The 54846-nt window shown below is 68.7% G+C and carries 56 protein-coding genes (1 of these 56 running past the window's edge); 23 read left to right on the forward strand and 33 right to left on the reverse strand.

Annotation, left to right across the window (positions count from 1 at the left end; genetic code table 11):
* A protein-coding gene (locus MFF24_RS03315; RefSeq protein ID WP_238222348.1) for a methyl-accepting chemotaxis protein crosses the window boundary here: on the reverse strand, positions 1 to 1307 show its 5' portion. The gene continues 370 nt to the left of window position 1, outside the view; only the first 1307 of its 1677 coding nucleotides appear in the window; the start codon lies at positions 1305 to 1307; the stop codon falls past the left edge of the window.
* 365 nt (positions 1308 to 1672) lie between these two features.
* Positions 1673 to 2722 (reverse strand): substrate-binding domain-containing protein, encoded by a 1050-nt coding sequence (locus MFF24_RS03320; RefSeq protein ID WP_238222349.1) that lies wholly within the window; start codon positions 2720 to 2722, stop codon positions 1673 to 1675.
* A gap of 80 nt (positions 2723 to 2802) precedes the next feature.
* Here MFF24_RS03320 and MFF24_RS03325 point away from each other — a divergent pair, with 80 nt between their 5' ends.
* Genes MFF24_RS03325 through MFF24_RS03335 form a run of 3 tightly spaced genes read left to right on the forward strand, consistent with a single transcriptional unit; the run spans position 2803 to position 5011 of the window.
* Entirely contained in the window at positions 2803 to 3498 is a 696-nt protein-coding gene (locus MFF24_RS03325; protein WP_133088356.1) for an ABC transporter permease, read from the forward strand.
* Entirely contained in the window at positions 3495 to 4211 is a 717-nt protein-coding gene (locus tag MFF24_RS03330; protein ID WP_238222351.1) for an ABC transporter ATP-binding protein, read from the forward strand. The genes MFF24_RS03325 and MFF24_RS03330 overlap by 4 nt, the downstream gene beginning before the upstream one ends.
* Positions 4184 to 5011 (forward strand): ABC transporter substrate-binding protein, encoded by an 828-nt coding sequence (locus MFF24_RS03335; RefSeq protein ID WP_238222353.1) that lies wholly within the window; start codon positions 4184 to 4186, stop codon positions 5009 to 5011. Before MFF24_RS03330 ends, MFF24_RS03335 begins: the two co-directional genes overlap by 28 nt.
* Positions 5012 to 5084: 73 nt before the next feature.
* Here the strand turns inward: MFF24_RS03335 and MFF24_RS03340 are convergent, their stop codons facing one another.
* From MFF24_RS03340 to MFF24_RS03350, 3 genes are all read right to left on the reverse strand, one after another.
* On the reverse strand, positions 5085 to 5324 hold the full coding sequence (locus tag MFF24_RS03340; RefSeq protein ID WP_108940719.1) for a hypothetical protein: 240 nt from the start codon (positions 5322 to 5324) through the stop codon (positions 5085 to 5087).
* Between the two features lie 43 nt (positions 5325 to 5367).
* Positions 5368 to 6012 (reverse strand): PRC-barrel domain-containing protein, encoded by a 645-nt coding sequence (locus MFF24_RS03345; RefSeq protein WP_238222356.1) that lies wholly within the window; start codon positions 6010 to 6012, stop codon positions 5368 to 5370.
* Between the two features lie 81 nt (positions 6013 to 6093).
* Positions 6094 to 7773 (reverse strand): glucan biosynthesis protein G, encoded by a 1680-nt coding sequence (locus tag MFF24_RS03350; protein ID WP_238222357.1) that lies wholly within the window; start codon positions 7771 to 7773, stop codon positions 6094 to 6096.
* A gap of 34 nt (positions 7774 to 7807) precedes the next feature.
* Between MFF24_RS03350 and mdoH the strand changes: the two genes are divergently transcribed.
* A complete protein-coding gene (mdoH, locus tag MFF24_RS03355; protein WP_238222359.1) occupies positions 7808 to 9742 on the forward strand; it encodes a glucans biosynthesis glucosyltransferase MdoH in 1935 nt (644 codons plus the stop codon).
* A gap of 47 nt (positions 9743 to 9789) precedes the next feature.
* Here mdoH and MFF24_RS03360 read toward each other — a convergent pair whose 3' ends face one another.
* Together MFF24_RS03360 and MFF24_RS03365 are read right to left on the reverse strand one after the other, a co-directional pair.
* The gene (locus tag MFF24_RS03360; protein ID WP_238222362.1) at positions 9790 to 10254 is read right to left on the reverse strand and encodes a hypothetical protein; all 465 of its coding nucleotides are present in this window, start codon (positions 10252 to 10254) and stop codon (positions 9790 to 9792) included.
* Positions 10255 to 10370: 116 nt separating this feature from the next.
* The gene (locus MFF24_RS03365; RefSeq protein ID WP_238222364.1) at positions 10371 to 11588 is read right to left on the reverse strand and encodes a trans-sulfuration enzyme family protein; all 1218 of its coding nucleotides are present in this window, start codon (positions 11586 to 11588) and stop codon (positions 10371 to 10373) included.
* 196 nt (positions 11589 to 11784) lie between these two features.
* Between MFF24_RS03365 and MFF24_RS03370 the strand changes: the two genes are divergently transcribed.
* Positions 11785 to 12300, forward strand: coding sequence for a TspO/MBR family protein (locus tag MFF24_RS03370; protein ID WP_166059717.1), 516 nt, complete (start codon positions 11785 to 11787; stop codon positions 12298 to 12300).
* A gap of 4 nt (positions 12301 to 12304) precedes the next feature.
* Here MFF24_RS03370 and MFF24_RS03375 read toward each other — a convergent pair whose 3' ends face one another.
* Both MFF24_RS03375 and hpt read right to left on the reverse strand, forming a co-directional pair.
* Complete coding sequence (locus tag MFF24_RS03375) at positions 12305 to 12670, reverse strand: response regulator (RefSeq protein WP_003600588.1); 366 nt, start codon at positions 12668 to 12670, stop codon at positions 12305 to 12307.
* Positions 12671 to 12832: 162 nt separating this feature from the next.
* The gene (gene hpt / locus MFF24_RS03380; RefSeq protein WP_096485828.1) at positions 12833 to 13402 is read right to left on the reverse strand and encodes a hypoxanthine phosphoribosyltransferase; all 570 of its coding nucleotides are present in this window, start codon (positions 13400 to 13402) and stop codon (positions 12833 to 12835) included.
* Positions 13403 to 13616: 214 nt separating this feature from the next.
* Between hpt and MFF24_RS03385 the strand changes: the two genes are divergently transcribed.
* Positions 13617 to 13901 (forward strand): ribbon-helix-helix domain-containing protein, encoded by a 285-nt coding sequence (locus MFF24_RS03385; RefSeq protein ID WP_133088346.1) that lies wholly within the window; start codon positions 13617 to 13619, stop codon positions 13899 to 13901.
* On the forward strand, positions 13894 to 14223 hold the full coding sequence (locus tag MFF24_RS03390) for a type II toxin-antitoxin system RelE/ParE family toxin (protein WP_238222365.1): 330 nt from the start codon (positions 13894 to 13896) through the stop codon (positions 14221 to 14223). Before MFF24_RS03385 ends, MFF24_RS03390 begins: the two co-directional genes overlap by 8 nt.
* Before the next feature lie 18 nt (positions 14224 to 14241).
* Here the strand turns inward: MFF24_RS03390 and MFF24_RS03395 are convergent, their stop codons facing one another.
* Positions 14242 to 14988: a zinc-ribbon domain-containing protein gene (locus tag MFF24_RS03395; RefSeq protein WP_238222368.1), complete on the reverse strand. Its 747-nt coding sequence runs from the start codon at positions 14986 to 14988 to the stop codon at positions 14242 to 14244.
* Between the two features lie 166 nt (positions 14989 to 15154).
* Here MFF24_RS03395 and ftsE point away from each other — a divergent pair, with 166 nt between their 5' ends.
* From ftsE to MFF24_RS03410, 3 genes are all read left to right on the forward strand, one after another.
* The gene (gene ftsE, locus MFF24_RS03400; RefSeq protein ID WP_166059720.1) at positions 15155 to 15856 is read left to right on the forward strand and encodes a cell division ATP-binding protein FtsE; all 702 of its coding nucleotides are present in this window, start codon (positions 15155 to 15157) and stop codon (positions 15854 to 15856) included.
* A complete protein-coding gene (locus MFF24_RS03405; protein ID WP_166059721.1) occupies positions 15853 to 16830 on the forward strand; it encodes a cell division protein FtsX in 978 nt (325 codons plus the stop codon). The genes ftsE and MFF24_RS03405 overlap by 4 nt, the downstream gene beginning before the upstream one ends.
* Before the next feature lie 239 nt (positions 16831 to 17069).
* Entirely contained in the window at positions 17070 to 17774 is a 705-nt protein-coding gene (locus tag MFF24_RS03410) for a YdcF family protein (protein WP_238222376.1), read from the forward strand.
* Between the two features lie 36 nt (positions 17775 to 17810).
* On the opposite strand, the gene MFF24_RS03415 is transcribed toward MFF24_RS03410, so the two are convergent.
* Positions 17811 to 18188, reverse strand: coding sequence for a response regulator (locus tag MFF24_RS03415; RefSeq protein ID WP_238222383.1), 378 nt, complete (start codon positions 18186 to 18188; stop codon positions 17811 to 17813).
* Between the two features lie 356 nt (positions 18189 to 18544).
* On the opposite strand from MFF24_RS03415, the gene proB reads away from it, so the two are divergent.
* From proB to rsfS, 4 genes are all read left to right on the forward strand, one after another.
* A complete protein-coding gene (gene proB / locus MFF24_RS03420) occupies positions 18545 to 19678 on the forward strand; it encodes a glutamate 5-kinase (protein WP_133088341.1) in 1134 nt (377 codons plus the stop codon).
* A gap of 139 nt (positions 19679 to 19817) precedes the next feature.
* On the forward strand, positions 19818 to 21116 hold the full coding sequence (locus tag MFF24_RS03425) for a glutamate-5-semialdehyde dehydrogenase (RefSeq protein ID WP_238222384.1): 1299 nt from the start codon (positions 19818 to 19820) through the stop codon (positions 21114 to 21116).
* 55 nt (positions 21117 to 21171) lie between these two features.
* Entirely contained in the window at positions 21172 to 21732 is a 561-nt protein-coding gene (locus tag MFF24_RS03430) for a nicotinate-nucleotide adenylyltransferase (RefSeq protein ID WP_238222898.1), read from the forward strand.
* A gap of 186 nt (positions 21733 to 21918) precedes the next feature.
* Positions 21919 to 22221 carry a ribosome silencing factor gene (gene rsfS, locus MFF24_RS03435; protein ID WP_003600601.1) on the forward strand — a complete coding sequence of 101 codons (303 nt, stop codon included), beginning with the start codon at positions 21919 to 21921 and terminating at the stop codon, positions 22219 to 22221.
* A 3-nt stretch (positions 22222 to 22224) separates the two neighbouring features.
* Here rsfS and MFF24_RS03440 read toward each other — a convergent pair whose 3' ends face one another.
* Complete coding sequence (locus MFF24_RS03440) at positions 22225 to 22923, reverse strand: DUF4166 domain-containing protein (RefSeq protein ID WP_238222386.1); 699 nt, start codon at positions 22921 to 22923, stop codon at positions 22225 to 22227.
* Positions 22924 to 22970: 47 nt separating this feature from the next.
* The gene (locus MFF24_RS03445) at positions 22971 to 23531 is read right to left on the reverse strand and encodes a GbsR/MarR family transcriptional regulator (protein WP_238222388.1); all 561 of its coding nucleotides are present in this window, start codon (positions 23529 to 23531) and stop codon (positions 22971 to 22973) included.
* Between the two features lie 381 nt (positions 23532 to 23912).
* Between MFF24_RS03445 and MFF24_RS03450 the strand changes: the two genes are divergently transcribed.
* On the forward strand, positions 23913 to 25364 hold the full coding sequence (locus tag MFF24_RS03450) for a diguanylate cyclase domain-containing protein (RefSeq protein ID WP_238222397.1): 1452 nt from the start codon (positions 23913 to 23915) through the stop codon (positions 25362 to 25364).
* Between the two features lie 237 nt (positions 25365 to 25601).
* On the opposite strand, the gene MFF24_RS03455 is transcribed toward MFF24_RS03450, so the two are convergent.
* Entirely contained in the window at positions 25602 to 26642 is a 1041-nt protein-coding gene (locus tag MFF24_RS03455; protein WP_238222398.1) for an aldose epimerase family protein, read from the reverse strand.
* 84 nt (positions 26643 to 26726) lie between these two features.
* On the reverse strand, positions 26727 to 28517 hold the full coding sequence (locus MFF24_RS03460; protein WP_238222400.1) for an ABC transporter ATP-binding protein: 1791 nt from the start codon (positions 28515 to 28517) through the stop codon (positions 26727 to 26729).
* A 390-nt stretch (positions 28518 to 28907) separates the two neighbouring features.
* On the opposite strand from MFF24_RS03460, the gene MFF24_RS03465 reads away from it, so the two are divergent.
* Positions 28908 to 29822 (forward strand): metal ABC transporter substrate-binding protein, encoded by a 915-nt coding sequence (locus tag MFF24_RS03465; protein WP_238222900.1) that lies wholly within the window; start codon positions 28908 to 28910, stop codon positions 29820 to 29822.
* A 4-nt stretch (positions 29823 to 29826) separates the two neighbouring features.
* Here the strand turns inward: MFF24_RS03465 and moaD are convergent, their stop codons facing one another.
* The 4 genes from moaD to MFF24_RS03485 all read right to left on the reverse strand — a co-directional run bounded on the left by moaD (position 29827) and on the right by MFF24_RS03485 (position 33754).
* Entirely contained in the window at positions 29827 to 30078 is a 252-nt protein-coding gene (gene moaD, locus MFF24_RS03470; protein WP_133088334.1) for a molybdopterin converting factor subunit 1, read from the reverse strand.
* A 114-nt stretch (positions 30079 to 30192) separates the two neighbouring features.
* Positions 30193 to 30792: a CDP-diacylglycerol--glycerol-3-phosphate 3-phosphatidyltransferase gene (gene pgsA, locus MFF24_RS03475; RefSeq protein ID WP_108940739.1), complete on the reverse strand. Its 600-nt coding sequence runs from the start codon at positions 30790 to 30792 to the stop codon at positions 30193 to 30195.
* A gap of 110 nt (positions 30793 to 30902) precedes the next feature.
* Positions 30903 to 32960, reverse strand: coding sequence for an excinuclease ABC subunit UvrC (uvrC, locus tag MFF24_RS03480; protein ID WP_238222903.1), 2058 nt, complete (start codon positions 32958 to 32960; stop codon positions 30903 to 30905).
* Positions 32961 to 33028: 68 nt separating this feature from the next.
* Positions 33029 to 33754 carry a protein phosphatase CheZ gene (locus MFF24_RS03485; protein ID WP_108940740.1) on the reverse strand — a complete coding sequence of 242 codons (726 nt, stop codon included), beginning with the start codon at positions 33752 to 33754 and terminating at the stop codon, positions 33029 to 33031.
* A 228-nt stretch (positions 33755 to 33982) separates the two neighbouring features.
* On the opposite strand from MFF24_RS03485, the gene MFF24_RS03490 reads away from it, so the two are divergent.
* Positions 33983 to 34699 (forward strand): L,D-transpeptidase, encoded by a 717-nt coding sequence (locus MFF24_RS03490; RefSeq protein ID WP_238222401.1) that lies wholly within the window; start codon positions 33983 to 33985, stop codon positions 34697 to 34699.
* A gap of 81 nt (positions 34700 to 34780) precedes the next feature.
* On the opposite strand, the gene MFF24_RS03495 is transcribed toward MFF24_RS03490, so the two are convergent.
* The 5 genes from MFF24_RS03495 to lgt form a co-directional block, all read right to left on the reverse strand.
* Positions 34781 to 35518 (reverse strand): DUF2076 domain-containing protein, encoded by a 738-nt coding sequence (locus tag MFF24_RS03495; protein WP_238222402.1) that lies wholly within the window; start codon positions 35516 to 35518, stop codon positions 34781 to 34783.
* 225 nt (positions 35519 to 35743) lie between these two features.
* Complete coding sequence (locus tag MFF24_RS03500) at positions 35744 to 36616, reverse strand: outer membrane protein (protein ID WP_012454879.1); 873 nt, start codon at positions 36614 to 36616, stop codon at positions 35744 to 35746.
* Between the two features lie 396 nt (positions 36617 to 37012).
* Entirely contained in the window at positions 37013 to 37780 is a 768-nt protein-coding gene (pgeF, locus tag MFF24_RS03505) for a peptidoglycan editing factor PgeF (protein ID WP_238222403.1), read from the reverse strand.
* Positions 37781 to 37805: 25 nt separating this feature from the next.
* Positions 37806 to 38888, reverse strand: coding sequence for a class I SAM-dependent methyltransferase (locus tag MFF24_RS03510; RefSeq protein WP_238222404.1), 1083 nt, complete (start codon positions 38886 to 38888; stop codon positions 37806 to 37808).
* A gap of 2 nt (positions 38889 to 38890) precedes the next feature.
* A complete protein-coding gene (gene lgt, locus MFF24_RS03515; RefSeq protein WP_238222405.1) occupies positions 38891 to 39781 on the reverse strand; it encodes a prolipoprotein diacylglyceryl transferase in 891 nt (296 codons plus the stop codon).
* Positions 39782 to 39915: 134 nt separating this feature from the next.
* On the opposite strand from lgt, the gene MFF24_RS03520 reads away from it, so the two are divergent.
* The 3 genes from MFF24_RS03520 to MFF24_RS03530 all read left to right on the forward strand — a co-directional run bounded on the left by MFF24_RS03520 (position 39916) and on the right by MFF24_RS03530 (position 43608).
* Complete coding sequence (locus MFF24_RS03520) at positions 39916 to 40596, forward strand: MgtC/SapB family protein (protein ID WP_238222406.1); 681 nt, start codon at positions 39916 to 39918, stop codon at positions 40594 to 40596.
* A 103-nt stretch (positions 40597 to 40699) separates the two neighbouring features.
* Positions 40700 to 42331, forward strand: a complete 1632-nt coding sequence (locus MFF24_RS03525; protein WP_238222408.1) for an alpha-D-glucose phosphate-specific phosphoglucomutase — start codon at positions 40700 to 40702, stop codon at positions 42329 to 42331.
* Positions 42328 to 43608 (forward strand): hypothetical protein, encoded by a 1281-nt coding sequence (locus MFF24_RS03530; RefSeq protein ID WP_238222409.1) that lies wholly within the window; start codon positions 42328 to 42330, stop codon positions 43606 to 43608. The genes MFF24_RS03525 and MFF24_RS03530 overlap by 4 nt, the downstream gene beginning before the upstream one ends.
* A gap of 70 nt (positions 43609 to 43678) precedes the next feature.
* Here MFF24_RS03530 and MFF24_RS03535 read toward each other — a convergent pair whose 3' ends face one another.
* The 5 genes from MFF24_RS03535 to MFF24_RS03555 form a co-directional block, all read right to left on the reverse strand.
* Positions 43679 to 44584 (reverse strand): cell wall hydrolase, encoded by a 906-nt coding sequence (locus tag MFF24_RS03535; protein WP_238222411.1) that lies wholly within the window; start codon positions 44582 to 44584, stop codon positions 43679 to 43681.
* Between the two features lie 106 nt (positions 44585 to 44690).
* Positions 44691 to 44948: a hypothetical protein gene (locus MFF24_RS03540; protein WP_238222418.1), complete on the reverse strand. Its 258-nt coding sequence runs from the start codon at positions 44946 to 44948 to the stop codon at positions 44691 to 44693.
* A 201-nt stretch (positions 44949 to 45149) separates the two neighbouring features.
* Positions 45150 to 47816: a pyruvate, phosphate dikinase gene (gene ppdK, locus MFF24_RS03545; RefSeq protein ID WP_238222420.1), complete on the reverse strand. Its 2667-nt coding sequence runs from the start codon at positions 47814 to 47816 to the stop codon at positions 45150 to 45152.
* A 287-nt stretch (positions 47817 to 48103) separates the two neighbouring features.
* Complete coding sequence (locus MFF24_RS03550; protein WP_108940751.1) at positions 48104 to 48256, reverse strand: DUF3096 domain-containing protein; 153 nt, start codon at positions 48254 to 48256, stop codon at positions 48104 to 48106.
* A gap of 108 nt (positions 48257 to 48364) precedes the next feature.
* Positions 48365 to 49057, reverse strand: coding sequence for a L,D-transpeptidase (locus MFF24_RS03555; protein ID WP_133088323.1), 693 nt, complete (start codon positions 49055 to 49057; stop codon positions 48365 to 48367).
* Between the two features lie 189 nt (positions 49058 to 49246).
* On the opposite strand from MFF24_RS03555, the gene MFF24_RS03560 reads away from it, so the two are divergent.
* A complete protein-coding gene (locus tag MFF24_RS03560; RefSeq protein ID WP_238222422.1) occupies positions 49247 to 49690 on the forward strand; it encodes a VOC family protein in 444 nt (147 codons plus the stop codon).
* 77 nt (positions 49691 to 49767) lie between these two features.
* On the opposite strand, the gene MFF24_RS03565 is transcribed toward MFF24_RS03560, so the two are convergent.
* Complete coding sequence (locus tag MFF24_RS03565; RefSeq protein ID WP_108940754.1) at positions 49768 to 50217, reverse strand: Crp/Fnr family transcriptional regulator; 450 nt, start codon at positions 50215 to 50217, stop codon at positions 49768 to 49770.
* Positions 50218 to 50797: 580 nt separating this feature from the next.
* Between MFF24_RS03565 and MFF24_RS03575 the strand changes: the two genes are divergently transcribed.
* Entirely contained in the window at positions 50798 to 50986 is a 189-nt protein-coding gene (locus MFF24_RS03575) for a con-10 family general stress protein (RefSeq protein ID WP_041371474.1), read from the forward strand.
* Positions 50987 to 51102: 116 nt separating this feature from the next.
* On the opposite strand, the gene MFF24_RS03580 is transcribed toward MFF24_RS03575, so the two are convergent.
* On the reverse strand, positions 51103 to 51576 hold the full coding sequence (locus MFF24_RS03580) for a MarR family winged helix-turn-helix transcriptional regulator (RefSeq protein WP_238222427.1): 474 nt from the start codon (positions 51574 to 51576) through the stop codon (positions 51103 to 51105).
* A gap of 122 nt (positions 51577 to 51698) precedes the next feature.
* Between MFF24_RS03580 and MFF24_RS03585 the strand changes: the two genes are divergently transcribed.
* Positions 51699 to 52478, forward strand: a complete 780-nt coding sequence (locus tag MFF24_RS03585; protein WP_238222429.1) for a DUF1499 domain-containing protein — start codon at positions 51699 to 51701, stop codon at positions 52476 to 52478.
* Between the two features lie 28 nt (positions 52479 to 52506).
* Here MFF24_RS03585 and MFF24_RS03590 read toward each other — a convergent pair whose 3' ends face one another.
* Positions 52507 to 53439: an MBL fold metallo-hydrolase gene (locus MFF24_RS03590; RefSeq protein WP_238222431.1), complete on the reverse strand. Its 933-nt coding sequence runs from the start codon at positions 53437 to 53439 to the stop codon at positions 52507 to 52509.
* Positions 53440 to 53526: 87 nt separating this feature from the next.
* A complete protein-coding gene (locus MFF24_RS03595) occupies positions 53527 to 54471 on the reverse strand; it encodes a DUF2865 domain-containing protein (protein ID WP_238222434.1) in 945 nt (314 codons plus the stop codon).
* Positions 54472 to 54846: the final 375 nt, after the last annotated feature.

Below are 54846 nucleotides of genomic sequence, written 5' to 3' on the forward strand. Positions count from 1 at the left end.
GCCAGTTCCTTGACCTCGGTGGCCACCACCGCAAAGCCGCGGCCCGCATCGCCGGCCCGCGCCGCCTCGATGGTGGCGTTCAGCGCCAGCAGGTTGGTCTGGCTGGCAATGTTCGCGATCAACCCGACCATGTCGCCGATACGGGCCGAAGCTTGGCTCAGGGCCTGAACCAAATTCAGGGTCTGGTCTGCCTCTCCGACGGCCACGCGGGCGAGGTCGGAGGAGCCGGATACTTGGCGTCCGATCTCCTGGACCGAGCTTCCGAGCTCCTCGGCCGCGGCAGCGACGGTGTGGACGTTGGTTGCCGCCTGCTCGGCGGCGGCGGCGACGCTCACCGACTGGCTCGCAGTCTCGGCCGCCGTGCCGGTCATGGTCTGCGCGGTCGCCTGGAGTTCCGTCGCGGAAGACGACACCGCACCGACGATGCCGCCCACCGATCGTTCGAAAGCGTCGGCCATCTGCCGCATCCCGGCTTTGCGCTGCTCCTCGGCGGAGGCACGCGCCAGCACGGTCTCCTCCTCAAGGACGCGTGACCTCAGCAGGTTGTCGCGGAAGACCCGCACGGCGGCAGACATCGAGCCGATCTCGTCGTGACGCTGGGCGTACGGGACTTCGGCCTGGGCGTCTCCGTCCGCCAGACGACGCATCCGCTCGGTCATGCGGGTGATCGGACGCGCCACACCGAAGAAGGAATACGCCATTGCGCCGAGCGCGAGGAGAACGGCGATGCCCAGGGTCACCAGCATTGCACGGATGGCGGAGGAATGTTCGTTCCGGATCTCCGAGCCTGCGTTCTGCCCCTGGGACAGTTTCAGCTCGACAAGAGCGCGGGTTGCATCCGCGACAGCCCGGTAGGGGGCGTACATCTCGCCGTTGAGGTGAAGAATGGACGCATCCCGGCTTCCGAACGGCATGTCCCGCAGAGATTTCCAAGTTGGCTTGAGAAGCTCGTTCTTCGCCACGAGGTCGGCGTAGAGCCTCTTCTCCTCGTCCGTACTGATGAAAGCCTTGAAGGCTTCGATCTTGGCAGACCGGTCGCGGATGAATTCCTCGACCTTGGCCATGGTTTCCGCCCTCAGGCTCTCGGTCGTTGCAGCCGCGTAGCGGAACTGCCAGAGCCGCCCACGGGTGACGAGGACATTGATGGCGTTCGCCTCGTTCATAGCGGGGATCGTCGTGTCGAGCAGCTCTTCGGTCTTTTCGGAAATGGCGTCGAGCTTCATCAAGCCAACGGCCCCTTGGGCCACGGACAGTGCCAGAAGTGTAGCGAACGATCCTGCAAGAGCACTCTTGATACTGATTTTCATCGACCTGGCCTAGCTTGTGAGCCAAGAGGTCATACGTGGATTCATGCTAAGCAATCGTCAAAATTTCGAGCGAAATATAAATCACATTTTGTATCGCTCGAACAGATTTGGATGTTTCAGTATCAGATCATGATAAATATTTCTTCGACCTGCTTTCCTGGCATGATCTGATTAAGCCAGCTAAGCAGTTTTAGGCTATTTTTACCATCTCGACGATGGGATCTTCGCTCCTCCAAGCATCGTCGCACCAGTTTGCCGGGCGCGGTTGGGCTGCAGCGGGAATGGCGGTTTCGGAGAGGATCGCCGGGGTCCTGTCTTCGACCCTTAGCGAACCTCGTCATGCCGCGCAGCGGGTTGGCTGACGTCTATCCGCGAACCCCGTCGGGCGGCGCGTAGCCCGAAGTGCGACCCGCCCGATCGCACAGATCTTCGCGAAAGGCGGCAAGGCGTCCGGCCCCCAGGCCGGCGCGCGCGGCGAGGAAGTAGACCTCCCAGCCGAGCGGACGATAATCCAGCGCGAAACGCTCGGCGACGGCGCGCGTGCCCATGCCGACATCGGCCGCGCCGGTGGCGATGAGGGCCGCCACCGCCTGGTGGGTGAACTCCTCCGTGTGGTGGCCAATAATGGCCCCCGGTGCGAGACCGGCCTCGGCACAGAGCCGTTCGAACCAGATCCGGGTGCCGGCACCGCGCTGACGGTTGACGAAACGGGCCTGCCGAAGGGCGATGTCGGTGATCGTTTCGAGTTCGAGCGGGTTGCCGGCCGCCAACATGAAGCCCTGCTCGCGGCGAAACAGCGGGACGACAGCGAGATCACGATTCGCGAAGACGGCGTCGAACGGTGGCGGTGGCGGTCCGTCCGAGCCGTAATGAAAACCCGCGGCATCGACGGTCCCGTCGCGCAGCCGCGCCAGGGCATCGAGGCTGCCCGCGACCATCAGGTCGATCTCCTGCCATGCCTCGATCGCCCCCACCAGCAGCGGGTCGTGGCTCGCGGCCAGACGGATGCGGGCATCCGTCGGCTCCAGCAGCCGCCGCAGGCCCTCCGTGAGGGCCATTTCCTCGGCCGCAAGCGCAGGGGCAAGACGATTCTGCGAGGCCGTGAGCAGCACCAGCAGCGCCGTGCCGAAGGCGGTGAGCGCGGTTCCGTGCCCCTTGGTCTTCACCACGACCGGCCGGCCGAGCGCTTTTTCAAGCGCTTCGAGTTGGCCCCACGCGGAGCGGTAGGAGATCGAGAGCCGCTCGGCGGCGCTCTGGAGCGAGCCTGACTGGCCGAGCGCGTCGAGAAGGCCGTGGGCGCCGCGCAGCGCGAAGGCGGAAGCGCCCTCGCAGCGGCCGTCCACGTGAAGACGTACGCCGCGCCGGGCCGGCTCCGACGGGGTCGGCAGCACAGCGGACGCGTCCTGAATGGACATATGCAAGGCCTTTCCTATTGATCTTGCGCGCTCCGGCGTATCATCCCCGCTTGTCCCGCGCAGCCCCGCGAGTCCGTCGCTTGAGCGAAACCCTCCGAGAGACCTTCGACCGCCTGTGGACGCTCGACCGGGACGTCCTCGCGATCGCGTGGCTGTCGCTGCGCGTGAGCCTCACGGCCGTCGGCATCGGGCTGCTGCTCGGCGTTCCGCTCGGGAGCCTGATCGCCGTCCTGCGCTTTCCGGGCCGCGATGCCCTGGTCGGGCTGCTCAACACATTCATGGGCCTGCCGCCGGTGATCGTTGGGCTGATCCTCTATCTCGCCCTGTCGCGCTCCGGCCCGCTGGGGTCGCTCGGGCTGCTGTTCACCCCCACCGCCATGGTGGCGGCCCAGGCCGTGCTGGCGACGCCCCTCGTGGCCGCGCTGACACGGCAGGTCATCGCCGACGCGGAGGCGCATCTCGGCGAGCAGTTGCGCTCGCTGCGCCTCTCCGCGCCGCGGCGTGCGGCCGTGCTGATCTACGACGCCCGCTTCTCGCTGTTCACCGCGGCGCTCGCCGCCTTCGGCCGGGCGATCTCGGAGATCGGCGCGGTGCTCGTCGTCGGCGGCAACATCGACGGCCATACCCGCACCATGACCACGGCGATCTCCCTCGAGACGCAGAAGGGCGATCTCAGCCTCGCCCTGGCGCTCGGTGCCGTGCTGATGGGCCTCGTGCTCGCCGTGAACGCCGCCGCCGCTCTCCTGCGCGGCCATGCCGTGAAGGCCTACGGATGAGCGCCGCCCCCGCCATCCATCTCGACGGCGTCAGCCTGACGCTCGGCGGGCGTCCGATCCTCGACCGACTCAGCCTCGACGTCGCCGCGCCCGGTGTCACGGCTCTGATCGGCCCCAACGGCGCGGGCAAGAGCGTGACGCTGCGGGTGATCGACGGCCTGCTACGACCCGATTCCGGGACAGTGCGTCTCGTGCCGGGTCGCCGCGCCTTCGTGTTCCAGCGCCCGGCCCTGGTGCGCGCCAGCGCCGCCGCCAACGTCGATTTGGGGCTGCTCCCCCTGAATCTGTCCCGCCGCGAGCGCGCCGAGCGGATCGCGGCGGCGCTGGCCCGCGTCGGCCTCTCCGAACGGGCGGAGGATGCCGCGACACGATTTTCCGGTGGCGAACAGCAGCGCCTCGTGCTGGCCCGCGCCTGGGCGATGCGGCCCGAGCTTCTCCTTCTCGACGAGCCGACCGCGAGCCTCGACCCGACGGCGACCGAGACCATCGAGAGCCTGATCGCGGAGATGGCGCAGGCCGGCACCGCCGTGCTCCTCGTCTCGCACAATCTCGGGCAGGTCGCCCGGCTCGCCGACGAGACCATCGTGCTGGCTGGCGGCCGCGCCGTCGAGCGGGGCCCGACCCGATCCGTCCTCTTCTCACCCCGCACCAACGAGGCGCGGGCCTACCTGACCGGAGAATTGCCTTGGACTTCCTTCGCCGCGGCTTCCTGACCCTCTCGCTGCTGACCGCCCTCGGGGCGGCCTCGCCGCTCTCTGCCGAGCCCGCTACGATCGTCGTCGCCTCCACGACGTCGACCGAGCAATCGGGCCTGTTCAAGCACATCCTGCCGCTGTTCAAGCAGAAGACCGGCATCGAGGTGAAGGTGGTCGCGCTCGGCACCGGCCAAGCCCTCGACGCGGCGCGCCGGGGCGATGCCGACGTCGTGCTCGTCCACGACCGCCCGGCCGAGGACAAGTTCGTCGCCGAAGGCTTCGCCAAGGCGCGGCAGGACGTGATGTACAACGACTTCGTGCTGATCGGCCCCAAGGACGACCCGGCCGGCATCCGCGGCAAGGGCGTGGAGGAAGCCTTCCGGAAGGTCGCCGCGGCGAAGGCGCCGTTCGTCTCGCGCGGCGACCGCTCGGGTACGCACAGCGCCGAGTTGCGGAGCTGGAAAGAGGCCGGGATCGATCTCGCGGCCGTGCGCGGCGACTGGTACCGCGACGTCGGCCAGGGCATGGGCCCGGCACTCAACACCGCCTCGTCGGTCGGCGCCTATATCCTGGCCGATCGCGGCACCTGGCTCTCTTTCAAGAACCGGGGCGACCTGACCATCCTGGTCGAGGGCGACAAGCGCCTGTTCAACCCCTACGGCGTGATGCTGGTGAACCCGGACAAGCACCCGACCGTGAAGGTGAAAGAGGGCCAGGCCTTCATCGACTGGCTGGTCTCGCCCGAGGGCCAGACGGCCATCGCTGACTACAAGATCAACGGCGAGCCGCTGTTCTTCCCGAGCGCGAAGAAGGGCTGACGATCGGCGCGATCACCGATCTCCCATCCGCCACCTCAGGGTGAGGTCGCGGATGGGAGAGACGGGTGCCGCACTACCGCCGCGGCGGCCCGGACTGCCGCTTGCGGGCGAACATCCACACGGCCAGCACCGCCAGCGCGATCAGCACGCTGATCCAGACCCAGTTGAAGTCCGTCGCCGCGGCAGTCGCCGGCCCCGAGCTGGAGCCGGACGGACCCGATTCGGGGATCGGGGGAGCCGGGTTCGTCGCCTGCGCGAGCGAGGCCTGGAGGCCGGCAAGCCAGACGATGAGAGTGAGGGCGGCGTGTCTCATGCTACGCGAACTCCGAGGTCAGGCCGCTTCGGTGCCGGGAGGGTCAGCGCTTGGCCCGCTCGAACTGGAAAGCCGGCGCATCGTTGAGCTGCGCCTTGGTCAAGCGGACCTCGGCGTGAATCAGGTCGTGGCCCGCGAGCACCGTCGCGGGTTTGGCAGTCGGCTTCTGAGGTTCGACCGAGCCGGTCGACTCGGTGACACGGCCGCTATGCTGGTTCTGAACGGCGCCCAGCACTTCGGGGGAAACCTGCGAACCCGGCATCTTCTCCGGGGTCGCCTTGTCGGCGGCCTTCTCGCTCGGCGCGTTGGCGGGCGTCACGACGGAACTCGCGCCGGAGGTGAGCGAAACATCCTCGAAGTTCCAGGCGAGCTGATCGAAGGGCACCGCGACGTATTTCTCGCCAACTCCGAGGAAACCGCCGACCCCGATCACCACCGCCTCGATGCGGCCGGCACCGTCCACGAGCACATCCTCGATCTTGCCGACGCGGACATGATCCGCCCCGACCACGCTGACGCCGATCACCTTGGAGCCGCGCATCGTGCCGGGCCCGGGCTGCTCGATGAAGCGCGGCGAAGCCGACGAGCCCGGCGCCGCCTCGGCGAGAGCCGGGACGGGCGCTAGCGCGAGATGAAGGGCGAGGGCGGCCAGCGCGGAGAGCGGGACGCTGGACAGGTGGGGACGCATCCCTGGCTCCGGGTTCGGACGTGACGTTGCCCCCGATAACGGTTTCAAAGGCCGCACAGTTCACCGGTCTCAGGCCCGGTCTCAGGCCACGGCGTCCCACGTCTCGGTGATGACCCGTCCGGCGTGCGAAAGTCGCGCCCGCAGCACCACGTCGCCCGCCGGCCATTTCTCCGGCGGCCGGAACTCGGCATAGAGGCGCCAGCCGCCGGTCTGCGGCACCCGCTCGGCATAGGGCTCCACCAGCGCGCCGGCGCTCGCCGAGAGCGCCACGTCGATGGCCGCCATCGGGTCGTCGGGCAGGTCCGGCCCCTCGAAGTCGATGACGTAGAGGCGCCGCTGCGGTGAGGGCGGGTTGGTCGGGCGCAGGCGTTCGGCCGAGCCGACGCGGGTCGAGACAACGCGGGCGAGCGGCGGGACGAGAGCGGCTGCCGGTTCGACGCCGACCGTGGCAAGGCCGTAGGCGAGCCGCAGCGGCTTGCCCGCCGCGATGGGCGCCTCCGGCACGAAGGCGGCGACGATGTTGTCGGTCGCCTCGGTGCGCGAGGGGATCTCGAACAGCTGTACCGAACCGACGCCGAAGCCGTCGCCGTTGGGCGTCACCCACAGACCCGGCCGGTCCTCGTGGCGTGCCTGCACGTCGAGATAGGTCCGGAAGCGGCGCTCCCGCTGCAGAAGCCCAAATCCTTCGAGCGGGCTCACGCGGAACGAGGAAATCTGCGGCGCGGGCCGACCGTTGACGAGGGGTCGCCAGAGCCGGTCTCCCGGCGTCTGCACGACGAGCCCGTCCGAATCATGCACCTGCGGACGGAAATCGTCGAAGGGCTCGGCGCCGCGTACGCCCGGCCCGTTCTCGCCGAACAGGAACATGCTGGTGAGCGGCGCGAGCCCGAGCGCCGCGATGGCGCGGCGCGGGAACAGAGCGGTCTCGATCGCGGCCGTCGAGGGTTCGCCCGGCGTAACGGCAAAGCGGTAGGACCCGGTCAGGCTCGGCCCGTCGAGAAGCGCGAGGATCGTGATCGAGGCCGCATCACCCTGCGGTTCCTCGATCCAGAAGTGCGTGAAGTCCGGAAACTCTTCCCCCTGCGGCAATCCGGTGTTCACGGCAACGCCGCGGGCCGAGAGACCGTAGATCTGGTCCCGGCCGCGGATGCGGAAATAGGAGGCGCCGAGGAAGACGAGAAACTCCTCCTGGTCCTTTGGTCGGCCGGCATCGAAGCCGAAGGCGATGCGGAAGCCGGCATAGCCGAGCGAGGCCGGGTAGCGGCGGCCCTTCAGCGCCGGTCCGAGATCGAACAGGTCGGGGTCATAGGTGAAGGGACGCACGCCGTCGGGGGATTGCAGGACGATCTCGACCCGCTTCGCATGCAGGTTTCCGCGGTGGAACGGCTGAAGCGAGAAGCGGGGCCCGAGCGGGACCGTCGCCTCGGGCCGGAAGCGGATCGCCTGGAAGGCGTCGTAGTCGAGCGCGGCGAGCTCCTGCGGCAGATCGCTGCTCGGGGCACGGTAGGGCTCTGCTGCCAGCCGCTCGGCCCGCTGCACCAGGGTTTCAAAGGGGACCGGACGCGGCTCGGAAGTCCCCTGAGGCGAAGCGCTTTCCAACGTTTGAGCCATCGTTCTGGCGGCATTCAGGTCGAGAAGGCCAGAAACGCTCAAGCCGGCCGAACCGGCAAGAGCAAACCGAGCAGCGCCACGCACGATGGCGCGCCGCGAAATGCCTCTCGCCTCGGGCGCCTCGTTGTCAGCGTCCGACGGTCCAGCCATCCGTTCATCCCTCCCGCGAGTGTCGACGTCGATCATGTCCAGCCCAGACTTGCCGCAGGCGGAACGCTCCGTCGAGACGGGGGCCGGGGGTGAAACCCACCCGAGGGGCGCGGGCCCCGCCCCTCGGCCGGCCTCGTTTCGGTTGCGCCGTCTCGCCCTGGCCGGACCGACACTCGCCACCGCTGCCGCCATCGCCGCCCTGGCGCTCGCCGCCTACGGCTTGCCGGAGACGTGGCTCGGCCGCACCGTGCTCGGCCTCTTCGTGGTGCTGATGGCCTGGCAATCCTTCACCGCCTGGCAGTATCTCTACGGGTTCATCGCCGCGCTGATGGGGGACCGGGCCCTCTCGCCGCTCGAGCGGCGCGCCGCGACCATCTCCACCCGCCCGACCGGTCTCAGCCGCACGGCCGCAGTGGTGGCGATCCACGCCGAGGATCCGATCGCCGTATTCGCGGCGATCCGGGTCATGGCCCGCTCTCTCCAGCGCGAAGGCGGCAACGGTTCGGACATCGACATCTTCGTCCTCTCCGACACCCGTGAGGGCGCGATCAGCGCAGTCGAGGAGCACGAATTCGCCCGCATCCAGGCCTGGGCCGAGCGCGAGGGCCGCGGCATGCCGCGCATCCGCTACCGCCGCCGGACCGAGAACACGGGCCGCAAGGCGGGCAACATCGCCGAGTTCTGCCAGACTTACGGGCACGAATACGATTTCATGATCGTACTCGACGCCGACAGCCTGATGACCGGCGCCGCCATGCGTCGGCTGGCCCGGCTGATGGAGGAGAATCCGCGCACCGGCCTGATCCAGACCGTCTCGTATGCCGCCGGCCGCGACACCCTGTTCGCCCGCATCCAGCAATTCGCCGTGCGCCTCTACGCGCCGCTGTCCCTGCGCTGCCTGGAGACGTGGCAGGGGCCGGACGGGTCCTATTGGGGGCACAACGCGATCCTGCGGATCGAGGCGTTCGCCAACAACGCCGAGCTTCCGGTGCTCTCCGGCCGGCCGCCACTCGGCGGCGAGATTCTCTGCCACGACATCGTCGAGGGCGCCCTCCTGCGCCGAGCCGGCTGGGAAGTGCGCCTGCTGCCGGAAATGGGCGGCACCTGGGAGGAGATGCCGACCAACCTCATCGACCTACTCGGGCGTGAGCGGCGCTGGTGCCAGGGCAACCTGCAGCACATCCGCGTGCTGCCGATGAAGGGTCTGCTCGGCGCGAGCCGATGGCATCTCGGCGTCGGCATCCTCGGCTATTGCGTCTACCCGCTCTGGATCGCCTTCCTCGGCCTCGGCACGTGGCAGGCGGCGCGCTCCGGCGAACTCGGGCTGATCGGCTATGGGCTCGATGGTGGCAACGCGGCGGCCTGGTCACTCGCTGCCCTCGTCATCGCGATCATGGCGCTGCCCAAGCTCCTCAGCCTCGGCTACGTACTGGCCTCGCCCCAGCGCCGGGCCGATTTCGGCGGCACCCGCTCGCTGCTCGTGAGCGCCGCGCTTGAACAGGCAATCTGGGTCCTACTCTGGCCGGTGATGGCGCTTTTCGCGGCGGGCGCCGTGTTGACGACGCTGGTCGGCCGGGTGGTGCGCTGGGACGCGCAGTCCCGCGACGACCGCTCCGTGCCGTGGGGCGAAGCGTTCCGACTCCAGAGCGATGCCGTCGCGGCGGGCGGGGCGCTGGCGGTGCTGCTCGCCTTTTCCGGCAGTCCCTGGCTTGCCCTGTGGATGGCACCGGTCGCCATCGCCCTTCTGACGAGCCCGGCGCAGAGCGTGTTCACCAGCAGCACCCGCCTCGGCCTGGGCTCGAAGGCGCGCGGCCTGTTCCTGACGGAAGACGACACGCGCCCGGCGCCGGAACTGCTCGAACTACATCACAGCCGCACCGCCGGCGCCGAGCCGTCCGCGTTGGGCGGCACGACGGCTCCTTGGCTGCCGGTTACCATTGAGGAGACCAGCGCGCCGACGCTGCGCTGAGCCGCCCGCTCCCCCTCGCTGAGTCCCACAGTCGGAGGCGGCGAGGGTTACTTGTTTTCCAGAACCTCGATCGGGTTGGTGCGCTGCGTGGGGGCAGGCTCGCGGGTGAGGGTACTTCCCTCCTTCCGGCCGCCACTCCGTCCGCCGCCGACATCGGACCTAGTCGGCTGATCCATGCCCGGCTGCGTCGGCACCGCCCCGCTCGCCAGTTCGAGACAGGTCAGCAGCTCCACGTAGGACGGAAAACCGCCGGCCTGAAATTGCTGCGTGCACTGCGACTTCGCCGAGGGCGGGAACTGGCCCCAACGCTTCTTCAGATCGGTCTCGGCACTGCGCTCCGAGTTGAGGCAGGCATCCTTGCTCGCATTGTCGCTGAGCGTTTTCTGCACCCGCTCGGCGGATTTGCAGGTCGCCTCGACATCGAGCACCGGCGGTCCATCCGCAGCCCGTACCGTCCCGGAGACGAGGCCGAGCGCAAGGGCTGCGAGAAGGATCGGCTTACGGTTCGTCATGCGGTTCGTCATAACGGTGCGCCTCCCGGCTCGGGGCTCGTCGCCGCGACAACGCACGAAAGCCGCAACCGCACGAACGCCCTCCACAAATTTCAGAGGGCTTCCGTTCAGAAGCTTCAGCCCACCGCGCCGTGCGCGCCGGTCAGCGCAGCGTCGAGATCGCGAAACAGGTCGTCCGGATCTTCGATGCCGGTGGAAAGGCGCAGCAGATCGGGCGGGCAGGGGGTGCCCGGTCCCTCCACCGAAGCGCGGTGCTCGATGAGGCTCTCCACGCCGCCGAGAGAGGTGGCCCGCTTCCAAAGCGCCACCCGCGCTGCGGTGTCGATTGCCGCCGCTTCGCCGCCGGCGACGCGGATCGAGAGCATGTAGCCGAAGCCGCCCTCCATCTGTCGCGCCGCGACGGCGTGGCCGGGATGATCGGGCAGGCCGGGATAGAGCACCGCGCTCACAAGCGGATGCGCCGTCAGTCGCTGCGCCAACTTCAGCGCCCCGGCGCTCTGGGCGGTGGCGCGCAGGGGCAGGGTGCGCAGGCCCCGCATCAGCAGGTAGGCCTCGAACGGTCCGAGGATCGCGCCCCACCCCCCACGGATCGCGGTGAGGCGCTCCCAGAACGCATCCTTGCGCGCGCCGGCCAGAACGCCGGCGACGACATCGGAATGGCCGTTCAAGATCTTCGTGGCTGAGTGCATCACGATGTCGGCCCCGAGCGTCAGCGGCCGGGTGTGGATCGGGCTCGCGGCCGTCGAATCGACCGCGACGCGGGCGCCGGCCGCGCGGGCGATCTCGGCGACGCGGGCAATGTCGGTGATCGTGCAGAGCGGGTTGCCCGGCGTTTCGATCCAGACGAGCCGGGTCCGGCCCGGCCGGATCGCGGCGCGCACGGCCTCCGGATCCTGCATCGGAACGAAATCGACTGCGAGATCGAGGCGCGGCGCCTCCTGCCGCAGCCAGCGGCGCAGACCCCAGTACATGACCTCGGGTGCGATCACGTGGTCGCCCCGCTCCAAGGCGCAGAACAAGGCCGCCGCGGCCGCCATGCCTGAGCCGAATAAAAGCGCGCCCGCCTCCGCGGCTTCGAGCGCGGCGATGACCGCCTCAGCCTCCCGTGTCGTGGCGTTGTCGGGGCGGGCGTAGGAGAAGCCGGAGCGATAGGCGTTGTCGGGATCGCGCAGGTAGGTGGTCGAGAGGTGGAGCGGCGGCACCACCGCCCGCGTCACCGGATCGATCCGGCCGAGCGCCTGGGCCGCCAGCGTGCGGGGGCTCCAGGCCTCAGGCGACAGCCCGTGCGTTGCGGTTGCATCGGAATCGCCGTGAGGCGCGTTGGACCGGCTCATGGGTTTCCTCGTTCAGGATCGGCCAGAGCATCGTCCCGAAAGGTGGCCGCCGGCTTTCGGGACAGGACGATGCAAAAACAGGAGAAGAGAGCATCGTCCCGGATATCGGATCCGGGACGATGCTCCAGGGCGGGCTTGAGCGAATCCGACGGAGCGGGCAAGGCGGGACGATGAGCGACGGAGCTTTGCGCAGCGCATGAGCGCCCTGGACATTCCCGAACGGCCGGCCCTGCCGCCGATCCCGCGGCTCGCCGCCGCGATCCTCCCGGTCGTCTTGGTGACGGCGGTGGGCACGCTCTCGACCGGCTCCAATATCGAGGAATGGTACACGACGATCCGCAAGCCGGCCTTCAACCCACCGAATTGGGTGTTTCCGCTGGCCTGGACCATCCTCTACACGCTGATCGCGATCTCGCTCTGGCGCCTGCTCGGCGCCCGCCCGGTACCGGGCCCGGCCCGTAAGGCTTGGTGGCTGGCGCTGGCCGCCTTTGCTGCCCAACTCGCGCTCAACGCCGCCTGGACGCCGGTCTTCTTCGCCGCTCACCAGCTCGGCCTGGCGCTGATCGTCGCGCTCGCCATGCTGATCATGATCCTGTGGACGATCCGCCTGTCGTGGCGCTTCGACCGGCCGGCCGCGTGGCTGCTCGTGCCCTACGCCGCCTGGGTGGCGTTCGCCTGTCTGCTGAACGGCACGATCTGGCAGATGAATTGAGGCGTCAGGCGGCCAGCGCCCGCGTCACCGTCGAGCGCAGATCGGCCAGCGAGAACGGCTTGGTCAGCACGTCGGTGACGATGGCGTCGAGGCCGCGGGCGCGCTCGCGCTGGTCGGCGAAGCCCGTCATCAGCAGGATCGTCAGATCGGGGTAGTCGCGCTTGGCCGCGAGCGAGAGCGCGATGCCGTCCATCAAGGGCATGCGGATGTCGGTCAGCATCAGGTCGAAGCCGCCGCCCGCCTCCGACAGGCGATCGAGGCCGTCACTGCCGTCGATGGCCGTGACGACGGTGTGACCGTCCAGTTCCAGCCCGCGCTTGAGGAAGCCGCGAACCGTATCCTCGTCATCCACGAGCAGGATGCGCGCCATGGTCGGGCGTCCTCTACCAGTCCTTACGATGTGGATCGCTGCGCCCGAGTGACCGTGCGGAAGCGTGGCCTGTCAAGCCGTCTGCGCCGACAGAGTTCCCTCCGCGGGCAATTTCCGGCAAGTGTCGCGAAGTTATCAGGAATTTGCCGGACTGGCTCCGGGTCAGGTGCCGCCGAACAAATCCGCGTCGCTGCTGTCGTAATCGACGAGGCCGACAAAGGGGAGCTGGCGAAATGCATGGGCCGCATCCATGCCGTAGCCGACCACGAACACATCCGGGCAGGTAAAGCCGACGAAATCGGCGTCGATCGTGACTGCGCGCTTGCCGGGCTTTTCCAGGAGAACGGCGGTGAGGACACGCTTGGCCCCGCGCGCCATCAGCAGATCCTTGGCGAAAACGACCGTGCGGCCGGATTCGAGGATGTCGTCGATCAGCAGCACGTCCCGCCCGCGCACCTCGCTCTGGACGTCGCGCAGGATCTCCACCTGCCCGGAGGAGACGGTGGAAGTGCGGTAGCTCGACAGATGCACGAACTCGACCTGCGGCGAGAGCCCGGCCCGATGCAGCGCGCGCAACAGGTCGGCGGCGAACATGAAGCTGCCTTTGAGCACGGCGACGACGAGCAGATTCTCGGGCTTGGCCGCGACGATCTCGGCCGCCAACTCCTCGTTGCGCTTGGCGATCGCTGCCTCGTCGAACAGGACGCGGACGCGTTTCGATGCGGTGCTCATGCGGCTCTTGCTGTTGTCGCTGGCTTCTCGACGGCACGGGCCGCCCTCGGCCGTCCCGTTCCCCACCATATCATGCGCGGTCGCCTCCGCCAGCGTCGCAGGCCGGCTGAGCGGGGACAGACGTTGATATCGGCGAGCCAGGAGCAACGGCATCCGCAGACGGCGGGTCGGATTTTATGCTACTCCGTTCGTCGTCACAGTCGGAGGCTCGAACATGCAATCCGCCGAGAAGATCAGCATCACCATGACGCCCGAGCAGCTTCGGGCGGTGCGCGAGAGCGTCGCCGCCGGCGAGTACGCCTCGACCAGCGAAGTCCTGCGCGACGCCGTGCGGCTCTGGCAGCGCCAGCGTCAGGAGGACGCCGAGCGCCTCAACGTCATCCGTGCCCGCATCCGCCGCTCGCTGGATGATCCGCGGCCGGCGCTCAGCTTCGAGGACGTCGAGGCACATCTGGAGGCCTTGTTCGCCGAGGCCGAGCAGGGATCCGATCGTGCGTAGGCTGCGCGTCGAATTCCAACCCGACGCGGTGGCCGACCTGGCCGACATCTTCCGTACGGTGCTGCGTCTGAGCCAGAACCTGCCCGTCGCGCGAGGATTCGTGCGCCGGATCAGAGATCGGTGCGGCCGGATCGGCGACGCGACCCATGGCGGTCGCCCTCGGGACGATCTGGAGCCCGGCCTGCACACGGTGCCGTTCGAGCATTCAGCCGTCATCGCATACCGGGTCGAGGCCGACTGGGTGCGCATCGTCAATGTCTTCTACGGCGGCCGAGACTTCGAAGCGCTCTACCGCAGCCCTTCGCCGGACGGCGACGATTAGCTCCGCAAGACGCGCCTATCAATGTTCGCCCGGTCCCGCGCCCTCGCCGGCGAGCTTACCCGCGAAACGCACCTCGATCTGACGCCCCTTCTCGGGCGGGGCGGAGAGACTTGCCTTGAACCGCGCCCGCTCGCCGGGCTCCAGCGCGGAACGCGGCCCCGGCACGCTCCAGCGGTAGAGCGGCTGTCCCTCGGCGTCGCGCACCTCGACCTCGATCGGCGGGACGTCGACGCGCTCCCGACCAACGGAGACGAGGTCGCCTTCCACGATGAGCCGCGCGGGGTTGCTACCCTCGGCCGGCACCTGGAAGGCGGCGACGTCGGAGAGGTCGATGCCGCGCAGATTCACCGGCAGGCCCACGCGGGCGAACAGCCCGGCGGTCTGTGGCATTGCCCGCACGACGGTGGCACGGCCGAGGAGTACCAGCGGCAGGGCGGCGGCCAGAACGAGGCAGGCGGCCAGCGCCGGTGAGAGCCGGCGGGCCTTCTTCGGCTTGCCGCGCCGCCCCGCCTTCGCAGCCGCCGGACGCGAACGCCGCACGGGCTCCTCGACGGGGGCCTCGGGAGTGGGCGCGGGATCCTGCGGCGGAGGCGAAGCGGGCTCGTCCTCGGCCGCCATCTCGTCGAACATGGCGGCGACGACCTCGTCGGCCGAGATGAACCAAGTCTCGCGGCAGGCCGCGCAGCGCACCGAGCGCCCGCTGGTTCCGACGCGCTCGGCATCGATGCGATACTCGCTGGCGCAGGCCGGGCAGACGATCAACATGACGATGGGGCCGCGTCGGTCTCAGGTCCCGGCAGCGGGTTGCCGCGCTCTCGAAAAGGACACAAACGTTGTCCCCGAGTGTGGTTAACCGGTCGTGAAGTTGAGTACGGCACAGGAGTCCTGTGTCGGGCACAGAGCGTGGAGTGAGCGGGCGTTGTCGGCTGGGATGAAAACGGGCAGCCTCCTGTCCGGCGCGGAGGAGCCCGTCGTCCGGTTCGAGAGCGTCGGCATGCGCTACGGCCTCGGATCGGAGGTGCTGTCGGATGTCAGCTTCGAGATCGCGCCGCACTCGTTCCAGTTTCTCACCGGGCCTTCGGGGGCCGGCAAGACGACGCTGCTGCGCCTGATCCTACTCTCGGTCCGCCCCACCCGCGGCCTCGTCTCGATCTTCGGCAAGGAAGTGAGCGGCATCTCGAACGACGCGCTCACGGGCTTGCGCCGCCGCATGGGCGTGGTGTTCCAGGATTTCCGCCTGCTCGATCACCTCACGACCTACGAGAACGTGGCGCTGCCCCTGCGTGTGCAGGAGCGGTCGGAGGCGAGCTACCGGGCGGAGGTCGTCGAGCTGCTGCGCTGGGTCGGCCTGGGCGAGCGCATGCACGTCCTGCCGCCTCTGCTGTCGGGCGGCGAGAAGCAGCGCGCGGCAATCGCGCGCGCGCTGATCGCGCGTCCGGAACTGCTTCTGGCCGATGAGCCGACCGGCAATGTCGATCCGAGCCTCGCCCGACGCCTGCTGCGGCTGTTCATGGAGTTGAACCGGCTCGGCACTTCCGTGGTGATCGCCACTCACGATTACAGCCTGATGGATCTCGTCGAGGCGCGCCGCATGGTGCTGGCCGAGGGCCGTCTGCGGGTGGAGGGCCCATGAGCGACGTGCGCGCGCCCTCGCGAAGCGACGCAAGCCCGGCCCGGGCGGCGTCTCCCCCGGAGCCGGCTCTTCCGGCCAACCTGCGCCGCAACGCGCCTTTGGTGCCGACCGATTCCGCCGCGAGCCGGGCGCTCGCGGCCGTCATCGCCATCCTCACCTTCCTCGCCGCGCTCTGCGCCGGTGCGGCGGAGATCGCCGTCTCCAGCGCCGGCCAGTGGCAGAGCAGCGTCGCGCAGGAAGTGACGGTGCAGGTCCGCCCGAGCGCCGGGCGCGACATCGAGGCTGATGTGCGGCAGGCGGAGAGCCTAGCGCGGGCCGCACCCGGCATTGCCGGCGCGCGCATCTTCACCAAGGCGGAGTCGGAGCGACTGCTCGAACCCTGGCTCGGCAGCGGCCTCGATCTGTCGGACCTGCCGGTTCCGCGCCTGATCGCGCTGACGCTCGCGAGCGACCGCGCTGCCGACCTTGCGGCCCTGCGCACCGCGCTCACTGCGGCGCTGCCGGGTGTGGCGAGCCTCGACGATCATGCCTTGTGGCTCCAGCGGCTCTCCACCATGGCCAACACCTTCGCCGGCATCGGCATCGGCATCGTCCTCCTCGTGCTGTTCGCCACAGGTCTCGCCGTGGTCTTCGCGACGCGCGGCGCCATGGCGGGCAATCGCGAGGTGGTGGAAGTGCTGCATTTCGTGGGTGCGGACGACGACTACATCGCCAAGGCGTTTCAGAGTCGCTTCTTCCGCCTCGGGCTGAGGGGTGGGGCGTTGGGTGCCGGCGCCGCGCTGCTGACCTGCGCGCTGGCCGGCCTCCTCGCCCGGATGTGGCGTTCGGGCCCGGCAGGCGAGGAGATCGAGGCGCTGTTCGGCACGTTCCAGATCGGCTGGCAGGGTTACGCGGTCATCGTGTTCATCGGTGTGGTCGCCTCCCTCGTCACGGCGGCCGTGTCGCGGTTCACGGTGCGCCGCTTCCTCCGGTAGGATTCGGAGCGGGATCGAACCGTTAACCTTTCGACAACCATTCGGAACCGAGAGTCCCGGCACCGACATCGTCATGAGCGCCTGTTTCGTCCGAGATGTTTCCGCGAGCGCCACGCCGACAGGCGAGCGGCCCCGGCCGGCTCCCGATCCGCTCCGACTCCGATGCCGCTTGCGAGGCGCTCGGTTGGCCATGGGCGGCGCTGTCGGATCGGGCCGCGCCGCAGACCGCCTCCGTCCGGATGCCTAAGGAACGCGCGCCGTCCCGGCGCGGCATCCGCCTCCTTCAAGTCGTCGTCGGTCTCGCCGTTCTTGGCATGCTGGCGCTGGCGGGCGGCTTCCTTGCCTTCGTCGCCATGGTCGAGCAGGCGGAGCGGCCGAGCCTGGACGGCGTCGACGGCATCGTTGCCATGACCGGTGGCTCGCAGCGTGTCGGCGACGCCATCGACCTGCTCGCGGCCGGCCACGGAAAGCGGCTCCTGATCTCCGGCGTCAACGAGCGCACGACCCGCGACGAGATCGTCCGGCTCAACCCGTCCCAGGAGCAGTGGATCACCTGCTGCGTCGATCTCGATTACCGGGCACGCAACACCATCGGGAACGCCATCGAGACGCGGCGCTGGATGCGGCGCCACCGGTTCGAGACCGTCGCGGTCGTGACGTCGAGCTACCACATGCCCCGCACGCTCGTGGAATTGCGGCATGCCCTGCGCGATGGCGAGACGCTGATTCCTTACCCGGTCGTTGCCGACGGGCTCGATCTCGGGCGATGGTGGGCGGATCCGTCGGTCACGCGCCTACTCGGGGCCGAGTATCTCAAGTTTCTCATCGCCTGGGCGCGGACTCAAGTGGAGTCCGACCCGGAGCAGTCGCGCTTCGCCGTGCTGATCGGCCGCCGCCCGCCGGTCAAAGTCGTCGCCGAGCGCCTTCTGCGCGAGACGAACTGATCGTGAGGCGTTCGTTGGGCCCGCCCGATGCATCGGTCACAGGAGCGGCCGAAGCGAGAGCATCGCCTCCAGCACGGTCCTGACGCAGACCGGCTTCTCGAGCCGTCTCACTCCGGCGTAACGCGCGGGCAAGGCGGCTTCATCGTACCCGGTCACGATCAGGAGCGGCACCGCCCGCGCGATCAGTCGATCGGCGACGGCGTAAGAGCGCTCCCCCCGGAGATCGATGTTGAGAATCGCGCCGTCCACGATCGCCGGCGATTCGACGAGCGTCAGGGCGGCCCCGACGGTCGCGAACGGGCCGAGGACGATCGCCCCGGCGCTCCGCAAACCGCCACGAAGCTCGTCGGCCCAGAAGTAATCGTCCTCGGCGATCAGGACGCTGCGGCCGAGGAGGTCCCTGTCCGACACCATGGCACTCCCTGGGATCTAGTTCCGCTGGGTGCGGGCCATTCCTGCATGCGCGCGATTTTTTGGCAGCGCCAATCAATTGCCGGCGATAGGGGTGGGATAGCTGTCTCTTGCGCACCATCGCTTCGTGCAGCCGGCGCGCAGAAGTCGCATGTGTCCGGGTCGGGACAGGTCCCCTTCGAGCGCCGCACGAGACCCATGACGCCGCCTCTTCCTGCTCTGCGAAGGCGGTTCGGCGGAAGGCTTGTGAGGGGTACGCGGGCTCTATGGATCTGGCCGAGGATCTGGCCAAGACGGGACGGTTCATGCACAGGAGGCGCGTCGTCTCCTGTCCGCCTCGCCCTCGTCCCGACTGTCGCATGACCCTGGTCCGCCCGCCCGCACTCGAAGATTTCCGCCGCGTCGTCGTGAAGGTGGGCTCGGCTCTCCTCGTGGATCGTGCGCGCGGGCGCCTGCGCCACGCGTGGCTCGCCGCGCTCGCCGAAGACATCGCCGACCTGCACGGTCGTGGCGTCGACGTGGTGGTCGTTTCCTCCGGTGCGATCGCCCTCGGGCGCACGGTGCTGGGACTTCCCCCCGGAGCGCTGCGCCTGGAGGAGAGTCAGGCCTCAGCAGCGGTCGGGCAGATCGCGCTCGCCCGCTACTGGACCGAGGCGCTCGGCCACCACGACATCGTCGCGGGCCAGGTGCTGGTGACGCCCAAGGACACCGAGGAGCGTCGCCGCTACCTCAACGCCCGCGCGACCGTGCAGAAGCTGCTGGAAGTGCGTGCGGTTCCGGTCGTCAACGAGAACGACACGGTGGCCACCGCCGAGATCCGCTACGGCGACAACGACCGGCTGGCGGCGCGCGTCGCCACCATGATCGGCGCCGACGTGCTGGTGCTGTTCTCCGACATCGACGGCCTCTACACCGCACCGCCCCACAGCGATCCGCAGGCGCGCCACCTTCCGGTGGTCGAGCGGGTGACGCCGGAGATCGAGGCGATGGCGGGCGGCCCCGCCTCCGAACTGTCCCGCGGCGGCATGCGCACCAAGGTCGAGGCCGCCAAGATCGCCGCGAGCGGCGGGACCCACATGGTCATCGCCGACGGCCGCGGAAAGAACCCGCTGCGCGTCGTCCGCGAAGGCGGGCGCTGCACGTGGTTCCTGTCAGGCTCGACCCCCACCGCCGCGCGCAAGACCTGGATCGCCGGTTCTCTGGAAGCGTCCGGGACGCTGGTGGTCGATGCCGGCGCCGCCCGCGCGCTCGCGGGCGGGGCGAGCCTTCTACCGGTGGGCGTCACCGCCATCGAAGGCAGCTTCGCCAAGGGCGATACCGTGCTGATCCGAGGGCCGGAAGGGCGCATCCTGGGGCGGGGCCTCGTCGCCTACGACAGCGCGGATGCCGCCGCGATCATCGGACGCTCAAGCCGCGAGATTGCCGCCGCGTCAGTTCAGGCCGGACGCACGGAGATGATCCACCGCGACGATCTCGCCATGATCGGAACCTGACGCGACCTGTTCCAGTAGACCAAGTTAACATCGACGCTTGTTCAACCCCAAGGCGATGTGCAAAGGGGCGCAGGAGGGTGCATATGCACTCAAATGCCCAATCGCGCCGCCAGATCGGCGGCAGACAGGAAGCAGGAACGTGCCTGTCCTGAATCTCAAGTCCGGTTTCGCGGATTCCGACGACCTCGATACGCTGATGGCCGGCATCGGCAAGCGCGCGCGCGCCGCCGGCCGAGCGATGGCGCTCGCCCCGGCGCAGACCAAGGATCTGGCGCTGCGGGCCATCGCCGAGCAGATCCGCGTCAGCGCTCCGGCGATCCTGCGCGAGAACGCAAGGGATGTCTCCGCCGCGCAGGCCGCGGGTCAGACCAAGGCGATCATCGACCGGCTGACCCTGGACGAGAGCCGGGTCGCGGCCATCGCCGAGGCGGTGGAGAAGGTCGCGGGTCTGCCCGATCCGGTCGGGCGCCAGCTCGCCGCCTTCGAGCGGCCGAACGGCCTGCTGATCGAGCGCATCTCGGTGCCGCTCGGCGTCGTCGGCGTCATCTTCGAGAGCCGCCCCAACGTGACGGCCGATGCCGGCGCACTCTGCCTCAAGGCCGGCAATGCCGCGATTCTGCGCGCGGGCTCGGATTCCCACCGCACCGCGACCGCCATCGCCGCGGCGATGAGCGAGGGCCTCGCCCGCGCAGGTCTGCCGGCGGACGCGATCCAGCTCGTGCCGACCCGCGATCGCGCCGCGGTCGGCCTGATGCTCACCGGTCTCGGCGGCTGTGTCGACGTGATCGTGCCCCGCGGCGGGCGCAGCCTCGTGGAGCGGGTCCAGGCCGAGGCCAAGGTGCCAGTTTTCGCTCATCTCGACGGCATCTGCCACGTCTACGTCGCCGAGGGCGCCGACCTCGGCATGGCCCGCACCATCCTCCTCAACAGCAAGATGCGCCGCACCGGTATCTGCGGTGCCGCCGAGACGCTCCTGGTCGATGCGGCGGTGGCCAAGACTCATCTCAAGCCGCTGGTCGAGGCCTTGCTCGAAGCCGGCTGCGCCGTGCGCGGCGACGCGGAGACGCAAGGGGTCGATCCGCGGGTGACGCCCGCCGACGAGGCGGATTGGCGGACCGAGTATCTCGACGCGATCATCTCGGCGAAGGTGGTCGACGGGATCGACGCCGCGATCAGTCATATCGAGGCCAACGGCTCGCACCACACCGATGCGATCATTACCGACGACACCGAGGCCGCCGCGCGCTTCCTCAACGAGGTCGATTCGGCGATCGTGACGCACAACGCCTCGACGCAGTTCGCCGATGGCGGCGAGTTCGGCTTCGGCGCCGAGATCGGCATCGCCACCGGCCGGATGCACGCCCGCGGACCGGTCGGCGTCGAGCAGCTCACCACGTTCAAGTACCGGGTTCACGGCAGCGGCCAGACGCGGCCGTGACGGGCTGACGGCGGCTCCCCTGCGCGAACTCGCACTTCCGCCGGTCGTGCCCGGCCTGCGGGTCGGCCTCTACGGCGGCTCGTTCAACCCGGCACATGCCGGGCACCTGCATGTCAGCCGCACCGCCCTGCGACGCCTGCGGCTCGACTGGGTTTGGTGGCTCGTCACGCCCGGTAATCCGCTCAAGGATCACGGCCTGCTCGCACCGCTGGAGGAGCGCGTGGCGCGGGCGCGGGCGCTCGCGGCCGTCCCCCGCATTGCCGTCACCGGCTTCGAGGCGGGGATCGGCAGCCGCTACACCGCCGACACCCTGCGCTGGCTGGTCCGACGCCGGCCGAACGTCCATTTCGTGTGGATCATGGGGGCGGATTCGCTCGGTTCTCTGCATCGCTGGCGCCGCTTCGAGGAGATCCTGGCGCTGATGCCTGTCGCGGTGATCGACCGGCCGGGTCACACCCTGAAGGCCCCGGCGGCGCGAGCGGCACGGGCCTTCGCGGCGGCGCGAATTCCGGAGAGCGAGGCGGTGACGCTCGCCGGACGCCGGCCGCCGGCCTGGACCTTCCTGCACGGTCCGCGCTCCGAACTGTCCTCGACTGCGTTGCGGACGGGTGCGTAGGGCGTTACGCCCGCTTGAAAAGCCGGCCGAAAGCCGCCAATTTCAGCGCGTGGCGGCGTCGCCACAAACCGATTGCCGGGAAACGAGACCCTGTCCGCACACCTTCAGCCGGGAGCCGCCGGCTCCGACACCGAGTCCGCCTCCTCCGACGCCCTGAAGGCCCTGGCCCTCGGATGCCTCGACGAGATGAAGGCCGAGGAAACCGTCGAGATCGACCTCGCGGGCAAGACGTCGCTCGCCGACACGATGATTATCGCGTCCGGCCGCTCCCAGCGCCATGTCGGCTCGATCGCCGACAAGATCATCCAAGAGATGAAGGCGAAGGGGTTCGGCAATGCCCGCGTCGAGGGTATGCCGGCCTGCGATTGGGTGCTGATCGATGCGGGCGACATCCTCGTCCACATCTTCCGACCCGAGGTGCGCGGGTTCTACAACCTCGAGAAGATCTGGGGCGCGGACCGTCCGTCGGGCGCCCTCCTCGCGGGCTAAGGCTCACAGCATCGGGGCGAAGGCCACCGCGTCGCGCGCCTCGGTCTGATCCGTGAACTCCGCCTCCTGGCGCAGCAGGCGGCCCGCCCAAGCGTGGCGGATCTCCAGCACGAAGCGGAAGCTGCGGCTTCCGGTCTCGCTGTGGCTGACGGTCAGGATGCCCGGCGTGAGCCAGGACGGCAGCATCAGGCGGAACCCCGGCAGGTCGATGAAGTAGCGCTCGCTGCGGAAGACGAGCGCCCGATCCTCCACCAGAACACGCAGGCTCATACCGAGCCCGGCACCGACCCGCTCCTCCAGTCCGGTCGGTCCCCGGAAGCGCTTGGCCGAGTGGATCGCCTGCGGAAAGCCAGAGCCGCGAGCATAGAGCCGCGTCCAGATCTGACCGCTGCCGGCTCCGTCCTGCGTGACGGCGACGACGCTCGGCACATTGGCGATGCGGGCGGTCGGTAGCGGCGCGCCGACGAGGCGCAGGAACTGCGCCAGCAGCCAGCCGAGAGCGGTCAGATCTGTCTCGACCACCCGTCCGGCATAGACCGCGCTTTCCCCGGCGCCGAGCCGCTTGGTAAAGCGCCGCCGCACCGCCGGCGGCAATTGCGCCCAATCGGTCTCCGGGACGAGCGCGCGGAAGCGCAGATCGAACAGCTCGGCCGGGCGGCCCGGAGCGCTGACCGGAATGGCCATCTCGGCGGCGTTGCGCATCGAAGAGCCTCCTCAAACATCCTCGCCGAGGGCGAATCCCTCGGTGGTCAGGGCTCGGACTTCACGGGAAGGTAGCGGACGATCCGCCCGCCGAGCCGGATCAGCTTGGCCAGGGTGTTGTGGGGCACGCTCAGCATCTGCGCGTACCAGCCGTCGAGCGTCTGGGTGAAATCGAGCATCGCCTTGAGACGCCGGGAGGCCACGGCCCCGACCCGCGGATCCCCCTCGGCCTCGGCCACGCACTCGCGCAGGGCCTTGAGCGCGGGGTCGATCTCCCGCTCCTTGCGGCCGGCGGCGATGCGGGTGACCATCTCCCACAGGTCGGTCTCGGCGACGAAGAAGTCGCGCCGCTCGCCCATGACCGGCACCCGCCGGATCAGGTTCCAGGCCGCGAGCTCCTTCAGCGAATTCGAGACGTTGGACCGGGCGATACCGAGCGTGCCGGCGATGTCCTCCGCCGCCAGCGGCTTGTCGGAGAGGTAGAGCAGGGCATGGATCTGCGCGACGGAGCGGTTCACGCCCCACTGCCCGCCGAGATCGCCCCAGTGAAGGATGAAGCGCTCCACCGCCGGCGCGAGCTTTTGCGGCTGGTCTGAAATTTCTGTCATGACAGAAACTTCAGACCAAAAGAGATGGATGTCAAGCCGTCCCGTCCGTGAAAGCTCGGATGCTGAATCGCAAAACCGGATCGCCTTGTCTGGGCGAAAGAAAGCGTGCGACCCTTTAGGGGGACACTGCGAGCGTTGGATTGAAGGCGGTCGGTGAAACAGACCCCGCCACCGCATTAGGTGTAAAGCCGTCTGCTTGTTCCACGTAAAGGTGAAACGAATGCGGACGCTCGCTTCAACATCGGAAGCACAGCCATCGCGCATTTTAAATTGACACGCGGATGGACCGTCAGACGACGTTACGTTCGATTAAATCCATTTGTCCTACAGCCATCTTCGCATCTTGGCCTCAGCGAGGCCACGTGAGGGTGGGGGCGGCACGTGTCGGACAACCTGCGAGAGGCGCTCCGCCAAAAAGCGTTGGCCGAGATCGCCCTCCTCGACACGCCGCCCGAGCGCGAATTCGATGTGCTGGCCAAGCTCGCCCAACGCGTGCTTGGCACCGGCATGTCCTCGATCACCTTGATCGCGCCTGAACGGCAGTGGTTCAAGGCACGCTGCGGCCCACTGGCACCACAGACAACGCGAGCTCAGGCGTTCTGCCCTGTCGTCGTCGAGACTGAGGCGCCGCTTACCGTGGCGGACGCCCGCCTCGACCCTCGCTTCGCCGAAAGCCCGTTCGTCACCGGCGCTCCGAACATCCGCTACTACGCGGGCGTCCCGGTTCGCATCCAGCAGCCCGACGGGGATCGTGTGGCGATCGGCACGCTCTGCGTCCTCGATGCGCGGCCGCGTGATCCGACGCCGAACGACCTGGAGGTTCTGGAGGAGTTGGCCTGCGTCGCCGAAGCCCTGATCGAGGCCCGGGCTGTCGCCCTTCGCGCCGCAAAGGTTGCCGAGGAGCACCGCCTGGCCGTTGAGCGACTGGAGCGTGAACGTCGCCAGTTCAAGCAAGCCGAGCGCATGGCCGATATGGGCTCGTACCGGTACGACATCGAGAAGAAGTCAACGGCTTGGTCGGACGGCGTTTTCGCCATCCATGAACGGCCGGTCAGCGGTGGCGTGCCAAGCACGGGGCTCATCAACCACTTCCCCGAGCCCGACCGCACCGCGTTCGTCGACGCCGTGATGCGCACGCTGGACACCGGCGAACCGTTCGAAATGGACGCCGACTTCGTGACCGCTAAAGGCAACGCGCGGCGCGTGCGGTGTTCCTGCGAGATCGAGCTGTCCAAGGGCAAGCCGGTCGCCCTCATCGGTCTGATTCAGGACATCACAGAACGGCACGGCTTGGAGCAGCGCCTCCGCCACCAAGCCCGCACCGACGATCTGACCCAGTTGGCCAACCGGGCCGAGTTTCACCGTGTTCTCGATGCGCGGCTGCGAGAGGCGCGCGCCGCGAACGACGACGTGGCCGTGCTTCTGATCGACCTCGACGGCTTCAAAGGCGTCAACGACGTCCTCGGCCATGCCGCGGGCGACGCGGTGTTGCGCCATGTCGCCGATCGGCTGCGCGCCTCCTGCGACGACGGATGTCTTCCTGCACGGCTGGGGGGCGACGAGTTCGCGGTCGTGATGTCTGCCGATCTCGATCGTGTGGGCGTCGATCGGAAGGTGCGGCGCCTCTTGCACGACCTTGAGATCGTCGCGGGCGAGCACGGGCACATCGCCCGTGTGACGGGAACGATCGGCATCGCGTGGTCGAGCGCGGCCGCGCAGGACCGCGACGTGCTCCTTCGTCAGGCCGATGCTGCGCTCTACGCCGCCAAGCGCACCCGGAAGGGAACGGCGCAAACCTTTCAAATCGGTACCGACCACCGGCAGGCTGGTTGAGCGTGCCCTCGCCATGACGAGGCCGTGACGAGCGAGGTCACGCCGACAACAAGCCGATCAACAAAAGCTCCCGCTGCCGAGGTCATGCCAAGGGGACGTTTGCAGACGTGTGGTGGGTCGAAGCCGAAAATTCGTGCACGGGCGCATCGTCCAGGTCCGCTCGCCACCCTCCGAGAGCCTTCGCACCGTCAAAACTTGGGGCTGAGGTCCCTGGGCATAAAGCCTTTTTCCAGCCGATCAGAGAGTGGAAAAGCGGTAGGTCGTGCTCGACCTGAACGTTTCGCCCGGTCGCAGGACCATGCTCGGGAAGTTCGGATGGTTCGGCGCGTCGGGAAACCCTTGCGTCTCGAAACAGACACCGTCGCCCGAACGGTAGGTGCGCCCTGAAGGACCGACCAGGGAGCCGTCGAGGTTGTTGCCGCTGTAGAGCTGAAGCGCCGGCTGCGTCGTGGCGATAGCGAGGCGTCGCCCGCTCGCCGGGCAGTGGCAGGAGGCCGCCGGGCGCAGGGTGCCGGCTGGCCCCCGCAAGACGAAGGCGTGGTCGTAGCCGCCGGCCCGGACGATCTGCTCGTGGCCCTGGCGTATGCGCGCGCCGAGCGCGACCGGATCGCAGAAATCGAACGGCGTACCGGCAACCGGCGCCAAGTCTCCGGTCGGAATCTGCGTCGCATTGGTCGGGGCGTAGGCGTCGGCGCAAACCTGCACGACATGGTCCATCACATCGCCTGTACCTTCACCGGCGAGGTTGAAATAGCTGTGATTGGTCAGGTTCAGGACCGTCGGCCGGTCGGTGACGGCACGGTAATCGATGCGCAGGGTGCCGGCTTCGGGCAGGCTGTAGACAACCTCCACGTCGAGCCTGCCCGGAAAGCCCTCCTCGCCGTCGGGGCTGCGCCGTCGCAGCGCGAGTCGAGTCCCGTCCGCCTCCGTTGCCCGCCACAGGCGCCTGGAAAAACCCTCCGGGCCGCCATGCATGGTGTTGGGCGGCTCGTTGATCGGCAGCGCGTAGGTCGTCCCGTCGAGGGTGAAGCGGCCCCTCGCGATGCGATTGGCATAGCGCCCGGCGATCGCCCCGAAATGCGGGCTCACCGTCTCGTAGCCCGCCACCGTGTCGAGGGCGAGGACGACATTGGCCCATCGCCCCTCCCGGTCCGGCACCTCGATGGCGGTGACGACCGCACCGTAATCGATCACCTCGACCCGCAGGTCGTCGCGAAGGAGGGTATGCCGGGTGACGGTTTCGCCCGCCCGCGTCGTCCCGAATTTGTCCGGTCTCATCCGTCCCCCTCCTGCTGAGGATTGACGCGCGAGAGGCGGGGATGGTGGCAGGATCATCCGCGCCTTCCTGCGCGCAGATGCCATTCAGGCTGGGGTCGCCTCGGCTTTCGGAACTCCGGTATCGTCCGACAATTGCAGCCGGTGCAGCCGCGCATAGGTGCCCCCCGCCGCGACCAGTTCTTCGTGGCGGCCGAGTTCGATCACTCGGCCGGCCTCCAGCACGGCGATGCGGTCGGCCTCGCGCACGGTCGAGAGGCGATGGGCGATCACCAGCGTGGTGCGCCCCCGCATCAGCCGCTCCAACGCCTCCTGAACGAGATGCTCGGATTCCGAATCGAGGGCAGAGGTCGCCTCGTCGAGGAGCAGGATCGGCGCGTTCTTGAGGAAGGCGCGAGCGAGGGAGATGCGCTGGCGCTCGCCCCCCGAGAGGCGCCCGCCGCCCGGTCCGACGCGGAAGGCGTAGCCCTCGCTCAGCCGGGAAATGAAGCCATGCGCCGCCGCAGCGCTGGCTGCCGCCTCGATTTCCTCCTGCGAGGCACCGGGGCGGCCGAAGCCGATATTGGCGGCGATCGTGTCGTCGAACAGCACCACCTCCTGCGAGACCACCGCGATCGCCGAGCGCAGCGACGGGATTGTCACGTCGCGGATGTCGGTGCCGTCGATGAGGACGCGGCCCGCCGTCACGTCCTGAAGGCGTGGCACGAGGTTGAGCAGGGAGGATTTGCCCGAGCCCGAACGCCCGACGAGCGCCGTGGTCGAGCCTGCCGGCACCACGAGGTCGATTCCCTCCAGCGCGGGGGCGTCGGCCCGGTAGCGGAAATGCACGCCCTCGAAGCGGATTTCGCCCCGCGTCACCGTCAGCGGCCGGGCGGAGGGGACTTCGCGGATCGTCGGGGGCTCGTCCATCAGGGCAAAGTAGCGGGAGAGCGCGGCCGCGGCCTCCTGCAGGATGGCGTTGAGGGTCCCGAGCGCGCGGGCCGGTTGCGCTGCGAGCAGCAGGGCAGCGACGTAGCCGGTGAAGTCGCCCACCGTGCGGTCGCCCGACATCACCCGCTGGCCCACCAGCACCAGCACGCCCGCCACCGCGAGGCCGCCGCCGATCTCCATCAGGGGATCGAGCCGGCCGCGGGCATTGGCCGCCTTCATCTTGAGGCGGCGCACCTCGTCGAGCGCCTGCGCCGCCCGGCCCTTGAGGTAGCCTTCGAGCGCGTAGGTCTTGGCGACGCGGGCGCCCTGCAGGCTCTCGGTGATGAGGCTCGCGGTGGCGCCCATCTGCTCCTGCGTCGTGGTCGAGACCTGCCGCAACCGCTTGCCGATGCGGTTGACCGGCCCGGCGACGAGCGGCGCCGTCACCGCGGCGGCGAGCGTCAGCAGCGGGTCCATCCAGATCAGCGCGATCACCAAAGCGGCCAGCATGGCGACGTCGCGCAGCAGCACCGTCGAGATGCGGGTCAACGCCTCCTTGATGAAGGCGAAGTCGGTGGTGAAGCGCTGCGTGAAGGCCGCCGGGCTCTCGCGGCCGAGCTGGGCCAGGTCGGCATCGATCAGGTGGGCGTAGAGCGCCGCCTGCATGTCGGCCTCGACGCGGGTGACGACCCGGTTGGTCAGCACCGTCTGCCCGAACAGGGCGAAGCCGCGGGCCGAGGTGACGGCGATGACGATGAGCGGGCCGTAGGCCAACGCCCCCATATCCTTGCGGTCGAAGGCGTCGAAGGCGGCCTTGATCAGGGCGGGATAGAGCCCGGTCGCCGCACCGACGATGGTGATGAGCACGAGCACCACCGCCAGCGTCGCCCGGTGGGGCGAGAGCCATTCCCGCCAGAGCCGCCCGAGCAGGGGAAGGGTGTCGCCCCTCAGGAGTGGCCGGCGCGCCATGCTGTACCGTGTCTGTGCTGACCCCGGCGGGAACGCCGGGGCCCGCGGTGTTTGCCGCCGTGAGGGCTCGGGATCAAGCGGAGCCGCCGTCAGTCGCGCTCGCCGCCGCGCCGAGACCGGCCGCTCCCGGCACCGCCAGCCCCGCCATCACAAGACCCGTCACGCGGTTCTTGGCCCTGGGATATCTCCGATCGTCAGAGGGCATCTGCCCTGTCTTGCGACGATGCGTCCGTCTGCTCTCCGGCATGAGTCCCGTCGTCTCCGGATGTGTCTGCACCCTGAAAGCTTGTCCATGTTTCGCGCACCAACTTGGCGATGTGATAATGTTACATTACTACGCGCGGCAGGCGGAGGAGCTTCGGTATGGGACGGTTGGTGGGGCGAGGGTTCATGCGGCGCGGGTTGGCGGCCGCTATTCTGCTGCTCGTCGGCCTCGCCCCGTCGCTGGCGGCGGCGCAGGATGCGCGGCTGAAGGCGGTGGCGACCTTCTCGATCCTGGCCGACCTCGTGGCGCAGGTCGGCGGGGACCGGGTCGCGGTGACGAGCCTCGTCGGACCGGATGCGGACGCGCACGGCTATTCCCCGGCACCGGGCGATGCCCGACGGGTGGCCGAGGCCAACCTCGTGGTCGTCAACGGCCTCGGTTTCGAGGGCTGGCTGGAGCGGCTCATCAAGGCGTCTGGCACCAAGGCGCCGGTCGTCGTCGCCTCAAAGGGCGTGAAGACCATCGCCGGCAGCCACGACCACGACGACCACGGACATGATCACGGCGAGGGCGACCACGCCGACCCGCATGCGTGGCAGAACGTGGCGAACGTGAAGCTCTACGTCGCCAACATCCGCGACGGCCTGAGCGCCGCCGATCCGGCTCATGCCAGCCTCTACGCCGCCAACGCCGCTGCCTACAGCGCGAAGCTCGACGCGCTGGACGCGGAGATCCGCGCCGAGCTGGCGAAAATTCCGGAGGAACGGCGTCGCATCATCACCACCCACGATTCCTTCGGCTATTTCAGCGCCGCCTACGGCATGCGCTTCCTGGCACCCCAGGGCGTCTCGACGGACAGCGAGGCCGGCCCGAAGGACGTCGCCCGCATCATCCGCCAGATCCGCCGCGACAAGGTGCCGGCGGTGTTTGTGGAATCGATCGCCGATCCGCGGCTGATGCAGCAGATCGCCCGCGAGAGCGGGGCCAAGGTCGGCGGCCGGATCTATTCCGACGCACTGAGCGCGCCCGGCGGGCCGGCGCCGGGATATCTGGAAATGATGCGCGCGAATCTTACCGCGTTTCGCGAGGCGCTGAGTTGAGAACCTACCCGCCGGTCATCGGCGGGAAGAACGCGATCTCCTGCGCGCCGGCGATGGCGCTGGCGGGCTTGGCGTGAACCCGGTCGATTGCCGCGCGCACCACGCCCTCGTTCTCGAAGGCATAGGCGTATTCCTCGCCCCGCGTCTTCAGCCAGCCGATCAGGTCGGCGACGGTGGCGACGCCGTCCGGCGGGCTCACCGTCTCGTCGGGCTTGCCGACGCGCTCGCGCACCCAGGCGAAATAGACGAGCTTCATCTCACACTCACTTCCAAAGCCGTCATGGCGAGGCTGAGCCGAATCCAGGGCGCCGCATCATCCGAAAATGCCACGAGCTGGATCGCTTCGCATTCGCTCGCGATGACGCACGCGTCAGCGCGGATCGTCGATCACGTGCCGGATCCCGGCCCTCATGTAGTCCCAGCCGGTGTAGAGCGTGAGGGCGGCGGCGAGCCAGAGCAGGACGATCCCGGCGGTGAGGCTGCCGGGAATCAGGGTCTCGCCGGCCGGGCCGGCCACGAGGAAGCCGAGGGCGATGAGCTGCACCGTCGTCTTCCACTTGGCGATGCGGCTGACCGGCAGGCCGACCTTCAGCTCCGCCAGATACTCGCGCAGGCCCGAGACCAGCACCTCGCGACACAGGATGACGATGGCCGCCCAGAGCGACATGCCGGCGATGGTTCGGTCGGCGGCCAACATCAACAGTAGGGCGGCAACGAGGAGCTTGTCGGCGATCGGGTCGAGCATCCGCCCCAGCGCCGAACTCTGCGCCCAGGCGCGGGCGACGTAGCCGTCGAGATAATCGGTAATCGCGGCCGCCACGAACACGCCGAAGGCCGCCCAGCGGGCGGCGATCTCGTCGGGCCAGAACAGCAGGACGACGACGATCGGGACCGCAACGAGACGGCCGTAGGTGAGGCAGTTCGCGAGCGTCCAGGCCTGCGATCGGCGTCGGGGAAGGACGGCGTTCATCGACGGGGTGAAATCATGCGGCGCCTGAGGCGTCAACCGCGTCGGGCCCGCGTCGGGCACAGGCTCTGTCGGCAGGGGGCTCGGCAAAGGGCTCGGCAAGGGGGTTCGGCTCAAGCGTTGGCGTGGAAGAAGTCGTAGACCGCCCGCGCAGTGGCGGCGTTGACGCCCGGCGCCTTGGCGAGATCCTCCAAGGCGGCCCGCTGGATGGCCTTCACGGTACCGAAATGGTGCAGCAGCGCGCGCTTGCGAGTGGGGCCGATGCCGGCGATCTCGTCGAGCGGGTTCTTGGTCATCTCGCGCTTGCGCCGGGCCCGGTGGGTGCCGATGGCGAAGCGGTGGGCCTCGTCGCGCAGGCGCTGGACGAAGTAGAGCACGGGGTCGCGCGGCGGCAGCTTGAACGGGCTGCGGCCGGGCACGAAGAAGGTCTCGCGCCCGGCATCGCGGTCGCGGCCCTTGGCGATGCCGACAAGCGGCACGTCGATCACGCCGATCTCGGCAAGCGAGGCGCGGGCGGCCTCGAGCTGCCCGGCACCGCCATCGATCAGCACGAGGTCGGGCCAAGCGGGGAAGGCGTCGGGATCCTCGAAGACGGCCTCGGTCGCGGCCGGCACCGCCCCATCCTCGGCCGCAGCCTGCGGCTCGCCGACCTCCGCCTCGCGCGCGGTGCGCGGCGCCTCCTTGGCCAGCCGCTTGAAGCGGCGAGTCAGCACTTCGCGCATCATCCCGAAATCGTCGCCGGGTGAGAGCTCCTCCGACTTGATGTTGAAGGTGCGGTAATGCGTCTTCATGAAGCCGGTCGGGCCGGCGACGATCATGCCACCGACCGCAGCGGTGCCGGAGATGTGCGAGTTGTCGTAGACCTCGACGCGCCGCGGCGGCTTGTCGAGGCCGAAGGCCTGTCCCAGCGCGGTGAGCAGCTTGCCCTGCGAGGCGGTGTCGGCGAGGCGGCGGCCCAGGGCCTCCTTGGCGTTGCGCTGCGCGTAATCGACGAGGTTCTTGCGCTCGCCCCGCTGCGGCCGGTGGACCTCGACCCGGTGCTCGACCCGGCTCGACAGGGCCGCGGCCATCAGTTCGGCGTCCTCGATCGTGTGGCTGACGAGGACGAGCCTGGGGGCGGGCTTGTCGTCGTAGAATTGCGAGATGAACGAGGCCAGCACCTCGTCGGCGCTCATGGACCGGTCGGCCTTCGGAAAGTAGGCGCGGTTGCCCCAGTTCTGGAAGTTGCGGAAGAAGAACACCTCAATGCAGAACTGGCCGGCCTGCTCGTCGAGGGCAAACACGTCGGCCTCCTCCACGCCCTGCGTGTTCACACCCTGCGTGCCCTGGATCGCCGAGAGCGCGGCGATACGGTCGCGGAAGCGGGCGGCGCGCTCGAACTCCAGATTCTCGGAGGCCGCCTGCATCTCCTCGCGCATCCGGTCCTTCACCGCATTCGACTTGCCGGAGAGGAAGGCACGGGCGTTGTCGGCGAGCCCGGTATAGTCCTCGAGCGCGATTTCGCCGGTGCAGGGGCCGGAGCAGCGCTTGATCTGGTAGAGCAGGCAGGGCCGGGTGCGGTTCTCGTAATAGCTGTCGGAGCAGGTGCGCAGCAGGAAGGCGCGCTGGAGCGCATTGACCGTGCGGTTGACCGCCCAGACATTGGCGAAGGGGCCGTAATAATTGCCCTTGCGGCGCCGTGCGCCGCGGTGCTTGACGACCTGCGGCGCCGGCCCGTCGCTGGTGAGCAGGATGTAGGGGAACGACTTGTCGTCGCGCATCAGCACGTTGAAGCGCGGCTTCAACTGTTTGATGAGGTTGGCTTCGAGAAGGAGCGCCTCGGTCTCGGTCGCAGTGGTGACGAACTCCATCGCCGCCGTCTGCGCGATCATGCGGGCGATACGGTTGGAATGCGCCTGACCGCGGGCATAGGAGCCGACGCGGTTCTTCAGGTTCTTGGCCTTGCCGACGTAGAGGACGTCGCCCTTGTGGTCGAACATCCGGTAGACGCCGGGCGAGGTCGGCAGGGTCGTCCAGAAGCGGCGGATGATCTCCGTGCCGGCTTGGACCGCGCCCGGCTCGAAGTCGAAGTCGATCTCGGGCGCCTCATCGAGGGAGGGCGCCTCGTTCTCGTCCTCGTCGAACCCGTCGGGCGGGACGTCGTCGAAGGCGGATCGGGTCGCGCGGCTCATAGCCCCGATGTAGGCCGCGACGATTCCGGTTGGAAGGGCCGTCGAACGCGCCGCGGCGATGCGGTCCGTCAATCGAACAGGGCGTCGATGTCCGACTGATCGACGTGGCCCGGATCGTCCTCAAGCTTCGGACCGTTCAGCAGCGAGCTCTCGTCGTTCTCGTCCACCGCGGCGGTCTCGACGGCGAGCAGATCGCGGAAGCCGTCGAGGCTGCTCCAGGCTTCGATGACACGGTCGAGATGCTCCTCGACGAACTTGAGCACGCCGACGATCTTGCTGATGCGCTGGCCGGTCAGGTCCTGGAAGTTGCAGGCCTCGTAGGCGGCGATGACGTTGTCGAGGATGCCGTCGACATTCTCCTGGGCAGCCTTGGTCAGGCGCATCCCACGCATCATGTTGGCGTTGGTCTCGATCTTCTCGATGCTGCCGAGGATCGTCGAGGTGGCCTGCTCGGTCGATTCGACCACGGCATCGAGCTCGCCCGCGACGCGGCGCATGCCCTTGCCCGTGGTCTCCGAGCGGTGAAGGCTGGCGATCTCCGACTTGGTGCGGGTGATCGCCTCCTTCATCACTTCGAGTTCGTGGCGCATGGCGAACGCCTCGCCGAGTTCCCGGCGGCAGGCCTCGATGGTCTCGCCGGCGCTCGCCTGGGTGATGCGGCGAAGATCGTTGATCGCCGTCAGGATCTCTTCGAGGCGCGGGTTCGGCAGCGCCTCCGAAGCGGCCGCAGAGATGCCGGCCGCCGGAACGGGCAAGCCCAGGCTTTCCTCGATGCGGTAGCGCTTGGTGATCATCGGTCGGACGGGCCTTCGGGAACGGATCTCATCCGTCACATTCCCGTGCAGTGGTTTCGATTTGCTGAAAGTTTGCGGGCGATCGCAGCCATTTACCGCCCGTTGACGACGAGCGGTGGTTTCCGGGAGCCCGACCGGCAGGCTGGGTGATTCACCACGTTCGTTCATCGCCTGCACGGCCAAAGCCGAAAAACTCCCGCATCACGGGTGAAGGGCGGGAGTTTCGGGATGCGGGCGAAGTGGAGCGTGGCGCTGACGGCGCTCGCCATCGCAGGAGGATGCGGGCCGGCGATGGCTCAGGCCGAGCCGGGCCGGTACGGTGGCGGCTTCATCGAGTACCTGATGACCGGAGATGCGCAGGGGCCGGGCCGGCGCCCCGCCGTCGACGGCTACGGTGCCCTCGGCGAACCTCGTCCCGTTGCCCTGGCGCAGCCGCGCGCCCGGTTCGCGGCGCTGCCGACCAGCCCGGCGCCCGAGGACGTCGCGATCGCGCGGACGGTCGATCCCCGCTACGCCCGACAGGTCGTCGCTTATGACGGGCCAGGACGGGCCGGCCAGATCGTAATCGATACGAACGCCAAGTATCTGTACCTGATCCAGCCCGGCGGCCAAGCGATCCGCTACGGCATCGGTGTCGGACGGCCGGGCTTCGTCTGGACCGGCGCGAAGACCATCACCGCCAAGCGGGAATGGCCGGATTGGACGCCGCCCGCGGAGATGTTGCGCCGCCGCCCGGATCTGCCGCGGCACATGACCGGCGGACCGGAGAACCCGCTCGGGGCGCGGGCGATGTATCTCGGCACCTCGCTCTACCGCATCCACGGCACCAACGAGCCGCACACGATCGGACAGAACGTGTCCTCGGGTTGCATCCGCATGATGAACGAGGACGTGATCGATCTCTACGAGCGGACACCGGTCGGGACGCGCGTCGAGGTGATCTGAGTTTCTTCCCCAAACGAGAAAGCCCGGCACCGGGAGACCGGCACCGGGCTTTTTTTAGGCCCTCAGCGTATCCAAGCGGGATTAGGCCCAGTCGTCATCCCCGCCATCGCCGAGGTCGCCGCCGAAATCGTCGCCGCCACCACCGAACGAGGCGTCCTGGAAACCGCCGTCCCCTCCGCCGAGCGCGGAACCGAGATCCTGGTCGCCGCCAGCGAAGGCACCGCCGCCGGTCTCACCGCCCGTCAAGCCTGCCGCCTGCGCGCTGCCGAGTGCGGAATGGCCGCCTGCGAAGGCGTTGGAGAGGGCGCTGCCGAGGAGCATGCCGCCTGCCGCACCGGCCGCCATCGGAAGGGCGGTTGCAAGGAAGCCGCCGCCGCGGGCCGGCTGCTGGGGCTGTCCGCCCCACGGTCCGCCCTGCTGGGGACCGCCATAACCCGGCTGGCCGTAACCGGGCTGGGGCCCGCCCTGCGGTCCGCCGTAGCCACCCTGCTGGCCGTAGCCGCCCTGCTGGCCCCAGGCTTGACCGGCCGGACGCTGCGGCTCGGAGCGCTGACCGCCGCCGAAGATGCTCGAGAGGAAGCCGCCGCCGCCGGAAGGCTGAGACTGCGCCTGGGAACGGGCCTGTTCGAGCTGCTGGTTGAGACTCTTGATCGCCTCCTCCTGCACGTAGATCAATTGAGCCATCGCGTAGGGGGCGTAGGGCTGATTGCGCAGCTTATCGGCGATGAAACGTTCGGCATCGGCGTCCCGGGGCTGTCCGGACGCCTGCTCCAGGCGCTGGAAGATGCCGTTGATGATGTCGCGTTCTTCGCTGTTCATGGAGACGTCCTCCTGAAGGCGCCGACGGCCTCGTCACCGCACGGCGGCTAGGAGATGGGGACCGGTCGAGCTTTTGTCAGGGGGCCGGATGTCGATTGTCCCGGTGAAGACGGCTTTTGAGGCGCCGTCACGCATCCGGCTCGAAAAAAGAAAAAGCCCGGCACGAGGCCGGGCTTTTCCAAGAAAGTTCGGCGACCCCGCAAGGGATCGCCGAGGCTTCGGGTCTTAGTACGAGCCGAACTTGTAGTTCAGGCCGGCGCGGACGACGGCGAACTCGGTGTCGCGGACCTGCTGGCCACCGCTGACGAGCACGGTGCCCGGGCTGCCGATGGAGACCGTACGGCCCTGGTTGTCCACCGCGAAGGCGCCACGGCCGCCGGTGCCGCGATCGAGGTTCACGTACAGGCCTTCGACCTTCAGGGTCACGGCCGAGGACTTGAAGAAGTTCAGGAACGAGTCGGTCGGGAGAGCGTACTCGATACCACCACCGGCGGCCCAGCCGGTCTGGAAGTCGTCGCTCGACACGCCGGTGCCGAACTCACGGCCGCCGCCGGAACCGTAGGCGAAGCCGCCGGTGCCGTACACGAGGGTGCGGTCGAAGGCGTAGCCGAGGCGGCCGCGGACGGTGCCGAAGAAGTCGAGGCCGGAGAGACCACCCGGGTTGAACACCTGCTGCGCGGCCAGCGGGCTGGTCGACAGGAAACGGTTCCGGTCACGGCCGAAGTCGGCGTACTGGGCGTCCGCCTCGATACCGATCACGACGCCCGAGCCCGGGGTGAACTGGTAGTTGTAGCCGATCTGGCCGCCGCCGACGAAGCCCTCGTTGGACTCGCGGTTGCTGAAGGCCACCACGGCCGTGGTGCCCGGGGGCACGAGGAGCGAGGCCGGGCCGACGCCGATCACGGTCGGGACGCGGTCGTCCTGGGTGCCGAAGCCGTAACCGGCGTTGAAACCGGCGTAGAAGCCCGTCCAGGTGAAGACCGGCACCGGCTGGAACACCGGGGGCGGAGCGGCGCGACGCGGCAGGTCGGCGGCGAGCGCCGAACCGGCGAAGGCGATGCCGGCGATGGCCGTACCGGCGCGAAGGAAGGATTTCATTACTCTGGTCCTCTCTGACTGTGCCGGTGCTTCCGGGGAAGCGAGGCGGCACGGTGCCCCGTATCTATGCCAGCATCCCGGAAGATGCTGTTGCGGCTTGACCACGCCGACCGTCCCGAAGGCGGCCCCTTTGTGGCAGTGGTCTTGGTCTGCCGTCGTTACCTCCATGAAACGCCACCAAACGGCCAAGGTTCACTTACGGCCGAGCTTTTTTTGGTGATGGATCAGGACAGAGTGTCGCAGGGATGCAACCACGGCGTTCCGCGACGTCGGGAGGCTTACGATGAATGCGGCGCGACATGCGAGTGCTTCAGCGCACAAAAGCCTGGCCGTGGGCACCCTTGCGGCCGGCGTTGCATGGATACAACGACTTTTGTGGGTACCCTAAGAATATAATCACGGCGTGAGTGCAATTGCCGATATCAGCCGGCCGTAATCCGGTTCGCTGCGGTGCGTCGTACGCCGGAAACTATAGAATCGAGCCGGGTCGGCGTAGGTGCACAGACCGAGCGCGGTCGCTTCTCCGACGCCCGCTTCAGCCAGTCTTTCGAGAATGAAGGCCGGCAGATCGAACTGCGCGTGGCCGGACCGTCCTTCAGCGAAGAACTTTTCGCTTCCGGCAACCTCGGCTCGGAAACGCTCCATGAAGTCGAGGCCCACTTCGTACGACGCTTGCGCGATCGTCGGGCCGAGCACGGCGACGATGGATTTCCGCTCGGCGCCGAGCGCCACCATGGCCGCGACCGTCGCGTCGATGACGCCGCCGAGGGCTCCCTTCCAGCCAGCATGAGCCGCGCCCACCACGCGGTTCTCCGTATCGGCGAACAGGATCGGGCCGCAATCGGCCGTGGCGATACCGAGTGCCAGGCCCGGCACACGGGTCACCATGGCGTCGGCCTTCGGGCGCTCGGCGAGCGGGAAGGGCGCCTCGACGGTCACCACCTCGGCCGAATGCACTTGATAGAGGCTGACGAGGTTCTCACTCGGCAATCCGAGCTGCGCGCACATCCGCGCCCGATTCTCCGCGACGCGCGTCGGGTCGTCGTTCGAACCAATGCCGCCATTCAGCGAGGCGTAGAGCCCTTCCGAGACGCCGCCCTGCCGGGTGAAGAAGGCGTGCCGGATATAAGAGTGCGAGCTCAGCTCGGGCGCTTCGATGAACATGGTCTCGCAGACTCTCTCGGGAAGCTCAGGAAGGAGGCGGCAGCGCCGGCAACGGTGTCAGCGCCGGATGGCTGGTGCAGAGCACCTTGAACAGGGCGCCCATGCCGCGCGGATCGGGATCGGTCAGGCGATGGATTGCGGTCTCAATCGCCCGCGCCTGATCCGGCGTGGCACGGACCTGCAGCCGCTCGGCGCGGGCGGCGAGGCCGAGCGACAGCAGGAAGTCGCGCTGTGTCACCGGGCCATGCACGGCCATGCCCTCCGCAGCCGCCGCGCGGGCGAGCGCGCCGAAATCGACGTGCAGCGTCAGGTCCGCCTCGCCGGGCCGGCTCAGTGGATCGGCGTAGCGATGCCCCGCGACGGCTTGAAAGGTGTCGCCGTAACCGGGCCGGTCGCCACCGTAATCGATAACGAGCAGGGCGCCGCACCTTGCGACGAGGCGAGGACCGAGATCGCGCAGGACCGTGAGGCCTTGGCTCGGCAGGGTCAGCACCGCGCCCTCCGGCGCCTCCGCCGTGAGCCGCGGGTCGGGCTCCGGATCGAGGCCGAACGCGAGCGCGTCGCCTTCGACGGTCAGGCCGACGCGGCGTTCGCACCATCCGCGCCCCGTCCGCACGAACTGGCGAGCCGGCAGGGCGTCGAAGAACTCGTTGGCGATGACGAGCATCGGCGCGTCGGGCAGGCTCGCCACGGAATCGTGGAAGGTCGGCATGGCATCGATGAGCCGTTCCGCCTGGATCCGGCGCAAGCTCGGGCTGGTCTCGACGAGGTGGAGATCGAACTCGGCGCCGGCCGCGCGAAGCGCGCGCAGGGCGTCGGCCATCAGCGTGCCGCGGCCGGGTCCGAGTTCGACGAGGCAGGGCCGCTCGCCGGGGGCCATCATCGACAGGACCGCCGCCGCCCAGGCGCCGATCAGCTCGCCGAACATCTGGCTGATTTCCGGCGCGGTGACGAAGTCGCCGCCCCGGCCGAAGGGATCGCGCGTGGCGTAGTAGCCGTGCAGCGGATGCCCGAGGCAGAGTGCCATGTAGCGGTCGAGGCCGATCGGCCCGTCCGCGCGAATCTCCCGCGCCAGAACCGCGAAGAGCGGCGTCGCCTCGGTCGTCACGCTCAGATCTGCCCGGCTTCGGCCTGGATCTCCGGCGCGGTCTGCCGGGGCCGCGTCACGCCGCGGGCGGCGAGCACGATGTAGACGAGGCCGACCAGCGCCATCGGCACGCAGAGCAGCATCCCCATGGTGACGCCGCCGCCGAGCGCGTTGACGTCCTGACCGAAGAGGAAGCCGAGTTGCCGGTCCGGCTCGCGGAAGAACTCGCAGAAGGTACGCGCTAGCGCGTAACCGAGCACGAAGATACCGCCGAGCAGGCCCGGCTTGCGGAAGCCGAAGCGGCGCACGGCCCACGCCATGACGACGAACAGCAGCAGCCCTTCGGTGGCCGCCTCGAAGAGCTGACTCGGGTAGCGCGGCACGTCGCCCCCGGTGGGGAAGACGACGGCATAGGGAAAGTCTGGAGCGGCGCGGCCCCACAACTCGCCGTTCACGAAATTGGCGATGCGCCCGAAGAACAGGCCGACCGGCACCACCACGGCGGCGATGTCGAGCATGGTGTAGCCGTTGAGCCCGCGCCCGCGGGCGAAGAGCAGCAGCGCCAGGATCGCGCCGAGGAACCCGCCGTGGAACGACATGCCGCCGTTGCGGATCGCAAGGATCTCCATCGGGTGATCCAGGTAGAGCGGCAGGTTGTAGAACAGCACGTAGCCGATCCGCCCGCCGAGCACGACACCGAGCGCGACCCAGACGATCAGGTCGTCGATGTCGGTGAGCGTCGGACGCTTGACCACGCCCCAGAGAGAATCCGCCGCCACCAGCCGGCGCGCGTAGAACCAGCCGCCGACGAGCCCCGCGATGTAGGACAGGGCGTACCACTTGATCTCGACGGGTCCGATCGAGACCGCGACCGGATCGATGGCCGGGAAGGGGAGGGCGAGAAGCGGCGGCATCGACGGCCCACGAGCGGCTGACGGTTTCGGAAGGCGCGCCGCATTGGACCCGCGCCCGGTGAGGCGTCAAGGCGGGGCGTCGTTGCGCGCGCGCCGCGACGCGCGCAATCTCGCCAACCTTGTTGGGGGGAGTCATGCTCGGCAACGGAGAGATGGTGGCGCGCCTCGTGCTCGCCGGCGCCATGGGCAGCGTGATCGGCTTCGAGCGGGAGCGGCTGCTCTGGGCCGCGGGCCTGCGCACGCACATGCTGGTCTGCGTCGGCGCCTGCCTCTTCATGATCGTCTCGGCCTTCGGCTTCTCCGACGTGCTCGGGCAGAAGGATGTGGTGCTCGATCCCTCGCGCGTGGCCGCGCAGGTCGTCTCCGGCATCGGCTTCCTCGGCGCGGGCACGATCCTGCTGCGCGGCGAAGTCGTGAAGGGGCTCACCACCGCCGCGAGCCTGTGGGCGGTGGCGGCGATCGGACTTGCCGTCGGCGGTGGCCTCTACGTCGCGGCGATCGCCGCCACCGTACTCGTCGTCGGCATCCTCGCGGGGGTGAAGCCGATCGAGGAACGCTGGCGCGACCGGCTGCACAGCCGCACGCTCCACCTCACCGTGAAGGCCGGCAGCCTCTCGATCGACACCCTGCAGGCCGTCACCGGCGAGCGCGCCTCGCGGGTGCGCCAATTCGTGGTACGCCCCGGCGGTGAAGAGGGCGTCGAGGAGGTGACGGTCGCCTTCGTGCGGTTGTCGCAAACGAGCGTCGCGGCCATCGCCGAACGCCTACGGCAGAACCCCTCGGTTCTCAGCGTCCGCCTCGGGTCGGCGATGTGACGGCACTCCCGGAACCTCACGAAATCCGTTAGCCCACCCTACTCGAACCGACAAAGCGCACTACGACGTGCGAACCTTATCCTTGGCGAGAATTGAGCGAACCATGGCCTCGAAGCGGGTTCCCACCAGCCCCTACCCGGACCAGAAGCCCGGCACCTCGGGCTTGCGCAAGAAGGTGCCCGTCTTCCGGCAGCCCCACTACGTCCAGAACTTCGTCCAGGCGATCATCGACTGCATCCCGGACCGCAAGGGCGCGACTCTGGTAATCGGCGGCGACGGACGCTTCTTCAATGAGCAAGTCGTGCAGATCGCCCTGAAGATCGCCGCCGCCAACGGCTTCGGGCGGGTGCTTGTGGGGCAGAATGGGCTGCTCTCGACTCCCGCCGCCTCCTGCGTCATCCGCAAGCATGGGGCTGTCGGCGGCATTGTCCTCTCGGCGAGCCACAATCCCGGCGGGCCGGAGGGCGATTTCGGCATCAAGTTCAACGGCCCCAACGGTGGGCCTGCACCCGAGAGCGTGACCGCCGCGATCTTCGAACGCACCAAGGCGATCGGCGATTACCGCATCTCCGACGCACCCGACCTCGATCTCGGCCGGATCGGCACGAGCGAGATCGACGCAATGACGGTCGAGGTGATCGACCCGGTCGCCGACTACGCCGAGCTGATGCGCACGCTGTTCGACTTCGAGGCACTCGGCAAGATGTTCGCCTCCGGCTTCCGGATGCGCTTCGACGCGCTCTCGGCGGTGACGGGCCCCTACGCCAAGGCAATCCTGGAAGGGGCGCTCGGCGCGGCGCCCGGGACCGTGGTGAACGGCGAGCCCAAGCCGGATTTCGGCGGGCACCATCCCGACCCGAACCCGGTCCACGCCCACGAGCTGTTCGACCTGATGCACGGCCCAGATGCGCCGGATTTCGGCGCGGCCTCCGACGGGGACGGCGACCGCAACATGATCGTGGCGCCCGGCCTGTTCGTGACGCCGAGCGACAGCCTCGCCATCCTCGCCGCCCATGCCCACCGGGCGCCGGGCTATGCGGGTGGGCTTGCCGGCGTCGCCCGCTCGATGCCGACGAGCCGCGCGGTGGACCGCGTCGCCGCCTCGCTCAAGATCGAGGCGTTCGAGACTCCAACCGGGTGGAAGTTCTTCGGCAATCTGCTGGATGCCGGCCGCATCACCCTGTGCGGCGAGGAGAGCGCCGGCACCGGCTCGAACCACGTGCGCGAGAAGGACGGGCTGTGGGCGGTGCTGCTCTGGCTCAACATCCTGGCCGCGACCGGCAAGCCGGCGCAGGAGCTGGTGCGGGCGCACTGGGCCGAGTACGGGCGCGACTACTACACCCGGCACGATTACGAGGAGATCGATTCCACCGCCGCCAGCCGGCTGATGGACGGCTTGCGGGCGAAGATCGCTTCGCTGCCGGGCACCCGGATCGGCGGGCTGACGGTCAAGGCGGCGGACGATTTCCGCTACGTCGATCCGGTCGACGGATCCGTGACGGAGGCGCAGGGCGTGCGGGTTACCTTCGCGGAGGATGCGCGCATCGTCTACCGCCTGTCGGGGACCGGCACCGCCGGGGCGACGTTGCGCGTCTATATCGAGCGCTACGAGGCGGCGCCGGACCGGCTGGAACAGCCGGTGGCCGAGGTTCTCGCCCCCGTCGTCGCGGTGGCGCGCGAACTCGCGGAGATCGAACGGCTCACCGGCCGCGCGGAGCCGAGCGTCGTGACGTGACGGGTGCGCCCGCGCGCCGACGGGCGGCGAGCGCCTGCGCCGCCCTGGCCCTCCTGCTGGCGACCGCACCGCCGGCCCGGCCTGCCGAGATCGCGCTCGGCGGCGCCCGCTTCGATCTGCCCGCCGCCTTCGAGGACTGGACGCGTCGGGAGGCGAATGACGGGCTCCTGTTCCAGCGCGTCTACGAGCCGACGGGTCCGCGCGGGCGAAAGGGCATGGCGATCCTGCTGGTTGCCAAGCCGAGGCCCGCCTCCGGCCCCTTCGATGCGGCGTTCACGGGGTTCGTGCGCGGCATCAAGCAGGTTCCGAGTGAGGGCAAGCCGCTCACGGCGAAGGCGGGCGAGACCCTCGACGGTCACCCGATCCGCATCGAGCAGCGCTGCTGCCGGTCGAGCGACGGGCTGCGCATGGGCGCGTGGTTCGTCGGCATCGCCGCCGGCGGGAGCGAGCATTACCTCATGCTCCTCACCCTTCAGCTCGAACGGGAGGCCGAGAAGCCGGTCCGCGAGGCGTTTCAGGCTCTGGTGCGCAGCTACCGCCCGATGAGGGATGACCGAGGCTTCGTCCTCGCGCCGAAATCCGGCGATGGCGGGATGGAAGGGCTCTACGCACGCACCGAGACGCGGCTGATGCCCAACGCCTTCGGCGGCATGGATTTCATCGCCGACCAAGCCACGCTACTGTTCGACAAGAGCGGGCTCTACACCACCGAACTGCCCCGCGACGGTGACATCGCCCGCCATTGCCGCACCGCGGTCGCGAGCTGCGGCACCTACGCGCTGAAGGGCGGATGGCTCTCGGCCAAAAGCATCGATCGCGTCGAGGTCGAGAATGCGTTCGGCCTCACGAAGCGCTCCAGCGAGACCTTCGCCCGCACCGGCGACGGCATCAAGATCGGCGACACGACCTACGCGACGATGCCGCCCTTCGCCGAGGGCCACCGCTTCTCCGGTACGTGGAGCCACACCTTCGGATCGAGCGGGCCGACGGGCGCGGTCGGCGGAGCGCGCACGCTGAGCCTGGCCCCGGACGGGCGCTTCACCCGCGAGGGCAGCACGGGCTTCTCCTCGACCGGCGGGGTGATCGACGGCGGCACCACTGTGGCGGGGCACAGCCGCCGGCCGGTGCAGAGCGGGCGCTACGCCGTCTCCGGCTTCCGGATCACGCTGACCGACGAGGCGGGCGGAACGGAGTCGCTCAGCCTGTTCGCGCCGGATCGGGATTCGGACAAGCTTCTGGTGATCGACGGGGCGAACTACCTCAAGCAGGGACGGTGAGCGCGGTCTCGGACATCGCTCGTCCGTCATCGCGAGGCGGAAACACCGTAGCGATCAAGCGGATGGCGGATCAGGTCTGGTTGGGCTTCAACTGATAGAAGATGTGCCGGCCGATCATGTCCTTGCGCTTGAGCCGGCGCGACCAGCCGGGGCGCACGTAGTCGGCGTGGTAGTGGGTCGCGCCGCCGACTTCGGTGACATAAGTCTTGCCCTCGATCACCGCGCTGGCGACGCGGGTGGCGCTGCGCCAGGACTCGGCATCGGTGATGCGCAGCGACTTGCCCTCGCAGGCGAAGGAGAACTGGCAGCCCATGAAGCGGTGGCGGTTCTGGTAGACGACGCCGCAGACCGAGGCTGGATAGAGGCCGCTCTTGACGCGGTTCAGCACCACTTGGGCGACCGCCGCCTGTCCCTCCTCGGGCTCGCTGCGGGCCTCGAAATAGACGGCCTCGGCGAGGCAGCGCTGCTCGCGGTCCATCGCATCCGGGTTGATCAGGTCGGCATAGTGGGACTTGGTCTCCGGCGCCGACATCTGCGGATCGAGGGCGGAGGGGCCGCGGTCGAGGCGGGCCGAGAAGCCGGGCAGCGAGAGGTTCGACGCGGCCACCTCGATCGGGGTCGCGTCGGCGGGAGCCGGCGTCACCGACGACAGGGCGACGGCGCGGGGTGTGGCGGGGGTGGCGCCGTCCGAGTCGGCGAGAGCGGGGAGGCCGTCCTCCCCCGGCTCGGCCTCGTGCGGCGCGCCGGGTGCCACGAGTCCGGCATCGATGACGTCGGGGCTCCACGAGGTCGAGGCCACAAGCGCACCAGTGACGGCAACATCGCGCTCCGAGAGCCGATCGGGCCGAAGCGTCGCATCGGTGCCCGCGGTGGCGGTAAAGGAAACCAGCAAACCACTCGCCAGCATCCACGGCACCACGGCCGAGACGATCCAGCGGGGGCCGAGGCCCAGGCCTCGAACGCGCCTCGTACGCACCGCCGACACTCCACGCTCACAAGTGGCCGGAGCCCGCAGCTTAAGCCAAGCTGGAGCAGCCGTTCCTCACGCGTGGAGTTTAATCGCGAACGTGGTTGCCGGACGGTTAAGGAGCCGGGCGGCCGTGACGCTGAGCCAAGCTGTTCACCAGGACCGCGGCGTAGCCGCTGGCGTTCTGCGAGGCGATGATCGCCCGGCCGGCTTCGCGCTCGTTCCGGTCGGCCTCGAGGTAGACGAGCCCGATCACACCTGTGGCGGCGGCCAAAGTCGCGAGGATCCAGAGATAGGCAGCCTGCATCGCCCGGTGACCGGGAATGATGGCGCGATGATCGAGGAGGGCCGTGGGGGAGTCGGGATGCGACATGGCTTGAAGTCCCGCGGGTGCCCTGGCCGGAAGACCGATCGGCGCTCGCCGCGCTGGGGTCTTCCGCTAGCAGGTAACGTGCCCCGACAACACGGGTTCAGCGGGCTGTCCGCAAAATTATTGCGAAGCTTGCTCGCTTCCCGGAAGCCCCCGCGGGCTGGGAGCCCGCGGGGTCGTCGTCAACAGTCTCGGGCGTCCGTCTCAGACATCCTTGCCGAGGGCCGCCTGGGCCGCCGCGAGGCGGGCGATCGGCACGCGGAAGGGCGAGCAGGAGACGTAGTCGAGGCCGACTTCCTGGCAGAAGGCAATCGAGGCCGGATCGCCGCCGTGCTCGCCGCAGATGCCGAGCTTGAGCCCGTTGCGGGTCGCGCGGCCGCGCTCGGCGCCGATCTTCACGAGTTCGCCCACGCCCTCCTGATCGATCGACACGAACGGATCGACCGAGAGAATGCCCTTCTGGGTGTAGGGCCCGAGGAAGGTCGCGGCATCATCGCGCGAGATGCCGAGCGCGGTCTGGGTGAGATCGTTGGTGCCGAAGGAGAAGAACTCCGCCGTCTCCGCGATCTCGCCGGCCTTGAGCGCCGCGCGCGGCAGCTCGATCATCGTGCCGACCTGATAGTCGAGCTTTGCGCCTGTCTCCTCCGACACGGCCTTGGCCATGGCGTCGATGCGGGCCTTGACGATGTCGAACTCCATCCGCGTGAACACCAGCGGCACCATCACCTCCGAGGTGACCGGAGCGCCGGTATCCTTGGCGGCCTGCACCGCCGCCTCGAAGATCGCGCGGGCCTGCATCTCGGCGATCTCGGGGAATGCGATGGCGAGGCGGCAGCCGCGGAAGCCGAGCATCGGGTTGTGCTCGGAGAGCTCGCGGATGCGGTTGCGGATCTTGTCCTCGCTGATGCCGGTGGCCGACATCACCTCACGGATCTCCTCGTCCGTGTGCGGCAAGAACTCGTGCAGCGGCGGATCGAGCAGGCGGATCGTGACGGGCAGGCCCGACATGATCGTGAACAGCTCGACGAAGTCCTGACGCTGGTAGGGGAGGATCTTGGCGAGCGCCGCACGGCGGCCTTCGGTGTCGTCGGCGAGGATCATCTCGCGCACCGCCACGATCCGGTCGCCCTCGAAGAACATGTGCTCGGTCCGGCACAGACCGATCCCTTCCGCACCGAACTTGCGGGCGGCGCGGGCGTCGGCCGGGGTGTCGGCGTTGGTGCGCACCTTCATGGTACGGACCGCATCCGCCCACTCCATCAGCGCGGCGAAGTCGCCCGACAGCTCCGGCTGGAGCATCTTGACCTCGCCCTGGATCACCTGACCGGTCGAGCCGTCGATGGTGATGACGTCGCCCGCCTTGAGCGTCACGCCGCCGACAGTCAGCGTCTGCGCCTTGTAGTCGATCCGGATCGAGCCGACGCCGGAGACGCAGGGCTTGCCCATGCCGCGGGCGACCACCGCCGCGTGGCTGGTCATGCCGCCGCGGGTCGTGAGGATGCCCTCGGCCGCGTGCATGCCGTGGATGTCCTCCGGCGAGGTCTCGATGCGCACGAGGATGCAGCGGCGCTCGGCCTTCTTGGCGGCTTCCGCGGCTTCCGAGTTGAACACGATCTCGCCGACCGCGGCACCGGGCGAGGCCGGCAGGCCGGTGGCGATGACCTTGCGCTCGGCATCCGGGTCGATGGTCGGGTGCAGGAGCTGGTCGAGCGCGCCGGGCTCGATGCGCTTGATCGCCTCTTGCCGAGAGATCAGGCCCTCGCCCGCGAGCTCGACGGCGATGCGCAGGGCCGCCTTGGCGGTGCGCTTTCCGTTGCGGGTCTGGAGCATCCAGAGCTTACCGCGCTCGATGGTGAACTCCATGTCCTGCATGTCGCGGTAATGCTTTTCGAGGATCCCGTAGATGCGGGTCAGCTCGGCGAAGCTCTCGGGCATGGCCTTCTCCATCGAAGGCTTGTCCGATTTGGCCTCGATGCGGGCCTTCTCGGTGATGTCCTGCGGCGTGCGGATGCCCGCCACCACGTCCTCGCCCTGGGCGTTGATAAGGAACTCGCCGTAGAGCGCGCTCTCGCCGGTGGACGGGTTGCGGGTGAAGGCCACGCCCGTGGCCGAGGTGTCGCCCATATTGCCGAAGACCATGGCCTGGACGTTGACGGCCGTGCCCCAGCTCTCGGGAATCTGGTTCAGCTCGCGGTACTTCTTGGCCCGCGGGATCATCCAGGAATCGAACACCGCTCCGATCGCGCCCCAGAGCTGGTCCTCGGGCTTTTGCGGGAAGTCCGAGCCGTGCTCGTCGCGGACGATCTTCTTGTAGACGCCGATCAGGTGCTTCCAGTCGTCGGCCTTCAGCTCGGTGTCGAGGTTGAGGCCCTTCTCTTCCTTGTAGTGCTCCAGCGCCTCCTCGAAGGCATGGTGCTCCACGCCCAGCACGACGTTCGAGTACATCGTGATGAAGCGGCGGTAGGAATCGTAGGCGAAGCGCTCGTCGTCGGCGTCCTTCGCCATCGCCTCGACGGTGGCGTCGTTCAGGCCGAGATTGAGCACCGTATCCATCATGCCCGGCATCGAAGCGCGGGCGCCGGAGCGGACGGAGACGAGCAGCGGCTTTTCGGCATCGCCGAAGCGGCGGCCGGTGAGCGCGCCCACCTTGTCCAGGGCGGCCTTCACCTCTCCGGTGAGTTCCGCCGGATAGGTCTCGCCGTTCTGGTAGTAGTAGGTGCAGACTTCCGTGGTGATGGTGAAGCCGGGGGGCACCGGGAGGCCGAGGTTCGACATCTCGGCGAGGTTGGCCCCCTTGCCGCCGAGGAGGTTGCGCATCGACGCTTCGCCCTCGGCCTTGCCGTCACCGAAGGAATAGACCCATTTCGTCATCAGTCTCTCCGCTGGACGGATCCGGCGACCTGAGCGCCGCTCACGCGGGCGTGGCGCATCTCCTGTCGCAGTGCAAGGATAAGCTTCGTGCCACTCCTCGGTGAGGAGTGACGATGTGTTGGCTCTGTCAGAGCCTAGCGCGCCGGCTCAAAAAGGGGAGTGCGCCCGGCGCAGAAGAGCACGGGGCGGCCAAGGTTGCGCTGCAAAAAGCCAGTTCCATCGGAGTTCCGGCGGATCGCCAACCAGCGCGAACCTTCGCTTCTTCGACAGTCGCGGGTCGCTCACCGTCAGGAGAAATGGCGCAGGACGCCCAGCCCGATCAGCCCAACGACGATCAGATAGATCGCGACGATGTAGTTCAGCAGCCGCGGCGCGATCAGGATCAGAATGCCCGCCAGGATCGCGATAATCGGCTGGAGATGCGAGATGGTGATGGTCATGGACAGGTGGTCGGGCGCGTTCCCGCGGCCAAGCTTGGCCGCAGGGTAAGGACGCTCGACAAGCGCAGAAGGTTCCCCGACGCGGCCCGGATCGGGCAGGGCCCTCGATCAGACGCGGTACTTGCCGCTGCGCTTGACCACCACGCGGGCACCGACGGGGACGCGCTCGTAGAGATCGACGATGTCCTCGTTGAGCATGCGCACGCAGCCCGAGGACATCTGCTCGCCGATGCTCCAGGGCTCGTTGGTGCCGTGGATGCGGAAGAGCGTGTCGCGGTTGCCGTTGTAGAGGTAGAGCGCGCGCGCACCGAGCGGGTTGTCGAGGCCGCCCTTGCGCGACCGCTCGATGCCGGGATTGAGCGAGACCATCGTCGTGGTCGGGCTCCAATCCGGCCACACGCCCTTGCGGCCGACCCGCGCGTCGCCCTTCCACGAGAAGCCCGCCTTGCCGACGCCGACACCGTATTGAAGCGCCGTGCCGCCCTCCTGCACCAGGGCGAGCTGGCGCTTGTCGATGTCGACGACAATCGTCCCCGGCGCCTCGGGGCCGTTATAGGCGACCTCCTGGCGGCGGTATTTCGGGTCGATCCGCGACCGGTCGACGAGCGGCACGTCGAACGGCTTGTCGGGCATCGAGCCGATGTACCAAGCGGCATCATCATCGCCGCCGGCCATCGGACCCGGCTTCGACGATTGACAGGCCGCGAGCGGGACAAGGCAGATCGCGGCGAGCATCACACGGCGGGTCGCCATCCGAACCGGGGTGAAGGCGGCCGTGCCAGCGGTTTTGGGGGCAGCCATGGCGGCTCCTGTCGCCGCCGCGGCGGGCGGGTTAGCGTTGCACATCATCCGCCATGACTACCCGCCTCAGGGTCGAACAGGTGTGACTTCAGGGCCGCATCGGGTGAGGAACGTTGCCGTGAGGCCGCCTCGTCGAGGGCAAGCGCCGCCTTATCTGCAGCGCACAACCGCGTGAGCCGGAGGGAAAGGATGCCCGAGACCGAGACCCAACTCGTCGATGAGGCCGGTGCCGCGATCGCGACGCTCGCGCCGGCGATTCATCTCGACCATTGCGTCATCCACGTCTCAGACTGGGCGCGCGCGTCGGCGTTCTACCGGGACGTGCTGCAGGCCGAGGTGATCCCCTTCGGAAAGGGCGTGGTGTTTCGCTTTGGCGGCGTTCAGCTCAACGTGCACGGCCCCGGCCAGGTCGGCACGCCGCGCGCCCGCGAGCCCGTCATGCCCGGCGGCAGCGACCTATGCTTTCGCTGGTCGGGCACGATCGAGGAGGCGATGGCGCATCTCGCCGCCCATGGCGTCGCGGTTGAGCTCGGTCCGGTTGAACGCAACGGTGCGGCCGGGCAGGGCGTAAGCGTCTACTTTCGCGACCCGGACGGCTCGCTCCTCGAGTTCATCACATATCCGACGCCCTGACCTTGGGGTCGATCCCCCATGGATCGCGGAAATAGATCGTCCGCGAAGCGTCTGAGCGGGATCAACCCAGCACCCCATCAGGCGCTGCCGACCCGCTCGGCCAAGCGCTGATTGGTCTGCTCCAGGCGCAGCGCGAGTTCCCGCATCACGGCGATGCCGATCTGCGGAAACTGCGCGAGCAACTCGATGAACACGTCGCGGTCGATCCGCAGGGCCGTCGTGGGCGTGTCGGCGATCACGGTCGCCGAGCGCGGCTGATCGGCCAGGATGCCCATCTCGCCGAGAAGGGCGTTGGGGCCGAGCAGGGCGAGGCGCACCGGGCCCATCGGACCGTCGATCGAGACGGCGGCAGACCCTTCGAGGATGAGGTAGGCGGCATCGGCGGCCTCGCCCCGCGCAAAGAAGGCCTGTCCCGCCTCGAAATGCACCCGCTCACTGGTAAAAGCGAGAAGCTTGAGGCGCGACGGCTCCACCTCGCGAAACAACGGCACCTGCCGTAGGGACGTCACCTCGTTGTCGAGGGTCATGGACACACTCCGATCCGCCTCCAGGGCTGCAGGCGGAAAGGCCCGCGGGTAGACGCACGGGCGGATCGTGTCAAAACCGCTGCGTCCTCGCCTGCTCCGGGCTCAGCAGGCTACGCTGACGGCAGCGCCGTATCGGCACGATAGTGCCGATAGTCAGGACTCGCGCCGGGTGGACAATCCGAGTTCGCCGGAGCCCGGCGGACCGCGCTTGGCACTCGCATTCGGCTGCGGCGAATCGACAGGCTCCTCGTTCGTCGTCGGTGTCAGACTGTCTTCCGGCGCAGGCATCGCCGGCAGCGGCGACCTGTTCGGCTCGGGAAGACCGGACACCCCGTTCGCCGAAGCGGGCTTCGCCATGAGTGAACGCTTTACCATATATCGGTTCGTCATCCCCGCTCCTGATGGTGCTGGACGGCCTGTGGAGACCTGTTCACAACTCCGCGCAACGCGCGGGTGAGAGCAGACCTAACGTTTGGACGAAACAGGTGTTTCCCGGACCGCGGCCGCGGATACGGCCAAGGAACAATCGAAAGGGATGACGGTTGAGGAGGGTGTGAAGATTTTGCCTGAGGAGGCGCTGATGGCATCTGGTAATTCCACCTCGAAGCGAGGTTTCGCTTCCATGAATATCGAACGGCAGCGCGAGATCGCCAGTAAGGGTGGTCGGTCGGTGCCCGCCGAGAAGCGTTCCTTCTCGCAAGATCGTGAATTGGCTTCTTCGGCTGGCCGCAAGGGCGGTCAATCGACAGGCCGCACGGGCGAGGCCTAATTCGGCCGAGGCGGCTCCGGGCGTGTCGCTCGCGCTCGACCGCCCGGCCCTTCAAAAAATGAAATATAATTTCTACTACGGGCGCCTCGGGCGTCTGTTTGTTTTTGTGTCTGCTTTCAGATTACCGAGTCGGCACGCGCCAGTTCGCGCCATTTGACCACGAGGTCTTCGAAGACGCGGAGTTCGGCCTCGTCGAGCCGACCTAACGTTCGCGCGACATAGGCAGCCTGCGCGGTGATGCCTCGGGCTGCGATCTCCGCCCCCGCCGGAGTCAGGTGAAGCGCGTGGGAACGGCGGTCGCCGGGAATCGGACGCCGCTCGACGAGCCCGGCTTCGACCAGACGATCGATCAAACCCGACACATTGCCTTTCGTGACATAGAGCCGTGCGGCCAGCTCCTGCTGCGTCAGCCCTTCACGCTCGCTCAGGGTCGACAGCACGTCGAATTGCGGAATCGACAGTCCGAGCTCTCTCAGTTCCCCGGCCACGGCGGCGGTGACGCGCCGACTCAGACGGATGAACCGGAACCAGACCCGTAGGGGATCCACGGGTTCGGCGCTCGACGCGGGACGGGCTTGACGCTCGGACATGTCCGTCCAGCTTGTAGCAGAGGGTTTCACGCCGGACAGCCGAGTGGCGCGGTTCACCCCCAACCTGTAGACTGCTCGGCAACCAATCCGCATCTCGTACTCCATCTCGTCATTCCAGGGTCATGCGTCGTCAGCTTCTCGATGAACCGGTGACGCGGGCCGGCCGCTATGCGCGGACGCTGGCCCTGTTCTCCCTGATCGTCACCGCCATGGCGGTGCTGATCGTGCGCAGCCCGTCGGCCGAGCCGACTCCGGCCCTCGCCGTGCTTGGCAGCGGGATCATCCTCTCCGTCGTCGCAGTGGCCCTCGCCGTGTTCGCGATGGTGAGGGTCTGGCGCGACGGCGCGGGCGGCCTTGGCGCGGCTGTCGGCGGCCTGTTCCTGGCAAGCCTCGTCCTGGCCTATCCGGCCTATGCTGCGCTCAAAGGCGTGCGCCTGCCCGCTCTCACGGATGTCTCGACGGATACCGAGCGCCCGCCCGCCTTCTCGCGCTCGCGCCTCGCTTTTGCCGCCCGCGACGGTCGCTACCCGCCCGAGCCCGGACCTGCGACGCGGGACGCGCAACGAGCGGCCTATCCGCAGATCGCCCCGCTGACCCTCGACGTCGAGGCTGACGAGGCCTTCGAGCTGGCACGCAAGGCGGCGGTGAATCGCAAGTGGCAGATCATCGAGGCGATCCGGCCCGGCGGACGGATCGGCAACGGCCGCATCGAGGCCGTGGCCCATACCCGTATCCTGAACCTGCCTGCCGACATCACCGTGCGGGTGCATCCGCGGGCGGACGGTGCCCGCATCGACGTGCGCTCAGCCTCCCGGATCGGCGACCGCGATTTCGGCGACAATGCCGATCGCATCCGCTCCTACCTGGACGAGGTCGCCAATCTCGCCATCGCCCTGAAATAGCCGGCACCGGCGCGCGCCGTGCGGCCCCTCAGGCGGGCCGGAACGTCCCCCCGAGCAGGGGCGGCCCGTCGGTGACGGCGAGGCCGCGCTCCACCAGATCCTCGAGATGGGCGAAGACGGACAAGGCCGCCGCACCGCGCAGATGCGGGGCGAGGCCTTGGTAGACGGTGCCGACGATCGCCGCGATGTCATGATCGCCCGCCTCAAGCCGGGCGCGGATCGCCGCCTCGCGCTGGCGGCGGTGAGCGGCAAGCCCGCGCACGAAGCGGCGCGGATCGCGCACCGGCCCACCATGGCCCGGCCAGTACAGCGTCTCACTCCGTTCGCGCAGGCGATCCAGCGAGTCCATGTAGGCCCGCATCGACCCGTCGGGCGGCGCGACGATGGAGGTCGACCACGCCATCACATGGTCGCCGGAGAACAGCACGTTCTCCTCGGGAAGGGCGAAGGCGAGATGGTTCATGGTGTGGCCGGGTGTCGCCACAGCGGTCAGCGTCCATCCCTCGCCGGTCAGGCTCTCACCATCCGCCAGCTCGCGGTCGGGCCGGTGCTCGCGGTCGGCGCTGGCGTCGAGGGCGGGGAGTTCGTTCTCCGCGAGTTGCCGCGCCGCACGGTGCAGGCCGCAGCCGACGATCGGTGCCCCCGTGCGCGCCTGGAGCAGGCGCGCGCCCGGAGAATGGTCGCGGTGGGTGTGGGTCACGACGATGGCAGCGATCCGCTCGCCCTCGAGCGAGGCCAACAGCCCCTCGATATGCCCGGCCTCGGCCGGTCCCGGATCGATCACCGCCACCCGACCGTGCCCGACGATGTAGCTGCAGGTCCCGCTCGCGGTGAAGGGGCCGCCGTTGGGGCAGATCCGCCGTCGCACGAGGGGGCTCAACGTCTCGGTCCGATCGGGCGCCGGCAGAGCGCTCTCGAAGCCGGGGGAGGGGCCTTGCGCGTCCGCGGACGATTCACTCATGGGGACGACTTCAAACGACGACGGTGCCGCCCGCCTACGACAGCGCGGCGCTTTCGCCAACTCGCGGCCTGACCCGCGAGGCGGCGGTCAATGCCCGAACGGCGAGGGCGCTACCACACGGACTTGGGCGAACCCCTCGCCACGCGAGACCACCGGCGCGAAGCCCGCGGAGGCCATGTCGGTTCGCAGATCCATGGTCTGCGCTTCGGCCACGCGCAGGCGGCGGGATCCGGACCGCGCAACGCGCAGCACGTCTTGGAACGCCGCCTGCGCCGCATCGCGACGCAGGGCTCCGACGCGTTCCTCGATAGCACCGCGTCCGCGCTGGCTTAGGGCCGCGACCCGGTAATCGACGAGCCGTGGCCCCGAGCGGGAAAGGCCGGTAACGAGATCGGCCCCCTCTTCCGAGGCGACCACATCGCCCGGGCGCAGGGTGCGGTCGTCGGCCAGGGGCATAAGCGGTCCCGCGACGCCCGATGGCTGGCACGCGCAGTTCTCCACGCGCGTGCGACGATAGAGATTGGCCGAGGCGGTGCGCAGATAGGGTCGGCCATCGAGACCAGCCGATTGCTCCATCTCGAACCGCCCCGGCGCCAGGGTGAACAGGTCGGTCTGCGCGCTCGGGCAGGCGGCGGCGCAAGCGGCCGCGTGAACGGCAAGATCCCCCCGTGCCTGCAGGCGGCCCAGGGGAAACACGTACCCGTCGCAGCGGCGCACGCAGACGGTCCGCGTTCCGGTGGCGAAGGAGGCGGGCGCGACGGCCCGCTCCCGGCGGCCCGGCCGCACCGGACGCGCATCGAGGCGCGGCGTGCGTTGCACGAAGCGCTGCCCGGCGGCGAATCGGGTATCGGGCAGCGACGCGTAGCGACGGGGGGCCCTGGGCATGGGCTTCGCGACGGGCTCGGGAGCAGCGCTTGCGCCACCGAAAATCGTTTCAAATAATCCGTTGAACAACCCGCGCTCGGAAGCTCGCACCATCGTCGCAGCACTCGTCGCGCCGATACCGATCAGCAAGCCCAGGACAGCGGTCACGAGCAAGCGTCGCCGCGGCATATGAACTCGATCGGCGGCACCGCTCGCCGACAACGCTCCAGGCCTACGCTTGCCGAACTCCATCTCGCTGCCCCTTCGCTCCGGCGCGTGCGAGTGTGTCCGCCCTCGAAGCAAGACCAGCCGAACGGATCGCCCGGCTCTCAGCTAGGCCGCCGGTCGTGGCAGTGACAATTTGGGAAGACCACGCAGATTCGGGCGAGCACTGCCGTATTGCACGGGGAAATGGCTTTTTCCGCTGCAGATACCGAAGATCGGCCTCATCCAGGCCCGCGCAGCACCACGCCCAGAGCCAGGGCCGCGCGACGATCGGCGGAAGGTCGCCTGCCAAGAAAAAACGCCGCCCGAGGGGACGGC

Source organism: Methylorubrum aminovorans (genome assembly GCF_022179725.1).
Classification (GTDB): Bacteria; Pseudomonadota; Alphaproteobacteria; order Rhizobiales; family Beijerinckiaceae; genus Methylobacterium; species Methylobacterium aminovorans.

Excerpts from the sequence above, each read along its gene's own strand:
- MFF24_RS03385 (WP_133088346.1), top strand. The coding sequence starts at position 13,617 with ATGCAATCCGCCGAGAAGATCAGCATCACCATGACGCCCGAGCAGCTT.
- MFF24_RS03540 (WP_238222418.1), bottom strand. The coding sequence starts at position 44,948 with ATGTCGCATCCCGACTCCCCCACGGCCCTCCTCGATCATCGCGCCATC.
- uvrC (WP_238222903.1), bottom strand. The coding sequence starts at position 32,960 with ATGAGCCGCGCGACCCGATCCGCCTTCGACGACGTCCCGCCCGACGGG.
- MFF24_RS03370 (WP_166059717.1), top strand. The coding sequence starts at position 11,785 with ATGAGCGCCCTGGACATTCCCGAACGGCCGGCCCTGCCGCCGATCCCG.
- MFF24_RS03560 (WP_238222422.1), top strand. The coding sequence starts at position 49,247 with ATGCCCGAGACCGAGACCCAACTCGTCGATGAGGCCGGTGCCGCGATC.
- MFF24_RS03490 (WP_238222401.1), top strand. The coding sequence starts at position 33,983 with ATGCGGGCGAAGTGGAGCGTGGCGCTGACGGCGCTCGCCATCGCAGGA.
- ppdK (WP_238222420.1), bottom strand. The coding sequence starts at position 47,816 with ATGACGAAATGGGTCTATTCCTTCGGTGACGGCAAGGCCGAGGGCGAA.
- MFF24_RS03495 (WP_238222402.1), bottom strand. The coding sequence starts at position 35,518 with ATGAACAGCGAAGAACGCGACATCATCAACGGCATCTTCCAGCGCCTG.
- MFF24_RS03365 (WP_238222364.1), bottom strand. The coding sequence starts at position 11,588 with ATGAGCCGGTCCAACGCGCCTCACGGCGATTCCGATGCAACCGCAACG.
- hpt (WP_096485828.1), bottom strand. The coding sequence starts at position 13,402 with ATGAGCACCGCATCGAAACGCGTCCGCGTCCTGTTCGACGAGGCAGCG.
- lgt (WP_238222405.1), bottom strand. The coding sequence starts at position 39,781 with ATGCCGCCGCTTCTCGCCCTCCCCTTCCCGGCCATCGATCCGGTCGCG.
- MFF24_RS03525 (WP_238222408.1), top strand. The coding sequence starts at position 40,700 with ATGGCCTCGAAGCGGGTTCCCACCAGCCCCTACCCGGACCAGAAGCCC.
- MFF24_RS03580 (WP_238222427.1), bottom strand. The coding sequence starts at position 51,576 with ATGTCCGAGCGTCAAGCCCGTCCCGCGTCGAGCGCCGAACCCGTGGAT.
- MFF24_RS03520 (WP_238222406.1), top strand. The coding sequence starts at position 39,916 with ATGCTCGGCAACGGAGAGATGGTGGCGCGCCTCGTGCTCGCCGGCGCC.
- MFF24_RS03415 (WP_238222383.1), bottom strand. The coding sequence starts at position 18,188 with ATGGTGTCGGACAGGGACCTCCTCGGCCGCAGCGTCCTGATCGCCGAG.
- MFF24_RS03465 (WP_238222900.1), top strand. The coding sequence starts at position 28,908 with ATGCGGCGCGGGTTGGCGGCCGCTATTCTGCTGCTCGTCGGCCTCGCC.
- MFF24_RS03360 (WP_238222362.1), bottom strand. The coding sequence starts at position 10,254 with ATGACGAACCGTAAGCCGATCCTTCTCGCAGCCCTTGCGCTCGGCCTC.
- MFF24_RS03565 (WP_108940754.1), bottom strand. The coding sequence starts at position 50,217 with ATGACCCTCGACAACGAGGTGACGTCCCTACGGCAGGTGCCGTTGTTT.
- pgeF (WP_238222403.1), bottom strand. The coding sequence starts at position 37,780 with ATGTTCATCGAAGCGCCCGAGCTGAGCTCGCACTCTTATATCCGGCAC.
- MFF24_RS03340 (WP_108940719.1), bottom strand. The coding sequence starts at position 5,324 with ATGAGACACGCCGCCCTCACTCTCATCGTCTGGCTTGCCGGCCTCCAG.
- MFF24_RS03550 (WP_108940751.1), bottom strand. The coding sequence starts at position 48,256 with ATGACCATCACCATCTCGCATCTCCAGCCGATTATCGCGATCCTGGCG.
- MFF24_RS03485 (WP_108940740.1), bottom strand. The coding sequence starts at position 33,754 with ATGATCACCAAGCGCTACCGCATCGAGGAAAGCCTGGGCTTGCCCGTT.
- MFF24_RS03590 (WP_238222431.1), bottom strand. The coding sequence starts at position 53,439 with ATGAGTGAATCGTCCGCGGACGCGCAAGGCCCCTCCCCCGGCTTCGAG.
- rsfS (WP_003600601.1), top strand. The coding sequence starts at position 21,919 with ATGAAGGCCGAGGAAACCGTCGAGATCGACCTCGCGGGCAAGACGTCG.
- MFF24_RS03350 (WP_238222357.1), bottom strand. The coding sequence starts at position 7,773 with ATGGCTGGACCGTCGGACGCTGACAACGAGGCGCCCGAGGCGAGAGGC.
- MFF24_RS03320 (WP_238222349.1), bottom strand. The coding sequence starts at position 2,722 with ATGTCCATTCAGGACGCGTCCGCTGTGCTGCCGACCCCGTCGGAGCCG.
- moaD (WP_133088334.1), bottom strand. The coding sequence starts at position 30,078 with ATGAAGCTCGTCTATTTCGCCTGGGTGCGCGAGCGCGTCGGCAAGCCC.
- MFF24_RS03585 (WP_238222429.1), top strand. The coding sequence starts at position 51,699 with ATGCGTCGTCAGCTTCTCGATGAACCGGTGACGCGGGCCGGCCGCTAT.
- MFF24_RS03445 (WP_238222388.1), bottom strand. The coding sequence starts at position 23,531 with ATGACAGAAATTTCAGACCAGCCGCAAAAGCTCGCGCCGGCGGTGGAG.
- MFF24_RS03395 (WP_238222368.1), bottom strand. The coding sequence starts at position 14,988 with ATGTTGATCGTCTGCCCGGCCTGCGCCAGCGAGTATCGCATCGATGCC.
- MFF24_RS03330 (WP_238222351.1), top strand. The coding sequence starts at position 3,495 with ATGAGCGCCGCCCCCGCCATCCATCTCGACGGCGTCAGCCTGACGCTC.
- MFF24_RS03410 (WP_238222376.1), top strand. The coding sequence starts at position 17,070 with ATGCCTAAGGAACGCGCGCCGTCCCGGCGCGGCATCCGCCTCCTTCAA.
- mdoH (WP_238222359.1), top strand. The coding sequence starts at position 7,808 with ATGTCCAGCCCAGACTTGCCGCAGGCGGAACGCTCCGTCGAGACGGGG.
- MFF24_RS03575 (WP_041371474.1), top strand. The coding sequence starts at position 50,798 with ATGGCATCTGGTAATTCCACCTCGAAGCGAGGTTTCGCTTCCATGAAT.
- MFF24_RS03455 (WP_238222398.1), bottom strand. The coding sequence starts at position 26,642 with ATGAGACCGGACAAATTCGGGACGACGCGGGCGGGCGAAACCGTCACC.
- ftsE (WP_166059720.1), top strand. The coding sequence starts at position 15,155 with ATGAAAACGGGCAGCCTCCTGTCCGGCGCGGAGGAGCCCGTCGTCCGG.
- pgsA (WP_108940739.1), bottom strand. The coding sequence starts at position 30,792 with ATGAACGCCGTCCTTCCCCGACGCCGATCGCAGGCCTGGACGCTCGCG.
- MFF24_RS03405 (WP_166059721.1), top strand. The coding sequence starts at position 15,853 with ATGAGCGACGTGCGCGCGCCCTCGCGAAGCGACGCAAGCCCGGCCCGG.
- MFF24_RS03375 (WP_003600588.1), bottom strand. The coding sequence starts at position 12,670 with ATGGCGCGCATCCTGCTCGTGGATGACGAGGATACGGTTCGCGGCTTC.
- MFF24_RS03440 (WP_238222386.1), bottom strand. The coding sequence starts at position 22,923 with ATGCGCAACGCCGCCGAGATGGCCATTCCGGTCAGCGCTCCGGGCCGC.
- MFF24_RS03345 (WP_238222356.1), bottom strand. The coding sequence starts at position 6,012 with ATGCGTCCCCACCTGTCCAGCGTCCCGCTCTCCGCGCTGGCCGCCCTC.
- MFF24_RS03460 (WP_238222400.1), bottom strand. The coding sequence starts at position 28,517 with ATGGCGCGCCGGCCACTCCTGAGGGGCGACACCCTTCCCCTGCTCGGG.
- proB (WP_133088341.1), top strand. The coding sequence starts at position 18,545 with ATGACCCTGGTCCGCCCGCCCGCACTCGAAGATTTCCGCCGCGTCGTC.
- MFF24_RS03500 (WP_012454879.1), bottom strand. The coding sequence starts at position 36,616 with ATGAAATCCTTCCTTCGCGCCGGTACGGCCATCGCCGGCATCGCCTTC.
- MFF24_RS03555 (WP_133088323.1), bottom strand. The coding sequence starts at position 49,057 with ATGGCTGCCCCCAAAACCGCTGGCACGGCCGCCTTCACCCCGGTTCGG.